The organism is Kitasatospora sp. NPDC059088, assembly GCF_042738155.1.
GTDB lineage: Bacteria > Actinomycetota > Actinomycetes > Streptomycetales > Streptomycetaceae > Kitasatospora.
Window position 1 is genome coordinate 1 of the sequence record NZ_JBHYGR010000076.1, and the last position, 43004, is coordinate 43004.

At 73.1% G+C, this 43004-nt stretch carries 37 protein-coding genes and 1 pseudogene; 26 read left to right on the forward strand and 12 right to left on the reverse strand.

Translation table 11 applies throughout. From position 1 onward, the window contains the following. Positions 1-223: 223 nt before the first annotated feature. The 5 genes from ACFWXO_RS28620 (at position 224) to ACFWXO_RS28640 (ending at position 5092) form a co-directional block, all read left to right on the forward strand. Positions 224-709, forward strand: coding sequence for a DUF1453 domain-containing protein (locus ACFWXO_RS28620; RefSeq protein WP_380527104.1), 486 nt, complete (start codon positions 224-226; stop codon positions 707-709). 30 nt (positions 710-739) lie between these two features. Beyond that, on the forward strand, positions 740-1915 hold the full coding sequence (locus ACFWXO_RS28625) for a sensor histidine kinase (protein WP_380527106.1): 1176 nt from the start codon (positions 740-742) through the stop codon (positions 1913-1915). Continuing rightward, on the forward strand, positions 1912-2649 hold the full coding sequence (locus tag ACFWXO_RS28630; RefSeq protein ID WP_380527107.1) for a response regulator: 738 nt from the start codon (positions 1912-1914) through the stop codon (positions 2647-2649). Before ACFWXO_RS28625 ends, ACFWXO_RS28630 begins: the two co-directional genes overlap by 4 nt. A 128-nt stretch (positions 2650-2777) precedes the next feature. Next, positions 2778-3419 carry a DUF485 domain-containing protein gene (locus tag ACFWXO_RS28635; protein ID WP_380527109.1) on the forward strand — a complete coding sequence of 214 codons (642 nt, stop codon included), beginning with the start codon at positions 2778-2780 and terminating at the stop codon, positions 3417-3419. Beyond that, the gene (locus tag ACFWXO_RS28640) at positions 3416-5092 is read left to right on the forward strand and encodes a cation acetate symporter (RefSeq protein ID WP_375889279.1); all 1677 of its coding nucleotides are present in this window, start codon (positions 3416-3418) and stop codon (positions 5090-5092) included. The genes ACFWXO_RS28635 and ACFWXO_RS28640 overlap by 4 nt, the downstream gene beginning before the upstream one ends. Positions 5093-5162: 70 nt before the next feature. Here ACFWXO_RS28640 and ACFWXO_RS28645 read toward each other — a convergent pair whose 3' ends face one another. Together ACFWXO_RS28645 and ACFWXO_RS28650 are read right to left on the reverse strand one after the other, a co-directional pair. Continuing rightward, positions 5163-5849, reverse strand: coding sequence for a response regulator (locus tag ACFWXO_RS28645; protein WP_380527112.1), 687 nt, complete (start codon positions 5847-5849; stop codon positions 5163-5165). Then, a complete protein-coding gene (locus ACFWXO_RS28650) occupies positions 5849-7459 on the reverse strand; it encodes an ATP-binding protein (RefSeq protein ID WP_375889276.1) in 1611 nt (536 codons plus the stop codon). Before ACFWXO_RS28650 ends, ACFWXO_RS28645 begins: the two co-directional genes overlap by 1 nt. Before the next feature lie 302 nt (positions 7460-7761). On the opposite strand from ACFWXO_RS28650, the gene ACFWXO_RS28655 reads away from it, so the two are divergent. From ACFWXO_RS28655 to ACFWXO_RS28665, 3 genes are read left to right on the forward strand one after another with little or no spacing between them, the layout of a single operon-like run. After that, a complete protein-coding gene (locus ACFWXO_RS28655) occupies positions 7762-8571 on the forward strand; it encodes an ABC transporter ATP-binding protein (protein ID WP_375889273.1) in 810 nt (269 codons plus the stop codon). After that, a complete protein-coding gene (locus tag ACFWXO_RS28660; RefSeq protein WP_375889270.1) occupies positions 8561-9442 on the forward strand; it encodes an ABC transporter permease in 882 nt (293 codons plus the stop codon). Before ACFWXO_RS28655 ends, ACFWXO_RS28660 begins: the two co-directional genes overlap by 11 nt. Before the next feature lie 38 nt (positions 9443-9480). Then, positions 9481-10536 (forward strand): ABC transporter substrate-binding protein, encoded by a 1056-nt coding sequence (locus ACFWXO_RS28665; RefSeq protein WP_380527114.1) that lies wholly within the window; start codon positions 9481-9483, stop codon positions 10534-10536. A 137-nt stretch (positions 10537-10673) separates the two neighbouring features. Here the strand turns inward: ACFWXO_RS28665 and ACFWXO_RS28670 are convergent, their stop codons facing one another. Both ACFWXO_RS28670 and ACFWXO_RS28675 read right to left on the reverse strand, forming a co-directional pair. Further along, positions 10674-11576, reverse strand: coding sequence for a sucrase ferredoxin (locus ACFWXO_RS28670; protein WP_380527116.1), 903 nt, complete (start codon positions 11574-11576; stop codon positions 10674-10676). Between the two features lie 154 nt (positions 11577-11730). Further along, positions 11731-14181, reverse strand: a complete 2451-nt coding sequence (locus tag ACFWXO_RS28675; protein ID WP_380527118.1) for a DNA topoisomerase (ATP-hydrolyzing) subunit A — start codon at positions 14179-14181, stop codon at positions 11731-11733. Positions 14182-14497: 316 nt separating this feature from the next. Between ACFWXO_RS28675 and ACFWXO_RS28680 the strand changes: the two genes are divergently transcribed. The 3 genes from ACFWXO_RS28680 (at position 14498) to ACFWXO_RS28690 (ending at position 18758) form a co-directional block, all read left to right on the forward strand. After that, positions 14498-15844 (forward strand): M16 family metallopeptidase, encoded by a 1347-nt coding sequence (locus ACFWXO_RS28680; RefSeq protein WP_375889261.1) that lies wholly within the window; start codon positions 14498-14500, stop codon positions 15842-15844. After that, on the forward strand, positions 15841-17229 hold the full coding sequence (locus ACFWXO_RS28685) for a M16 family metallopeptidase (RefSeq protein WP_380527120.1): 1389 nt from the start codon (positions 15841-15843) through the stop codon (positions 17227-17229). The genes ACFWXO_RS28680 and ACFWXO_RS28685 overlap by 4 nt, the downstream gene beginning before the upstream one ends. A gap of 335 nt (positions 17230-17564) precedes the next feature. Then, a complete protein-coding gene (locus tag ACFWXO_RS28690; protein WP_380527122.1) occupies positions 17565-18758 on the forward strand; it encodes an RtcB family protein in 1194 nt (397 codons plus the stop codon). A gap of 41 nt (positions 18759-18799) precedes the next feature. On the opposite strand, the gene ACFWXO_RS28695 is transcribed toward ACFWXO_RS28690, so the two are convergent. Both ACFWXO_RS28695 and ACFWXO_RS28700 read right to left on the reverse strand, forming a co-directional pair. Next, positions 18800-19603, reverse strand: coding sequence for an LAGLIDADG family homing endonuclease (locus ACFWXO_RS28695; RefSeq protein ID WP_380527124.1), 804 nt, complete (start codon positions 19601-19603; stop codon positions 18800-18802). Positions 19604-19751: 148 nt separating this feature from the next. After that, positions 19752-20033, reverse strand: a complete 282-nt coding sequence (locus ACFWXO_RS28700) for an HPr family phosphocarrier protein (RefSeq protein ID WP_375889253.1) — start codon at positions 20031-20033, stop codon at positions 19752-19754. 227 nt (positions 20034-20260) lie between these two features. Here ACFWXO_RS28700 and ACFWXO_RS28705 point away from each other — a divergent pair, with 227 nt between their 5' ends. The 4 genes from ACFWXO_RS28705 (at position 20261) to ACFWXO_RS28720 (ending at position 25799) form a co-directional block, all read left to right on the forward strand. Further along, a complete protein-coding gene (locus tag ACFWXO_RS28705; protein ID WP_375889251.1) occupies positions 20261-23107 on the forward strand; it encodes a GNAT family N-acetyltransferase in 2847 nt (948 codons plus the stop codon). A gap of 92 nt (positions 23108-23199) precedes the next feature. Further along, on the forward strand, positions 23200-23799 hold the full coding sequence (locus tag ACFWXO_RS28710; RefSeq protein WP_360237602.1) for a DUF5998 family protein: 600 nt from the start codon (positions 23200-23202) through the stop codon (positions 23797-23799). Positions 23800-23893: 94 nt separating this feature from the next. Beyond that, the gene (locus tag ACFWXO_RS28715; RefSeq protein ID WP_380527126.1) at positions 23894-25081 is read left to right on the forward strand and encodes an alkaline phosphatase family protein; all 1188 of its coding nucleotides are present in this window, start codon (positions 23894-23896) and stop codon (positions 25079-25081) included. A gap of 61 nt (positions 25082-25142) precedes the next feature. Next, complete coding sequence (locus ACFWXO_RS28720) at positions 25143-25799, forward strand: thymidine kinase (protein ID WP_375889245.1); 657 nt, start codon at positions 25143-25145, stop codon at positions 25797-25799. Positions 25800-25917: 118 nt separating this feature from the next. Here the strand turns inward: ACFWXO_RS28720 and ACFWXO_RS28725 are convergent, their stop codons facing one another. Further along, complete coding sequence (locus tag ACFWXO_RS28725) at positions 25918-26658, reverse strand: VOC family protein (protein WP_380527139.1); 741 nt, start codon at positions 26656-26658, stop codon at positions 25918-25920. Between the two features lie 166 nt (positions 26659-26824). Between ACFWXO_RS28725 and ACFWXO_RS28730 the strand changes: the two are divergent. Further along, positions 26825-27700: pseudogene (locus ACFWXO_RS28730) on the forward strand (sulfurtransferase). 72 nt (positions 27701-27772) lie between these two features. Here ACFWXO_RS28730 and sepH read toward each other — a convergent pair. Then, the gene (gene sepH / locus ACFWXO_RS28735) at positions 27773-28852 is read right to left on the reverse strand and encodes a septation protein SepH (protein WP_375889239.1); all 1080 of its coding nucleotides are present in this window, start codon (positions 28850-28852) and stop codon (positions 27773-27775) included. Between the two features lie 517 nt (positions 28853-29369). Between sepH and ACFWXO_RS28740 the strand changes: the two genes are divergently transcribed. Next, on the forward strand, positions 29370-30233 hold the full coding sequence (locus ACFWXO_RS28740) for a hypothetical protein (protein ID WP_380527128.1): 864 nt from the start codon (positions 29370-29372) through the stop codon (positions 30231-30233). A 15-nt stretch (positions 30234-30248) separates the two neighbouring features. Here ACFWXO_RS28740 and ACFWXO_RS28745 read toward each other — a convergent pair whose 3' ends face one another. Both ACFWXO_RS28745 and ACFWXO_RS28750 read right to left on the reverse strand, forming a co-directional pair. Then, positions 30249-31571: a D-arabinono-1,4-lactone oxidase gene (locus tag ACFWXO_RS28745; protein ID WP_380527130.1), complete on the reverse strand. Its 1323-nt coding sequence runs from the start codon at positions 31569-31571 to the stop codon at positions 30249-30251. Between the two features lie 123 nt (positions 31572-31694). Next, a complete protein-coding gene (locus tag ACFWXO_RS28750) occupies positions 31695-32963 on the reverse strand; it encodes an MFS transporter (RefSeq protein ID WP_380527132.1) in 1269 nt (422 codons plus the stop codon). A gap of 131 nt (positions 32964-33094) precedes the next feature. On the opposite strand from ACFWXO_RS28750, the gene ACFWXO_RS28755 reads away from it, so the two are divergent. Then, positions 33095-34237 (forward strand): ferrochelatase, encoded by a 1143-nt coding sequence (locus ACFWXO_RS28755; RefSeq protein WP_380527134.1) that lies wholly within the window; start codon positions 33095-33097, stop codon positions 34235-34237. A 21-nt stretch (positions 34238-34258) separates the two neighbouring features. After that, positions 34259-35077 carry an inositol monophosphatase family protein gene (locus ACFWXO_RS28760; protein ID WP_375889225.1) on the forward strand — a complete coding sequence of 273 codons (819 nt, stop codon included), beginning with the start codon at positions 34259-34261 and terminating at the stop codon, positions 35075-35077. A gap of 137 nt (positions 35078-35214) precedes the next feature. On the opposite strand, the gene ACFWXO_RS28765 is transcribed toward ACFWXO_RS28760, so the two are convergent. Then, positions 35215-35400, reverse strand: a complete 186-nt coding sequence (locus ACFWXO_RS28765; protein ID WP_030285471.1) for a hypothetical protein — start codon at positions 35398-35400, stop codon at positions 35215-35217. Positions 35401-35845: 445 nt separating this feature from the next. On the opposite strand from ACFWXO_RS28765, the gene ACFWXO_RS28770 reads away from it, so the two are divergent. The 4 genes from ACFWXO_RS28770 to ACFWXO_RS28785 all read left to right on the forward strand — a co-directional run bounded on the left by ACFWXO_RS28770 (position 35846) and on the right by ACFWXO_RS28785 (position 39993). After that, positions 35846-36499 (forward strand): response regulator transcription factor, encoded by a 654-nt coding sequence (locus ACFWXO_RS28770; protein ID WP_063349384.1) that lies wholly within the window; start codon positions 35846-35848, stop codon positions 36497-36499. Between the two features lie 127 nt (positions 36500-36626). Further along, positions 36627-37937 carry a sensor histidine kinase gene (locus ACFWXO_RS28775; protein ID WP_375889220.1) on the forward strand — a complete coding sequence of 437 codons (1311 nt, stop codon included), beginning with the start codon at positions 36627-36629 and terminating at the stop codon, positions 37935-37937. 266 nt (positions 37938-38203) lie between these two features. Then, a complete protein-coding gene (locus ACFWXO_RS28780; RefSeq protein WP_375889218.1) occupies positions 38204-39187 on the forward strand; it encodes an acyl-ACP desaturase in 984 nt (327 codons plus the stop codon). Positions 39188-39693: 506 nt separating this feature from the next. Beyond that, positions 39694-39993, forward strand: a complete 300-nt coding sequence (locus tag ACFWXO_RS28785) for a DUF4193 domain-containing protein (protein ID WP_030057692.1) — start codon at positions 39694-39696, stop codon at positions 39991-39993. Positions 39994-40234: 241 nt separating this feature from the next. On the opposite strand, the gene ACFWXO_RS28790 is transcribed toward ACFWXO_RS28785, so the two are convergent. Further along, entirely contained in the window at positions 40235-40684 is a 450-nt protein-coding gene (locus ACFWXO_RS28790) for a DUF3093 domain-containing protein (RefSeq protein WP_375889216.1), read from the reverse strand. A gap of 136 nt (positions 40685-40820) precedes the next feature. On the opposite strand from ACFWXO_RS28790, the gene ACFWXO_RS28795 reads away from it, so the two are divergent. From ACFWXO_RS28795 to ACFWXO_RS28805, 3 genes are all read left to right on the forward strand, one after another. Continuing rightward, positions 40821-41399 (forward strand): PaaI family thioesterase, encoded by a 579-nt coding sequence (locus ACFWXO_RS28795; protein ID WP_375889447.1) that lies wholly within the window; start codon positions 40821-40823, stop codon positions 41397-41399. Beyond that, the gene (gene dut, locus ACFWXO_RS28800) at positions 41396-41863 is read left to right on the forward strand and encodes a dUTP diphosphatase (RefSeq protein WP_375889214.1); all 468 of its coding nucleotides are present in this window, start codon (positions 41396-41398) and stop codon (positions 41861-41863) included. The genes ACFWXO_RS28795 and dut overlap by 4 nt, the downstream gene beginning before the upstream one ends. 69 nt (positions 41864-41932) lie before the next feature. Continuing rightward, positions 41933-42727 (forward strand): DUF3710 domain-containing protein, encoded by a 795-nt coding sequence (locus ACFWXO_RS28805; RefSeq protein WP_375889212.1) that lies wholly within the window; start codon positions 41933-41935, stop codon positions 42725-42727. The last annotated feature ends 277 nt before the right edge of the window (positions 42728-43004 follow it).

A 43004-nucleotide genomic window follows, 5' to 3' on the forward strand; every position in this document is an offset into this window, starting at 1 on the left:
GGCTGTGTCTAGATCGTCACCCCCCCCCCCCCCCCGCCCCGGCCCGCGCGCCCGCGGGGGGGGGGGCCCGCGCCCCCCCCCCCCCGCCCCCCCCCCCGCGCCCCCCCCCCCCCCCGCGCCGTCGGTTCCACCCGGGGTCCACCCCGGCTCCGATCAGCGGGGAGCGCCGGATCCGTAGCGTCGGAGAGGTCAGCAACACGCCTCTCCCGGGACGGAGAATCCGATGGGATCCCTCGCCAACCTCCTCGTGATCGCCGCGGTGGTGGTTCTGGTCGTCGGACGCCAGATGCGCGTCCAGCGACTGGACACCGAACGCCGCTTCTGGCTGCTCCCGCTGATCCTGGGCGTGCTCGCGCTGCGCGACCCCCAGATCATCGACCACCAGCACACCGCGCTGTCGGGCGCCCTGCTCGCCGCCGGGCTGGTCACCACCCTCGCGATGGGGACGGTGTGGGGCTGGACCGTCCGGGTCTGGCGGGCCGCCGACGGCAACGTCATGGTCAAGGGCACCAAGGCCACCCTGGCCGCCTGGGGCGGCATGGTCGTCGTCCGGATCGGCCTGTACGTGGCCGGCTCGGCCCTGGGCGTCCACCAGGCGGGCAGCTCGCTGATGCTCGGCATGGCGGTCCTGCTGCTGGTCCGCTCGCTCGTGGTCAACTGGAGGGCCCGGACGCTGGAGCCCGCACGGGCGACCGCCCTCCTGCACTGAACCGTCGCCGTGAGCACCGAGGAGGCCCCCTTGCCCGGGTGGTACTGGACCCGCTGGCAGTCCCGGGAGGGACTGGAGCGCGAGGCCGAGGGCCGACCGCGGCGGGTCCTCACCGTGTTCGGCCGGACCGTCCTGCTGGTCGTCGTCGGCTGGGCGACCTTCTCCGGCGGCAGGTACGCCGGCTGGGCGGCGGCGGCCGCGGCGGCCGGGCTGGTCGCGGCCGTCGCCCTCAGCGTGCTGTACCTGAGGGTCAGCCGGGAACAGCGCCCCGTCCCCTCGTACCTGCTGGCCGCGGTGCTGATCGGCGCCGGCTGGCTCGCCAACCAGGGACAGGCCTACACGCTGGCCGACTTCCTCTGGATCGGGCTGGCCGTCACGGCCCTGATCCGGCTGCCGCCCGCGCCGGCCCTGCTCACCGCGGCGGCCGCGCTGGCCTCGTACACGGCGGCCTCCCCGGCGAGTTGGCTCAGCGTGGCCGCCACCGTCGGAGGGTCGCTGCTGGTCGGCTTCCTGCTGAGGCTGGACATCGAGGCCCGCGGCACCGCCCGTCGGCTGCTGGTCCAGGAGCGCGCCGTCCGGGCCGCCGAGGCGGAGAGCGCGGCGCTCGCCGAACGGGCCCGGATCGCCCGGGAGATCCACGACGTGCTGGCCCACAGCCTCTCCGCGCAGCTGGTCCACCTGGAGGCGGCCCGGCTGATGCTGGACGCCAGGACGGACCGCGCGCAGGTCCGCGAACGGGTCGTGGCCGCACGGCGGATGGCCCAGGACGGGCTGGTCGAGACGCGGCAGGCGCTGTCCGCGCTGCGCGGGGAGTTCACCCCGGTCGGGGAGTTCCTGGTGGAGCTGACCGAGCGCGAGCGGGCTCCGCTCACCGTGACCGGTACGCCCCGGCCGCTGGCCGCCGAGGCCGGGCTGGCGGTGCGGCGCACGGCGCAGGAGGCGGTGACCAACGTCCGCAAGCACGCGCCGGGCGCCCGCTGCTCGGTCGAACTGCGCTACCTGGACGACGCGGTGGAGCTGGAGGTGCGCAACACCCGGGCGCCGCGCGGCCAGTCGACGGGCGAGCCGTCCTCCGGCGACCTGGCCGGGAGCGGCAGCGGGTACGGTCTGCTGGGGATGCGCGAACGCGCGGAACTGCTCGGCGGCACCCTGCTGGCGGGCCCGGAGGACGGAGGGTGGCGGGTGTTGCTGCGGGTGCCGGCATGAACGGCGGGGTCATCAGGGTGCTGGTGGCGGACGACCAGACGGTGGTGCGCGAGGGCATCGTGATGCTGCTGGGCCTGCTGCCCGGCATCGAGGTGGTCGGCGCGGCGGCGGACGGGGAGGAGGCCGTCACCCTGGTGGAGCGGCACCACCCGGACGTGGTGCTGATGGACCTGCGGATGCCGCGGGTGGACGGCGTCGAGGCGACCCGGCGGATCCGGGCCGCCCACCCGGGGACCGAGGTCGTGGTGCTCACCACCTACGCCGACGACGAGTCGCTGTTCCCGGCGTTGCAGGCCGGGGCGCGCGGCTACCTCACCAAGGACGCCGGCGGTGAGGAGATCGCCAAGGCCATCGCGGACGTCCGCTCGGGTGCGGCCGGACTCTCCCCGCAGGTCCAACTCCGCTTGCTGGAGCGGCTTTCGGAGGGGCCGGCGAAGAGCGGGCCGACCCTACCGACCGCGCCGACCGCACCGGCCGCGCCGGGCGTGCCGCCAGGCGTGCCGCCGGGCGGGAGGGGCGGTCAGCTGCCGGACGGGTTGACGCTGCGCGAGGCCGAGGTGCTCGCGCTGATCGCCGAGGGGCTCTCCAACGCGGAGATCGCCCAGCGGCTGTTCGTCAGCCAGGCGACGGTCAAGACGCACATCAACAACCTGTTCGCCAAGACGGCGGTGCGGGACCGGGCGCAGGCGGTCGCGTACGCCTTCCGGCACGGAATCACCGGTACGCAGCAGTAGTCGGATGAGCGTCCGTCAGATGATCGATCACCTCATTGAGTGAACGTATCTGCGATGGTCAGGGACGGTGTCCGGGGGCCTCCATGATGGTTGGGGTCAGAACGCCCGGCCCGCGCCCAGGAGCAGCAGTGCCACAGCAGCAGACCAGCAGTCCCGGACAGGGGCAGCGATTCGACTGGTGGGCCGCTCCGGCGGCCGCCGCCACTGCGTCCGAGCCGACTGCCACCCCCCGCCGAACGGCCGTACCGGGCCAGCCGGTTGCCACCCGTCCGGCCGCCGCCCGGTCGGCCGCCGCTCCCGAGCCGGTGGCCGCGCCGCCCGCCCCGGCCGTCGCCGCGCGGCCGGTCGCGCCACCCGCCGTACCGCCGCGGGTACCGGCCGCCGCCCCGCCGCTCGCCTCGCCCGCCGTACCGCCCGTGGTGCCGCAGGCACCGGCAGCGGCGGTGAGCACCACCGACAGCACCGAGGTCTACCGGAACGTCCAGGCCAGCGCGGCCTTCCAGGACATCCGCCGCAGCTACCGCTCGTTCGTCTTCCCGACCAGCGGCGCCTTCCTCGGCTGGTACCTGATGTACGTCGCCGCCGAGGCCGCCGCGCCCGGCGTGATGCGCAGCCCGGTGGTCGGCCCGCTCAACGTGGCCTGGGTGCTGGGCCTGCTCCAGTTCGCCTCCACCTTCCTGCTCACCTGGCTCTACGCCCGCAACGCCCGGACCAAGCGCGACCGCGCCGCCCTGGGCCTGCGCTGGGACACCCAGGACCAGCTGCGGTGACCGCCGCCACCGGCGTGCTGACCACCGCCACCCCGCCCCCCGTCGCCCCGGCCGGCCAGCACCACGGCCTGGCGATCGTGCTGTTCGCCGTGATCGTCCTGGTCACCCTGGGGATCACCCTCTGGGTCGGCCGCCAGGGCAGCGCCGCCGAGGACTTCTACACCGGCGGGCGCGACTTCACCCCGCTGCAGAACGGCTTCGCGCTCTCCGGCGACTACCTGTCCGCCGCCTCCTTCCTGGGCGTCGCCGGGCTGATCGCCCTGTACGGCTACGACGGCGTGCTGTACAGCATCGGCTTCCTGGTCGCCTGGCTGGTCGTGCTGATGCTGGTCGCCGAACTCGTCCGCAACGCGGGCCGGTACACCCTCGCCGACGTGCTCGCGCTGCGGCTGCGCCGCCGCAAGGTGCGGGCGGCGGCCGGCGGCGCCAGCGTCGTGGTCACCCTGCTCTACCTGGTCGCCCAGATGGTCGGCGCCGGCTCGCTGGTCGCCCTGCTGCTCGGCACCAACAGCGCCCAGGCCCGGACCTGGACGATCATCGCGGTCGGCGCGCTGATGATCGTCTACGTCACCATCGGCGGGATGCGGGCCACCACCTGGATCCAGATCGTCAAGGCGTTCCTGCTGATCGCCGGTTCGGTGCTGCTCACCGTGCTGCTGGTGGCCCGCTTCCACGGCGACCTGTTCGAGCTGATGCGCCAGGCCGCCCGGCACAGCGGCGCCGGTCAGCGCTACCTCGAACCCGGGCTCAAGTACGGCGCCACCTTCACCAGCCGGCTGGACTTCTTCAGCCTCGGCCTGGCCCTGGTGCTCGGCACCGCCGGCCTGCCGCACATCCTGTCCCGCTTCTACACGGTGCCCACCGCGCGGGCCGCCCGCCGCTCCACGATGTGGGCGATCGGCCTGGTCGGCGGCTTCTACCTGATGGCCATCGCGCTCGGCCTGGGCGCCACCGCACTGGTCGGCTCCGCCGAGGTGCGGCACGCCAACGCGGCCGGGAACACCGCCGTCCCGCTGCTCGCCCTGGTGCTCGGCGGCGGCAACGGCAGCACCGGCGGGGTGGTGCTGTTCGCGCTGATCTCGGCGATCGCCTTCGCCACCATCCTCGCCGTGGTCGCCGGGCTGACCCTGGCCTCCTCCGCCGCCTTCGCCCACGACATCTGGGCCGGCGCCTGGCGGAGCCGGCCGGGCCGGCGCGGCGCGGAGCGCACCGAGGAGAAGCCGAGCGAGCAGCAGGAGGTGGTGGTGGCCCGGTTCGCGGCCGGCGGGATCGGCGCGGTGGCGATCGTGATCAGCCTCTACGCCCAGCAGCTGAACGTCGCCTTCCTGGTCGGCCTGGCCTTCGCGGTAGCCGCCTCCTCGAACCTGCCGGTGCTGCTGTACAGCCTGTTCTGGTCGCGGTTCACCGCCCGGGGCGCGGTCTGGTCGGTGTACGGCGGGCTCGTCCCGGCGATCGTGCTGGTGTTCTTCTCGCCGGTGGTCTCCGGCTCGAAGGTGGCGCTGTTCCCCGGCGTCGACTTCCACTGGTTCCCGCTGGAGAACCCCGGGATCGTCTCCATCCCGCTCGGCTTCCTGGCGGGCTGGATCGGGACGCTCACCTCTCCCGAACCGGCCGACGCGGACCGCTTCGCCGAGCTGGAGGTGCGGGCCCTCACCGGAGCGGGTGCGGCGTAGCCGCCGTGACCCGGGCCGGTCGGGCGTCCGGGGGCGGTTGTGCCCTGGCGGGTCGGGCGTCCGGGGCCGGTCACGCCCGGGCGGACAGCCCGTAGCGGTGCTCGGGGCGGCCGGTGTCGCCGTAGCGCAGGGTCAGCCGCAGCCGGCTGTCCCGTTCCAGCTGCTTGAGGTAGCGCTGGGCGGTCGAGCGGCTCAGCCCGGTGGCGTCGGCGACCTCCTGGGCGGACAGCGGCCGGCCCGCCCGGCGCAGCACGCCCAGCACCAGGTCGGTGGTGGGCGCCGAGTGGCCCTTGGGCAGTGTCCCGGCGGGCGCGGCGGCGCTGCGCAGGGTGGCGAACAGCCGGTCCACCTCGTCCTGGCCGGCCTCCCGGGCCGGGGCGGCCAAGGCGTGCCGCAGCTGGGCGTAGGAGACCAGCTTGTCCCGCAGCCCGGCGAAGGTGAACGGCTTGACCAGGTACTGCAGGGCGCCGTGCTGCATCGCGGCGTGCACGGTGGAGACGTCCCGGGCGGCGGTCACCATCATCACGTCGCAGGTCACCTGGCGTTCCCGCAGCCGGCGGACCAGCGCCAGGCCGGTCTCGTCCGGCAGGTGGTGGTCGAGCAGCAGGAGGTCCACCGGGCGGCGCTCCAGCGCGGCCAGCGCCTCTCCGGCCGAGTGGGCGGTGCCGGTGACCCGGAAGCCCGGCACCTTGGCCACGTAGGCGGCGTGCACGTCCGCGACCCGGAAGTCGTCGTCCACCACGAGTACGTCGATCATCACGCCTCCACGAGCTGAGTGGTGAGCAGGGCCTCGGGCAGCTCGACGGTGAACCGGGCGCCGCCGAGCGGGCCGGTGTCGAGCACGATCCGGCCGCCGGTCCGTTCGACCAGCCGCCGCACCATCGCCAGGCCCAGCCCGCGCGGACGGTGCGCGGGCGCGTCCTTGCTGGTCCACCCCTCCTCGAAGACCTGCTCGCGCAGCTCCTCCGGCACGCCCGGGCCGCTGTCCGCGACCTGCAGCAGCAGGGTGGAGCCGGCCGCCGCCAGGGTCACCTCCAGCCGCCCGCCCGGGCCCGTCCGCCCGCTGCCGCCGGGCACCAGGGCGTCCACCGCGTTGTCGATCAGGTTGCCGAGCACCGTCACCAGTGCCCGGGCGTCCACCACCGCGTCCGGCAGGTGCGCCGCCGGGGCGAGAACCAACCGCACCCCGCGCTCGTCGGCCACCGCCGTCTTGCCCGCCAGCAGCGCCGCCACGTGCGGGTCCTGCACCTGTTCGGCGATCCGCGCGGCGACCACGGCGTGCGAGCCGGACTGCTCCGAGATGAAGGCCACCGCCTGCTCGTGGCGGCCGAGTTCGAGCAGGCCGAGCAGGGTGTGCATCCGGTTGGCGTGCTCGTGGTCCTGGGCGCGCAGCGCCTCGGTGAGGCTGCGGGTGGTGTCCAGCTCGCGGACCAGCGACTCCAGCTCGGTGCGGTCGCGCAGCGTCACCACGGCGCCCTCGGCAGTGGCCGTCCGGTTCACCACCAGCACCCGGTCGTCCCGGACGGCCGGCAGGTCGGTGCCGGTGATCCGCCCGGTCAGCACGTCGGCCAGCCGGCCCGGCGGCAGCACCGCGGCGATCGGGCGGCCGGTGCACTCCCCGGGCAGGTCGAGCAGCCGCAGGGCCTCGTCGTTGGCCAGCCGGATCCGGCCCCGTTCGTCCAGCGCGACCAGGCCCTCGCGGATGCCGTGCAGCATGGCCTCGCGCTCGACCAGCAGGGCCGAGATGTCGGCCAGCGCGATGTTGTGGGTGCGGCGCTTGAGCCGGCGGGCCAGCACCAGGGTGGCGACGGTGCCGGCGGTCAGGCCGGCGGCGGCGCACAGCAGGATGCCGGTGAGCATCTTCAGCAGCCGGCGGCGGATCGAGTCGTCGCTGATGCCGACCGACACCTCGCCGACGATCCGGCCGTCCGTCGTCCGCAGCGGCACCTTGCCGCGGGCGGTGCGGCCCAGGGTGCCCTGCTGGATCGCGGTGACGCTGCGGCCGGCCAGTGCCGGCTCGGGGTCGGTGCTGACCCGCTGGCCGATCCGGCCCGGGTCGGTGTGCGAGAGGCGGATGCCGTCCAGGTCGGTGACCACGACGAAGCTGGCGCCGGTGGCGAGCCGGATCTGCTCGGCGTTGCGCTGCGCGGTGACGACGTCGCGGGCGTCGGCGGCCCGGGCGAGGGTCTCGTCGGTGGCGGTGGCCTGGGCGATGGACAGCGCCCGCTGCATGGCGTCGTGGTCCAGTTCGCTGCTGACCGGGGCCAGGAACAGCCCGGCGGTCAGGGCGGTGACGCCGACGGTGACGACGGTCTGGCTCAGCAGGAGCTGGGCGAAGACCCGGCGGGGCCAGTGGGGGAGCTTCATCCGGGCCTCCTCTCGGCGGCTGGGTGCGGCGGGGACCCACCAGGTGGGGGCCTGCTGGGCGGGGTCCCGAGGGGCGGGGTCCCGAGGGGCGGGGTCCTGAGGGACGGGGCCGCCAGGGGTGGGGTCGGGACACCCTATGTTTCCGACGTGTTTCTGTCAGCCCGCGTCCCCGCAGTTGTAGCGGAAGCAAAAGGAGCAGAACACCCCTCAATGCGGAGAAGTCGCACTACGCGCAGATGGCTCCCGTCGGGGCCGGGCCCGCTCCTACCTTTCCGGGGCAAGCACTGATCCGGGAGGAATGAATGACCGATACCCCGGCGATCGAGCTGACCGGCGCGACGAAACGCTTCCGCACCCCCTCCGGTGCGCTGCACACCGCCGTCCGCGATCTCGATCTGACCGTCGCCCAGGGCGAGTTCGTCGCCGTCGTCGGCCCCACCGGCTGCGGCAAGTCCACCACGCTGACCCTGGTCAGCGGCCTGGAGGAGCCCACCGAGGGCGAGGTCCGGGTGTACGGCGAGCCCGTGCGCGGGATCGACCCCAAGGTCGGGTTCGTCTTCCAGCAGGACGCCGTCTTCCCCTGGCGCACCGTGCTGTCCAACGTGATGGCCGGGCCGCGCTTCCGCGGCGTGCCCGCCGCCGAGGCGAAGGAGCGGGCCCGGGACTGGCTGGGCCGGGTGGGCCTGGCCGCCTTCGAGGACCGCTACCCGCACCAGCTGTCCGGCGGCATGCGCAAGCGCGTCGCACTCGCCCAGACCTTCGTCAACGACCCGACCATCCTGCTGATGGACGAGCCGTTCTCGGCGCTGGACGTGCAGACCCGCGCCCTGATGTCCGACCAGCTGCTGGAGCTGTGGGCCGGCACCGGCTCGTCGGTCGTCTTCGTCACCCACGACCTGGACGAGGCCATCGCGCTCGCCGACCGGGTCGTCGTGATGACGGCCGGACCGGCCACCGTCAAGGAGGTCTTCACCGTCGACCTGCCACGACCGCGCACCGTGGAGGCCGTCCGGCTGGAACCGAGGTTCGTCGAGCTGTACCGCGAGATCTGGGCCTCGCTCGGCGAAGAGGTGCGCATCACCCGGGAGAGAGGAGCGGGTCGTGCCGCTTGAGACCGCGTCCGAGACCGCGTCGACCGCCGCCGGGAAGCCCCCGGCCGCCACGACCAGAACCGAGGCCCGCGAACGGGCCGCCCGCAACCGGAAGTTGACCGTCTACGCGGCCCGGCTCGGGGTGCTGGTCGCCTTCCTCGGCCTGTGGGAGGTGTGCGCCCGCACCGAGGTCATCGACCCGTTCAACTTCTCCCAGCCGTCCAGGATCTGGGACCAGATCTGGCAGTGGACCACCCACGGCACCGCCCAGGGCTCGCTCGGCGAGCAGATCGGCTACACCCTGTACGAGGCCCTCACCGGCTGGGTGATCGGCGTGGTCGGCGGTGTGCTGCTGGGCATCGCGCTCGGCCGGGTCCGCTTCCTGGCCGACGTGTTCGGGCCGTACATCAAGGTCCTCAACGCCATCCCGCGGATCGTGCTCGCCCCGATCTTCCTGATCTGGTTCGGCCTCGGCCCGGCCTCCAAGGTCGCCTCCGCGGTGGTCCTGGTGTTCTTCCCGGTGTTCTTCAACGCCTTCCAGGGCGCCCGCGAGGTCGACCGCAACCTGGTCGCCAACGCCCGCATCCTGGGCGCCGACAACCGCAAGGTCACCCTCCAGGTGGTCATCCCCGCCGCCACCACCTGGATTTTCACCAGCCTCCACGTCAGCTTCGGCTTCGCGCTGATCGGCGCGATCGTCGGCGAGTACATCGGCGCCACCAAGGGCCTCGGCCTGCTGGTCGCCGCCGCCCAGGGCACCTTCAACGCGGCCGGGGTGTACGCCGCCATGACCATCCTCGCCGTCGTCGCGCTGCTCACCGAGGGGCTGCTGACCTTCGCCGAGAAGAGACTCTTCCGCTGGAAGCCCGCCGACGCGGGCGACGGCCGCTGAACTCCCCCCACCCGTACGCACCGAGAGGTTCCCCCACGATGCGCAGAGCTCTCACTGCCGTCCTCGCCGCCGCCCTGCTCGTCCCGCTCTCCGCCTGCGCCAACGACGCCGCCACCTCGTCCCACGGCGCGGCCCCGGCCGGGCAGCAGGTCGACGGACCCAAGGTCAAGATCATGGTCGGTGGCCTGGACAAGGTCATCTACCTGCCCGCGATGCTCACCCAGCGGCTCGGCTACTTCGCCGAGGCCGGCGTCAACGTCGAACTGCTCACCGAACCGGCCGGCGTCAACGCCACCACCGCGCTGCTGGCCGGCGACGTCCAAGGCGCCGTCGGCTTCTACGACCACACCATCGACCTCCAGGCCAAGGGCAAGCACGTCGAGTCCGTGGTCCAGTTCGCCCAGGCCCCCGGTGAGGTCGAACTGGTCTCCGCCAAGCAGGCCGACGCCATCAGGTCCGGCGCCGACTTCAAGGGCAAGAAGCTCGGCGTCACCAGCATCGGCTCCTCCACCGACTTCCTCACCAAGTACCTCGCGGTCAAGAACGGCGCCTCCGTCAGCGACTTCAGCCCGATCGCGGTCGGCGCCGGGCAGACCTTCATCGCCGCCCTCCAGCAGGGCAGCATCGACGCCGGGATGACCACCGACCCGACCGTCGCCACCGTCCTCGACAAGGGCCTCGGCAAGATCCTCTACGACATGCGCACCCCCGAGGGCTCGCGCCAGGCGCTCGGCGGGCTCTACCCGTCCTCCTCGCTGTACATGAACACCGAGTGGGTCGAGAAGAACAAGGACACCACCCAGAAGCTCACCAACGCCTTCGTCAAGACCCTCAAGTGGATGTCCACCCACAGCCCCGAGGAGATCGCCGCGAAGATGCCCGCCGACTACGCGCAGGGCGGCGCCGAGCAGTACGCGGCTGCCATCAAGTCCACCCTGCCGATGTTCACCACCGACGGGGTGATGCCCGCCGACGGGCCCAGGACCGTGCTCGCGGTGCTCGCCGCCTTCCACCCGGACGTCAAGGGCAAGGAAGGGACGATCGACCTGGCCAGGACGTACACCACGGAGTTCGTCGGCAAGGCCGCCGGCTGACGCCCGGCCCTCGCGGTCCCGCGCCCACCCCCACGGGCGCGGGGCCGCCGTGGTGCTCGGACCCCCCGCTCTGTTCCCCGGCTCAGGTCCCCCGCTCGCTCACTTCCCCCGCTCGGTTCCCGGCTCAGATCCCCGGCTCAGATCCCCCGCACGGAGAGCACGTCCATCCGCGACGGCGTCCCCGCCGCCTTGCCGCAGCTCTCCGGACGCGCCGGCTCGCTCACCGACTCGATCACGTCCACCTCCCAGGCCCGCCCGTCCCGGTGGATCACCGCCACCAGCCAGCGGCCCGGGCCGTCCACCCGCTGCGCCAGGGTCAGCGCGTCCACCCCGGTCTCGCCGATCGCCAGCCGCACCGCGTGCTCGGCCGCCTGGCCCGGCCGCTCCCAGCCCGAGCAGCCCCGCGACCACTCCGGCACCATGTGCCCGGCCGCCGTCGCCGCCAGCACCTCCTTGGCGCTCTCCGGCGTCAGCCGCCCGTACGCGTAGCCGTACGGCAGCACCAGCATCGTGGGGGAGAAGCGGTGCCCGCCCAGGTGGGTGACCTCCCACACCTCGCTGTGCCCGGCCGCCGCCAGCTCCGCGGCCAGCGGACGGCCCAGCAGCGCGCAGCAGCGGTCCCGGCGGCCGTTGGTGCACACCAGCGCCAGCGGGCCGCCGACGTGCTCCGCCCCGAAGCCCGTGTGGTCACCGGCGCCCAGCGCCGCGAAGTCCAGCCCCAGCAGCTCCGCCGGATCCGCCACCTGCGCCCGGCGGACCCAGCCGCGGCCCGGCACCGCGTGCGCCACGACCACCTCGTGCCGCGCCGTCGGCAGGCAGTCCGCGTGCCGCCCGGGGCGCCGGATCAGGGCGACCCGTACGCCGGTACCCGCCGCGGCGGCCTCCAGCGCGCGCCCGACCGCCCCGTCCAGGTGGCTCTCGCCCAGAGCCTTCGCGCCCCAGGGGCCGTTCTGCTCCAGCAGCAGCCAGGTGGTCGCCACCGCCGCCGTCGCGGTCAACGGCTCCGAAAGTTCACGCGAGAGGGTCGCACAGGTGCTCACCCGGGCAAGGCTACCCCCGGCGGTCCGGCCCGGCCCGGGGGCCGCGCAACGCCCGCGACCAGGCCAGGAGCGGCCGCGACCGGCCCCGGACGCGCCGGAGGGCGGGGCACCCGCAGGCACCCCGCCCTCCGACCCCGTCAGCACGGGCGAGCCGTCACGCCGGGCCGGCCACCACCGCGATCGGCGCCGTCACCGGCGTACCCGAACCGTCCCGGCGCGGGTCGCGCTCCGGCAGGTCGACCGGCACGCCCTTGGCACCGGCGGCCCGGGCCGGGGCGGCACCCGCCCAGGCGAACGCCAGGCCGTCCTCGCCGCGCAGGAAGCGCTGGCAGCGCACACCGCCGGTCGCCCGGCCCTTGCGCGGGTACTGCTCGAACGGGGTGACCTTCCAGGACGACTGCTCGTCACCCGACAGCGTGCCCGAGGCGCCCGCCACCGAGACCACCACCGCGTCCACGGCCGGGTCCACCGCCGTGAACGACAGCACCCGGGCGCCGTCCGACAGCTTGACGCCCGCCATGCCACCCGCCGGACGGCCCTGCGGACGGACCTGACCCGCCGGGTAGCGCAGCAGCTGGGCGTCCGAGGTGATGAAGACCAAGTCCTCCTCGCCGGTGCGCAGTTCGACCGCGCCCACCAGCTCGTCGCCGTCCTTGAGGCCGATCACCTCGAACTCGTCCTTGTTCGCCGGCCACTCCGGCACCACCCGCTTCACCACACCCTGCACCGTGCCCAGCGCCAGCCCCGGCGAGGACTCGTCCAGCGTGGTCAGCGCCAGCACCCGCTCCCCGGCCTCCAGCCGCAGGAACTCCTCCACCGCGGCCCCGCCCGCCAGCGTCGGCGAGGGCATCGGCGGCAGCGCCGGCAGGTCGATCACCGGCAGCCGCAGCACCCGGCCCGCGGACGTCACCACACCCACGTCCGCCCGCGCCGTGGCCGGCACCGCCGACACGATCACGTCGTGCTTCGCCCGCTTCTCCGACAGCTCGAACGGCTCACCGTCCGCCGTCCGCGCCAGCAGCCCCGTCGAGGACAGCAGCACCCGGCACGGATCGTCCGCCACCTCCAGCGGCACCGTCAGCGCCGCGGCCGGAGCCGCCCCCGCCTCCAGCAGCACCGTGCGCCGCTCCGTCCCGAACTGCTTGGACACCGCGCCCAGTTCGGACGACACCACGCTGCGCAGCCTGGTGTCCGACTCCAGGATCTCGGTCAGCTCCGCGATCTCCGCGTTCAGCTTCTCCTTCTCCTGCTCCAGCTCCACCCGGTCGAACCGGGTCAACCGGCGCAGCGGCGTGTCCAGGATGTAGCCGGTCTGCGTCTCCGACAGCGAGAAGCGCTCCATCAGGCGCTCCTTCGCCTGCTGGGCGTTGTCACTCGACCGGATGATCGAGATGACCTCGTCGATGTCCACCAGGGCCACCAGCAGGCCCTCGACCAGGTGCAGCCGCTCCTGCCGCTTGCGGCGGCGGAAGTCGCTGCGCCGGCGCACCACCGTGAAGCGGTGGTCGACGTAGACCTCCAGCAGCTCCTTGAGGCCCAGCGTCAGCGGCTGCCCGTCCACCAGCGCCACGTTGTTGATGCCGAAGGTCTCCTCCAACGGCGTCAGCTTGTAGAGCTGCTCCAGCAGCGCCTCCGGCACGAAGCCGTTCTTCACCTCGATCACCAGCCGCAGCCCGTGCTCGCGGTCGGTCAGGTCCTTGACGTCCGCGATGCCCTGCAGCTTCTTCGCGTTGACCAGGTCCTTGATCTTCGCGATGACCTTCTCCGGGCCGACGTTGTACGGCAGCTCGGTCACCACGATGCCCTTGCGGCGCGCCGTGACGTTCTCGATCGTCGTGGTGGCCCGGATCTTGAAGGTGCCGCGGCCCGACTCGTACGCGTCCCGGATGCCCGACAGGCCCACGACCCGCCCGCCCGTCGGCAGGTCCGGACCGGGCACGAACCGCATCAGCGTGTCCAGGTCCGCGCTCGGGTGCTTGATCAGGTGCCGGGCCGCGGCCACCACCTCGGACAGGTTGTGCGGCGGCATGTTCGTCGCCATGCCCACCGCGATGCCCGTCGCGCCGTTCACCAGCAGGTTCGGGAACGCGGCCGGCAACGCCAGCGGCTCCTGCTCGCTGCCGTCGTAGTTCGGCCCGAAGTCGACGGTGTCCTCGTGGATCGACTCCACCATCGCCATCGAGGCCGCCGTCAGCCGCGACTCGGTGTACCGCATCGCCGCCGGCGGGTCGTCGTTGCCCAGCGAACCGAAGTTGCCGTGCCCGTCGATCAGCGGCAGCCGCATCGAGAACGGCTGCGCCATGCGCACCACCGAGTCGTAGATCGACTGGTCGCCGTGCGGGTGCAGCCGGCCCATCACCTCGCCCACCACGCGCGCGCACTTCACGTGCGCCCGGTCCGGACGCAGGCCCATCTCGTTGGCCTGGTACAGGATCCGGCGGTGCACCGGCTTGAGACCGTCCCGCGCGTCGGGCAGCGCACGCGAGTAGATCACCGAGTAGGCGTACTCCAGGAAGGAGCCCTGCATCTCGTCCACGACGTCGACGTCGAGGATCCGCTCCTCGAAGTCTCCGGGCGGCGGGGTCTGCGAACTGCGGCGGGCCATCGCGGCGGGGCTCCCTTACGTGTCGCTGGCTGTGTCGTCGGCCGGACGCCGGGCGTCCGGTCCGGGCACCGGACGGGCTTCGCCGCCCCGGCTCCCTGATTCACCGTCCTACCGCCGCGACCCGTCAACCGGGCGCGACCGACAGGGCACGGCGCCCCCATTGTGGACCCTCGCGCCGACACTCCCGGTCAGCGGCCCTCTTCCGCCCCTGGCGAACGCCGCATCCGCGCGGACACAAACACGCCTCCCGCGCGTTGCACCACAATGGGGGACGCCACACGAACCCCGACATCGACGACGGGAAGGACCCGAGCGCATGGCCAACCCGGCCCCCGCCTCCAGCCGAGGCATCGCCATCACCGAGCACCGCCTGGCCAACGGCCTGCGCGTCGTCCTCTCCGAGGACCGACTCACCCCGGTCGCCGCGGTCTGCCTCTGGTACGACGTCGGCTCCCGCCACGAGGTCAAGGGCCGCACCGGCCTCGCCCACCTCTTCGAGCACCTGATGTTCCAGGGCTCCGCCAACGTCACCAACAACGGGCACTTCGAGCTCGTCCAGGGCGCCGGCGGCTCGCTCAACGGCACCACCAGCTTCGAACGCACCAACTACTACGAGACCATGCCCGCCCACCAGCTGGAGCTCGCCCTCTGGCTGGAGGCCGACCGCATGGGCTCGCTGCTCGCCGCCCTCGACGAGACGTCCATGGAGAACCAGCGCGCCGTCGTCAAGAACGAACGCCGCCAGCGCTACGACAACGTCCCGTACGGCACCGCCTTCGAGAAGCTCACCGCGCTCTCGTACCCCGACGGCCACCCGTACCACCACACCCCGATCGGCTCCATGGCCGACCTCGACGCCGCCACCCTGGAGGACGCCCGCGCGTTCTTCCGCACCTACTACGCGCCCAACAACGCGGTGCTCTCCGTGGTCGGCGACATCGACCCCGAGCAGACCATCGCCTGGGTCGAGAAGTACTTCGGCTCCATCCCCGCGCACGACGGCAAGCAGCCCCCGCGCTCCGGCGAACTCCCCGACACCATCGGCCGCGAACTGCGCCAGGAACTCGCCGAGGACGTCCCCTCCCGCGCCCTGATGGCCGCCTACCGCCTGCCCCACGACGGCACCCGCGAGGCCGACGCCGCCGACCTCGCGCTCACCATCCTCGGCAGCGGCGAGTCCAGCCGCCTCTACAACCGGCTCGTCCGCCGCGACCGCACCGCCGTCGCCGCCGGCTTCGGCCTGCTGCGCCTCGCCGGCGCCCCCAGCCTCGGCTGGCTCGACGTCAAGACCTCCGGCGACGCCACCATCGCCCAGATCGACGCCGCCGTCGACGAGGAGCTCGCCCGCTTCGCCGCCGAGGGCCCCACCCCCGAGGAACTCGAGCGCGCCCAGGCCCAGATCGAGCGCGAGTGGCTCGACCGGCTCACCACCGTCGCCGGCCGCGCCGACGAACTCTGCCGCTACGCCGTCCTGTTCGGCGACCCCAAGCTGCTGAACGACGCCCTCCCCAAGGTCCTCGACGTCACCGCCGAGGAGGTCCAGGCCGTCGCCAAGGCCCGGCTCCACCCCGACAACCGGGCCGTCCTCGTCTACGAGCCGACCGCGACCGCCGCCGACGACGCTTCCGACGCCGCTTCCGAAGAGGAGGGTGCCGCCGTATGAGCACCGACTACGTCCCCGCGATGACCTCCCACCCCCAGCCCCAGCCCGGCACCCCCGGCCCCTGGGCCTTCCCCGCCCCCGAGCGGGCCGCCCTCGGCAACGGCATCACCGTGCTGCACTGCCACCGGCCCGGCCAGCAGCTGGTCGCCGTCGAGGTCCTCCTCGACGCCCCGCTCGCCGCCGAGCCCGAGGGCCTCGACGGCGTCGCCGCCATCCTCGCCCGCGCCCTCAACGAGGGCACCGACACCCTCACCGCCGAGGAGTTCGCCGGCGAACTCGAGCGCGCCGGGGCCACCCTCGACGCCCACGCCGACCACCCCTGCATCCGGGTCGCCCTCGAAGTCCCCGCCTCCCGGCTCCAGCGCGGCCTCACCCTGCTCGCCGACGCCCTGCGCGCCCCCGCCCTCCCGGCCGAGGAGATCGAGCGCCTCGTCGCCAACCGCCTCGACGAGATCGTGCACGAGCAGGCCAACCCCGCCCGGCGCGCCGCCAAGGCCCTCTACGCCGAGCTCTTCGAGGCCGCGGACCGCCTCTCCCGGCCCCGCAGCGGCACCGCCGACACCGTCAAGTCGATCGACCGCGCCGCCGTCAAGGCCTTCTACGACGCCCACGTGCGCCCCGCCACCACCACCGTCGTGGTGGTCGGCGACCTCACCGGCGTCGACCTCCCCGCCCTGCTGGAGAGCACCCTCGGCACCTGGACCGGCACCACCGCGGAACCCTCCGCCCACGCCCCGGTCACCGGCGACGACCACGGCCGCGTCCTCATCGTCGACCGCCCCGGCTCCGTCCAGACCCAGCTGCTGATCGGCCGGATCGGCCCCGACCGCCACGACCCGGTCTGGGCCGCCCAGATCCTCGGCACCTACTGCCTCGGCGGCACCCTCACCTCCCGCCTCGACCGCGTCCTGCGCGAGGAGAAGGGCTACACCTACGGCGTCCGGGCCTTCGCCCAGCCGCTGCGCTCCGCCGCCGACGGCAGCGGGCGCTCGCTGCTCGCCATCAGCGGCTCGGTGGACACCGCCTCCACCGCCCCCGCGCTCGCCGACACCTGGACCATCCTGCGCACCCTCGCCGCCGAGGGCCTCACCGACGCCGAGCGCGACGAGGCCGTGCAGTTCCTGGTCGGCGTCGCGCCGCTCAAGTACGAGACCGCGGGCTCGGTCGCCGGCACCCTGGCCGACCAGGTCGAGCAGTACCTCGCCGACGACTACCAGGCCGAGGTCTACCGGCAGCTGGCCGAACTGCCCACCGCGGCGGCCACCGAGGCCGTGGTCGCGGCCTTCCCGCCGGACCGCCTGATCACCGTCCTGGTCGGCGACGCCGCCGCCATCGAGGCGGACGTGCGGGCGCTCGGGATCGGCGAGGTCACCGTCGTCGGCTGACGCCCTCCGACGTCCCCTCCGGCCCGGTGGAGCGCTTTCGCTCCGCCGGGCCGGACGCGTTCCGGACGCGTCCGTAAATCCGTTGCGGGTCCGGCCCGTTCCGTGGATAGATGTTCCCCGACGCACACCACGTGCGAACTGCGAGCAGCGAAGGGAGGCGGTCACCATGCGGGTCGAGCAAGCCATACGACGACGCTCCCCGAGGCCGTATCTCCCATGCCTCGCCACGGCTGCCTGAGCGCACCCGTCCCCGAACTTCCCCGAGCCGCACCGGGATTCTCTTTCGCGCGGCAATTCCTTCCCCGAACTACCCGACCTCTGGAGGTCGTTCACCCATGTCGTACACCGAAGTTCCCGGCATCCGCGTCCCGATCCGGATGTGGACCGACCCGGCGACGGTCGAGGGCGCGGCCCTCCAGCAGCTGCGCAACATCAGCTCCCTGCCCTGGCTGCACGGCCTGGCCGTGATGCCGGACGTCCACCTGGGCAAGGGCGCGACGGTCGGCTCCGTCATCGCCATGAAGGACGCGGTCTGCCCGGCGGCGGTCGGCGTCGACATCGGCTGCGGGATGAGCGCGGTGAAGACCTCCCTCACCGCCAAGGACCTCCCGGACGACCTCTCCGCCCTGCGCTCCAAGATCGAGCAGGCCATCCCGGTCGGCCGCGGCCTCCACACCGACCCGGTCGACCCGACCACGCTGCACGGTTTCCGCACGGAGGGCTGGGACGACTTCTGGCACCGCTTCGACGACATCGCGGAGGACGTCAAGTGGCGCCGCGAGCGGGCGATGCAGCAGATGGGAACGCTCGGCTCGGGGAATCATTTTGCGGAGGTTTGTGTAGATATGTCCGATTCGGTGTGGCTGATGCTGCACTCCGGGTCGCGCAACATCGGCAAGGAGCTGGCGGAGCACCACATGACCGTCGCCCGCTCTCTGTCGCACAACCAGGGGCTGGTCGACCGCGATCTGGCGGTCTTCCTCGCGAAGACCCCAGAGATGGCCGACTACCGCCAGGACCTCTTCTGGGCGCAGGAGTACGCGAAGCACAACCGTGCCCTGATGATGGCGCTCTTCCAGGACGTTGTCCGGGGCGAGTTCGCCAAGGCGCAGGTCACCTTCGAGGAGGTGATCAGCTGCCACCACAACTACGTCTCGGAGGAGCGCTACGACGGCGTCGACCTGCTGGTGACCCGCAAGGGTGCGATCAGGGCCGGCTCCGGCGACCTCGGGATCATCCCGGGCTCGATGGGGACGGGCTCCTACATCGTCCGCGGCCTGGGCAACGCTGCGTCGTTCAACTCCGCCTCGCACGGCGCCGGCCGCAAGATGAGCCGCACCGCCGCGAAGAAGCGGTTCACCACGCGCGACCTGGCTGAGCAGACCAAGGGTGTGGAGTGCCGCAAGGATAGCGGCGTGGTGGACGAGATCCCGGGCGCCTACAAGTCCATCGAGAAGGTCATCGAGCAGCAGAAGGACCTGGTCGAGGTGGTCGCCCACCTCAAGCAGGTGGTCTGCGTGAAGGGCTGACCAAATGTTGAGGCGCCCGGAACCGTTCCCGGGCGCCTCATCTACGAAGCTATCCTTCGTGACTGGCAGCCATTGAGGCGCCATCGGCGGATATTGCAGCTCTTCTCGGTGCGGCCGAGCTGTTCTGCTGCTGCCTTGATGCTGGGTGCTGCCATGAGGACGTCATCTTCGGCTTTGGTCCAGCTGCGCTTGATCATGCGCCTCACGCCCGAGGGTCTGACCCACATCGCTGCTTCTGCGGCTGCGGCCTTCTTGCGGTGTAGTGCCATGCAGTCGGGGTAGTAGATGTGGCTGAGGATAGCCACCGCCTCTTCCCTGGAGTAGAAGAGGTTGAAGATCCCGTCCCGCTTGTTCCGTCGGAATGTGCGTCGAGTGCCGGTGAGGCCGTCCAGGTAGCCATGGACGAACGTGGCGATGGCGTCGCTCTGGGTCGTGAGGCTGACGAAGGGGAGATTCTGTGAGGTCCGTCCCGTCGAGCCGTCGGCGTCAATCAGCCCCCGAAGGTAGTCGCGCTCGGAGAGCGGCATGTGCGGCGGCGCAATGATGTCGGACTTCCGCCCCGCTGGCAGGCCGAGCGCCTGCAATTCCTCGCGGAACTCTCGAGCGTAGACGGTCCACATCACTGAGGCGTGCTCCGCCTTGAAGTTCGTTGCGCGCGTCCGGTAGCTGATGGTGCTGTTGTACGGGCAGAGCCGCTGGAACTCCTCCAGGATCGGGGCGTCCCGTGTGGCGAGTTCCACGGAGAGTCGACCGCGGTTGCGGGACTGTTCGGTGAGGTGTCCGTCCGCCTGGAGGAAGGCGAACATGTAGGCGTGCTCGGGTCGTTCGAGGTCGAAGAACGTCATGCCGAGAGCATCAGTGCGATCCGTCGTTCGAGAGGATCGAATGACCACCAGTTCGCTCAATGGTGTGGATGCGATCGAATCCGTGAACAGAAGCGCCCGGCGGTGCTAGACAGCACTGCCGGGCGCTTCGTGCGTGACGCGCGAGGGCTCAGGCCGCGGCCGGGAGCTCGTCGAGGCCTTCGGCGACGAGCTTGGCGAGGCGGTCGAGGGCCTCGTCGGCGTTGGGGGCGTCGGAGGCCAGGATGACCTCGTCGCCGCCCTGGGCGCCCAGGGCGAGCAGGCCGAGCATGGAGGCGGCGTTCACGGGGTTGCCGCCGGGCTTGGCGATGGTGATCGGCACGCCGGTGGCCGTGACGGCCCGGACGAAGACGGAGGCGGGACGGGCGTGCAGGCCCTCGGCCCAACCGATGGTGACGCGGCGCTCAGCCATGAGACGTGCCTTTCCGGTGAAGCTGGTCACGGCCGTGCTCGGGCGAGCGGGGGGAACGACCGTGTTGTCTAGACCAGTGTTGCACGCAGGCAACCCCTGCGAGGCGCCGCGTTCGGGACTTGTGATTGTTTCTTTTCGGGGCATAAGGCCCGGCCAGCGGCCCTGTCCACCCTGCCGTGGGCACGCGCCCGGCGCCATTCGGCTCGCCGCCGGATAACCTGACGAATGTGGAAGACCCCGCGGTGGCGAACCCCGCGCAACCCGACTATCCGCAGCACTGGGAAGCCGACGTCCTGCTGCGCGACGGCGGCACGGCCCGGATCCGGCCGATCACCCCCGGCGACGCCGGGCGGTTGGTGGAGTTCTACGAACAGGTCTCCGACCAGTCCAAGTACTTCCGCTTCTTCGCCCCCTACCCGCGGCTCTCCGACAAGGACGTGCGCCGCTTCACCCACCACGACTTCGTGAACCGGGTCGGCCTCGCCGTGGTGGTCCGGGACCACTTCATCGCGACCGTCCGCTACGACCGGATCGACGCCGACGGCCGCCCCTCCGAGCACGGCACCGACGCCGAGGTCGCCTTCCTCGTCCAGGACGCCCACCAGGGCCGCGGCGTGGCCTCCGCGCTGCTGGAGCACATCGCGGCGGTGGCCCAGGAGCGGGGTATCCGCCGCTTCCAGGCCGAGGTGTTGCCGGAGAACCGCAAGATGGTGAAGGTCTTCACCGACGCCGGCTACACCCAGCGCCGCAGCTTCGCCGACGGCGTGGTGCACCTGGAGTTCGCCCTCGAACAGACCGACCGCTCACTCGCCGTGATGCGCGCCCGCGAGCACCGCGCCGAGGCCCGCTCGGTGCAGCGGCTGCTGACCCCGCGCTCGGTGGCGGTGATCGGCGTCTCCCGCAATCCGCAGACCGTCGGCCGGGCCCTGCTGCGCGACCTGCTCGGCAGCTTCGACACCGAGTTCGAGAGCCGGTACGAGGCCAAGGGCGCCCCGCGCACCGTCTACGCGGTGAACCGCAGCGCCCCGCCCGGCACCGAGCTGGACGGCGTCCCGGTGCACCGCTCGATTCTGGACATTCCCGGGCCGGTGGACCTCGCGGTGATCGCCGTCCCCGAGAGCGTCGTCCCGGCGGCCGTCGCCGAGTGCGGCGCGCACGGCGTGCAGGGTCTGGTGGTGGTCACCGCCGGCTACGCCGAGACCGGCCCGGAGGGCCGCGACCGCCAGCGCGCCCTGGTGCGCCAGGCCCGCGCGGCGGGCATGCGGGTGATCGGCCCGAACGCCTTCGGCCTGATCAACACCGACCCCGACCACCCGCTGAACGCCTCGCTCGCCCCGCACCTGCCGGACCGCGGCGGCTTCGGGATCTTCTGCCAGTCCGGGGCGATCGGCGTGGCCCTGCTGGAGTCCGCCCACCGGCGCGGCCTCGGGGTCTCCTCCTTCGCCTCGGTCGGCAACCGCTCGGACGTCTCCGGCAACGACTTCCTGCAGTACTGGGCCGAGGACGAGGCCACCGAGGTGGTGCTGCTGTACCTGGAGTCCTTCGGCAACCCCCGCAAGTTCACCCGGATCGCGCGCCGACTGGCCACCGCCAAGCCGGTGGTGGTGGTCAAGGGCGCCCGCCACACCGGCAGCCTGCCGCCCGGCCACGCCGTCCCGGCCACCGCCACCGGCCTGCACGATGCCACCGTGGACGCGCTGTTCGAACAGGCCGGGGTCACCAGGGTGGCGACCATCACCGAGCTGTTCGACACCGGTGAGCTGCTCGCCCAGCAGCCGCTGCCGCCCGGTGACCGGGTCGCCGTGGTCGGCAACTCCGACTCGCTGGGCCTGCTCACCTACGACGCCTGCCTGAGCGCCGGGCTGCGCCCGTGCACACCGGTCGACCTCACCACCGCGGCGACCGGCGAGAACTTCCGGATCGCCCTGGACGTCGCGCTCGGCGACCCGGCCGTGGACGCGGTGATCGCCGTCGCCATCCCGCCGATCGGCACTTCCGCGCACGCCTTCATGGGCGGCCGGCTGACCGGCCCGGACGACCCCGAGATGGGCTCGGACGATCCGGAGATCGCCACCGGTCTGCTCGAAGCGGGCGAGCGGGCACGGGAGTTGGGCAAGCCCCTGGTGCTGGCCCACCTGGCCCTGACCGACCTGCCGACCCGGCTGCGCCCGGGCGGGATCCCGGCCTACGCGGCGCCCGAGCGGGCCGTGCGCGCCCTCGCGCACGCCGTGCACTACGCGCAGTGGCGCCGCCGCACCGCCGCGGCGGAGGAGACGGCGCGCGTCCCCGACCTGGACCGGATCGACGAGCCCGGCGCCCGCGCCCTGGTGGACGCGGCGCTCAGCACCCGCACCGCGGTCGCCGCCCGTACCCAGCCCGGCGGCGCCCGGATCACCCTGTCCGACTCCGAGGCCCGGCTGCTGCTGGCCCGCTACGGTGTCGACGTCTCGCCCACGCTGGCCGCCCCCGACGAGCGGGAGGCCGTCCGGGCCGCCGAGCAGCTCGGCTACCCGGTGGCCCTGAAGGCGACCGCCCCGCACCTGCGCCACCGCCCCGACCTGGGCAGCGTCCGGCTGGACCTGACCGGCGAGGAGGGCCTGCGCCGCGCCCACCGCGAGCTGGACGCCCTGCTCGGCGGCGCGGCCGGTGCCCAGCTGGTGGTGCAGCGGATGGCCCCGCGCGGCGTGGACACCGTGATCGGTGCCACGGTCGATCCGGCCGTCGGCGCGATCCTGTCCTTCGGCCTGGCCGGTGCCCCGGCCGAGCTGCTCGGTGACGTGGCCCACCGCCTCGTCCCGGCCACCGACCAGGACGTCGCCGGTCTGATCCGCGAGGTGCGGGCGGCGCCGCTGCTGTTCGGCTGGCGGGGCGCCGAGGCGGTGGACACCGCCGCGCTGGAGGAGTTGCTGCTGCGGGTGTCGCAGTTGGTGGACGACGTACCGGAGATCGCCTCGGTGGATCTCGAACCGGTGGTCGTCGCCCCGCACGGGCTGGCGATCCTGGGGGCGCGGGTGCGGGTCGCCCCGCTGCCCGTCCGCAGCGATCTGGGCCCGCGCGCGATGAGCACCCTGTAATCTTCCTTGGTTGCGCCTGCCCGTGGGCGCTGATGTCCGAAGCTCGGCGCCGTGCCGCCCGCTTCGTCGGCGGACCATGCCAGGATGGAGTTATGGCGAAGACCGGTACCACCACCACTCAGGACCTGCGCTCGGCGATCGAGCGCAGCGGCTACTACCCGGCCCTGGTGTCCGAGGCGGTCGAGTCCGCGGTGGGCCCGGAGCCGATCAGCTCCTACCTGGTGCACCAGGAGACGACCTTCGACTCCAACGAGGTGCGCCGGCACGTGACGGTGCTGGTGCTGACCCCGACCCGGTTCGTGGTGAGCCACACCGACGAGCAGTCGGGTGACGCGGGCAGCCCCGCCGTGCCGTTCGCCACCACCTCGACGGAGAGTGTCCGGCTGGACCGGATCGGCTCGGTCGTGCTGAGCCGGATGGTGGCGAACCCGGAGACGTACACGCCCGGGACGCTGCCGCGCGAGGTGGTGCTGACCATCGGCTGGGGCGCGGTGCAGCGCCTGGACCTGGAGCCGGCCGGTTGCTCGGACCCGAACTGCGAGGCCGACCACGGCTACACCGGTTCGGCGACGGCCGACGACCTCTCGCTGCGGGTGAGCGAGGCCGGGGACGGTCCGGAGACGGTGGCCCAGGCGCTGCTGTTCGCCCGGGCGCTGTCCGACGCGACGATCGACAACGGCCCGCGGGTCTGAGGTCCCGGCCGGGCCCCGTCGCGCCCGGCCACCGAGCCCCGCCGTTCCCGATCGCGCGCCCGCCCGCGGTCCCGCCCGCTACGAATCCGGTTCCATGTCCTTCGCACCCTCCGACGGCTACGACGCCTTCGAGATCCTCGACCCGGCCGACGCCCCCGCGCCGCCGTACGGCAGCGGCTCGCTCTGCGACCTGCTGCCCTCGGTGGCGGCGGGCCTGGGCGTCCCGGGGTTCACCGCGACGCTGCCGATCGCCCCGGCCGACCGGGCGGTGGTCTTCCTGGTGGACGGCCTGGGCTGGGAGCTGCTGCTGCGCCACCCCGAGTACGCGCCGTTCCTGTCCTCGCTGGCCGGGAGCTCGCTGGGCGGCTCCGGCCGGCCGCTGACCGCGGGCTTCCCGTCGACCACCGCGACCTCGCTGGCCTCGGTCGGCACGGGCACGCCGCCCGGCCTGCATGGCCTGGCCGGGTACACGGTGGCGGTGCCGGGCACCGACTACCTGATGAACCAGCTGCGCTGGCAGCCGCACACCGACCCGAAGGTCTGGCAGCCGTACCCGACGGTGTTCGAGCAGACCCACCGGGCCGGGGTGGCGACCGCCCAGGTGTCCTCCCCGCTGTTCGCCCAGACCCCGCTGACCAGGGTGGCGCTGTCCGGCGGGACTTTCCTGGGCCGTACCACCGGCGAGGAGCGGATGGACCTGGCCGCCTCCTGGCTGGCCGAGCACGACCGGGCGCTGGTGTACACCTACGTCAGCGAGCTGGACGGCGCCGGCCACCGTTTCGGGGTGGACTCCGACGAGTGGCGGATGACGCTGGACGCGGTGGACCGGCTGGCCCGCCGGCTGGCCGAGCAGTTGCCGCCGCGGTCGGCGATGTACGTGACGGCCGACCACGGCATGATCGACGTCGCCCCCGAGGACCGGATCGACTTCGACGAGGACTGGGAGCTCGGTGCCGGTGTCGCCCTGCTGGGCGGCGAGGGCCGGGCCCGGCACGTGTACGCGGTGCCGGGCGCCGCGGCCGACGTGCACACGGTCTGGAGTGAGGTGCTGGGCGACCGGATGTGGGTGGCCACCCGGGACGAGGCGATCGCGGCGGGCTGGTTCGGCCCGACCGTCGACGAGCGGGTGTACCGGCGGATCGGCGACGTGGTCGCCGCGGCGCGCGACGACATCGCGATCGTCGCCTCCCGCAACGAGCCCGGCGAGTCCGCGATGATCGGCCTGCACGGCTCGATGACTCCGGTCGAACAGTTCGTGCCGCTGCTCGAAGTCCGGGGCTGAGGCGGCCCCTTGACCCCTTCGCGCCCGAACCCCCTTGATGTGAAAGGCCCTTGCTCCACCCATGGCTGAACTGGTGTTCTTCTCGGGCACGATGGACTGCGGCAAGTCGACGCTGGCGCTGCAGATGGACCACAACCACGCCGCGCGCGGCCGGCAGGGCGTCATCCTGACCCGCAACGACCGGGCCGGCGCCGCCACCATCTCCAGCCGGCTGGGCCTGCGCGCCGACGCGGTCGAGGTGACGGACGACTTCGACTTCCACGGCCACGTGGTGCAGCGGCTCTCGGCGGGCGGCCGGGTGGACTACCTGATCTGCGACGAGGCCCAGTTCTTCGCCGCCGAGCAGGTGGACCAACTGGCCCGGGTGGTGGACGAGCTGGACATCGACGTCTACACCTTCGGCATCACCACCGACTTCCGGACCCGGCTGTTCCCCGGTTCGCAGCGGCTGATCGAGCTGGCCGACCGGGTGGAGGTGCTCCAGGTCGAGGCGCTCTGCTGGTGCGGCGCGCGGGCGACCCACAACGCCCGTACGGTCGGCGGCGTGATGGTGGTCGAGGGCGCCCAGGTGGTGATCGGCGACATCTCGGTGAGCGAGGACGAGATCGGCTACGAGGTGCTGTGCCGCCGCCACCACCGCCGCCGGATGACCGCCGCGACCGCCCGCGCCTCGGTGCTCTCCCCGGACGTGCTGCCCTTCGAGGAGCAGCAGGTCTAACCGCCCCGAGCCGAAGGGGTGCGCCGGTGCCGAAAGCGAGGAGCGACAAGCGGGGGACGAGCGCCGGAGCGACGACCGTCGGCGCCGGGTCCGAGCGCCCCGGAGGCGAGTGGGCGAGTCACAGGGCTTCGAGCACCGAGAAGTGCCCGCCCTGCGGGTCGGCCAGTCGGGCGGCCCGGCCGCGGGCGGTGTCGTGCGGTTCGACCAGGACCCGGCCGCCGAGTTCGACGGTGTGACGGGTGGTCAGCTCGGCGTCCCGGACGGCGAAGTGGGTGCGCCAGCGCGGCGGGTGGCCGCGCAGGTCGGCGCGGTGGCGGATGCCCGCGACCGGGCGCCCGTGCACCAGCAGCGCGCTCTCGTCGGCGGTGGGCCGGACCGGCCGGTCGAGCACCGTGCCGTAGAAGGCGGCGGCGCCGTCGGCGTCCGGGGTGAGCAGTTCGGCCCAGGCGGGCCCGCCCGGGTCCATCCCGGCCTCCCGGCCGAGGTGCTGCTCGGCCTGCCAGAGGCCGAAGACGGCTCCGGAGAGGTCGGCGGCGACGGCCATCCGCCCGGCGTCGTCGGCCTGCAGCGGCCCGACCGCGACGGTGCCCCCGCACTCGCGCACCAGTTGGGCGGTGCGGTCGGCGTCGTCCACGGCGAAGTAGGTGGTCCACTGCACCGGGAAGCCGGTGGTGCTGGAGACGCCGAGGCCGGCGACGGGGGTGCCGTCGAGCTCGGCCCGGACGTAGGCGCCGAGTTGGCCGGGCCCGGGGGAGTACGTCCAGCCGAGCAGCTCGCCGTAGAAGGCGCGCGCGCCGGGCAGGTCGTCGGTCAGCAGGCTGACCCAGCAGGGTGTGCCCTGGGCCAGTCGGAGTTCCACCGCGGGCAATGCGGGCCTCCTCACGGGTGTTCGGCGCACGGAGATCCGGGCGCGCGAGGGTGATGCTTCCACCCTGGCGCGCGCCCAACCCTCGACCCGCGCGGAAAGTCCGGCAAAGAGCGCACAAAGAGCCGCGGTTCGGGCGCGCTGCGCGACAATGGCCGGCATGACCACCTTCAACGACGGTTCCCCGCTGATCTCCGCGGCCGAGCTGCGGGAGGCGCTCGCCTCCGCGCGGCCGCCGGTGCTGCTGGACGTGCGCTACCAGTTGGTCGGTGCCGCGCCGGGCGGCCCGACCGCGGCCGAGGAGTACCGGGCCGGGCACCTGCCCGGTGCCCACTTCGTCGAGCTGGACCGGGATCTCGCGGCCCCGCCCGGCGCTCCGGGCCGGGGCGGGCGCCACCCACTGCCGGATCCGGAGGAGTTCGGCGCGGCGATGCGCGGGTTCGGGGTGAGCTCCGGGCGTCCGGTCGTGGTGTACGACGGTGCGGCGTCGATGGCGGCGGCGCGGGCCTAGTGGCTGCTGCGCTGGGCCGGGCACCCGGACGTCCGGGTGCTGGACGGCGGCTTCGCGGCCTGGCGGGCGGCCGGGCTGCCGGTGACGGCGGAGCTGCCGGAGCCGGCGGAGGGCGACTTCAAGCCCGTGCCGGGGCAGTTGCCGACGCTGGACGCGGACGCTGCCGCGGCCCGGGCGCGCAGCGGTCTGCTGCTGGACGCCCGGTCGGGGGAGCGCTATCGGGGCGAGAGCGAGCCGGTGGACCCGCGGGCCGGACACATCCCGGGCGCGGTGTCGGCGCCGACCGCCGAGAACGTGGGCCCGGACGGGAGGTTCCGCCCGGCGGCCGAACTGCTGGCCCGGTTCCGGGCGTTGGGCGCGGGGGAGCGCGAGGTCGCGGTGTACTGCGGTTCGGGCGTGACGGCGGCGCACCAGATCCTGGCGATGGAGGCGGCGGGCCTGGACGCGGTGCTGTACCCGGGTTCGTGGAGCGAGTGGTCGAGCGACCCGGGCCGCCCGGTGGCGGTGACCGACCAGCCGGGCTGACCGACCGGCCGGGCTGAGCGGGCACCCGTTCTGCGGCAAGGTCTTCTGACGGCCACACAGTGCTGCGGGGCGCTACTCCTGCTTCTTGCGCCGGCTGCCGAAGACGATCTCGTCCCAGCTGGGCACGGTGGCCCGGCGGCCGGGCCGGACGCCGTCCGCCTCGGCCTGCCGGTCGGTGGTGCCGACCAGGCGTTCGCGGTGCGGGGCGACGGCGCGCGGCATCAGGATGTCGGCGTAGGCGGAGCCCGCGCCGACCGCCGGGGCGGCGGCCGCGGCCGGCTCCTCGGTCTCCTCGGCGACCTCGGCGGGCACCGGTTCGATCGGGGCGGGGCCGCCGACGGCGAGGTCGCCGCGGAAGGCCGGGACGACGTCGAGCAGGCTGGTCAGCGAGTCCCGGGAGTCGGCGGTGGCCTCGCGCGACTCGCGGACCTCGCGGGCCGACATGATGCGGTCGGCGGAGGGCCGGTCGATCATCGGGCGGGGCGGCCGGTCCTGGGGGAGCCGGGCGATCCGCGGGATGAACGGGAAGACCGAGTCCTCCTCGCGCTCGACCGTCTCGCCGATCAGCGCGCGGGCCTCGTCGTCGTTGGGCTGGACCAGGCGCCGGGGCGGGTCGTACGTCCAGGACGCGCTGCGGCCCTCGCCGTCGGCGCGGTAGGAGAGGATGACCTCCCAGGTGCCGTCGTCGCGCCGCCAGGAGTCCCAGCGTTCGGTGTCCTTCTCGGCGCCGCGCAGGGCGAGCCGCTCGGCGACGGCCTCGCCGAGCTGCGGCCCGGGGGACTCGCCGTTGCGGCGGATCGCGGTCTTGCGGGCGCGCTCGGCCATGAAGGCGCGTTCGGCGAGGACCGGCCCCTCGAAGCGGCGGACCCGGTCGACGGAGATGCCGGCGGCCTGGGCGACCTCCTCGGCGGAGGCTCCGGCTCGTATCCGGGCCTGGATGTCCCGGGGGCGGAGGTGGCTCTCGACCTCGATCTCGATCTGGCCGAGGCGCGGCCGGTCGCCGCGGATGGCCGCGCGCAGCCGCTCGTCGATGGGGAGGGTGTACTCCGTGCTGTCGGCAGCCTTGAGCACCAGCCGTGTGCCGTCGTTGCTGACGGCCACAACCCGCAGTTCGGGCACGGTCACCTCCCGGGTTGTGCCTGCCGACGTCACCTGCGTCGCTGCTCCCGTACTGAGTGTGGCCTGCCCACTCGCGACTGGCCACAACCTTGCTGAGTTCCCCGGCGTGTCGGGCTTACGCCCGGCCACACCGCTGTGGCACGGTTGCCTTTTTGCCACGTCATCCGTCGACGTCGCGTCTGGGTGCCCCGGCCGTCCTCGCACGCGGAGTGTTCGCGACGATCCGGGACCGGCGTCGCCGTGCGTGCCCGCTCAGTGGCTCTTCGTCAAGCTGCCGGTGAAGGCACAGTCGACAAGTCGACCCAAGGCTCGGGCTTTACGAACAGTACTCCATTCGTGGCATCCGGAGGGGCGGCTCGCCGCTCAAGTCTCCCGCGATTCACGGGAATCTCAAGAGCGCGCGCCCCCAACGGCGGACCACCGGCGGATGAACGGTGATCATCTTCACACAATCCGGGAGCGGAGAACCGCATTTTCGTCCCTTGTGTCCTTCTTTGGGCAAGATGGAGAGGCTTGTTCGAGTTGCAGTCGTACGGACCGAGGGATGTTGATGCCGGAGCGGAGCCCCGCCGAGGAGGGCGGCAAGGAGGAGCGCAAGCGGATCGATCTGAGTGTGGCTCAGGTCGTGGCGAGCGCGCTGGCCGCGGTGGTGGGCGCGCTGCTCGCCTCCGAACTCGGCGTGTACGGAACGATCATGGGCGCCGCGGTGGTCAGCATCGGGGCCACCACCGGCGGTGCGGTGTTCCAGCACGTGTTCCGGCGGACCGGCGAGCAGCTGCGCGACGCGGTGGACCGCGGGCCGAACCAGACGGTGAACGGCCTGCGCCAGGCGCCCGCGGAGCAGGAGCACCCGGCTCAGTACGCGGCGCACGAGCCGGCCGGGCCGCCGGTGCTCACCTCGGAGTGGAACGCGCCGCAGGTGGTGCGGGCGCGCCGGCGGCTGGGCTGGCGGGGCTACGCGGCGGTCTCCGGTCTGGTCTTCGTCCTGGCGATGACGCCGATCGTGGCGTTCGAGCTGGCCACCGGCCAGCCGGTGTCGGCGACGGTGAAGGGCCGGTCGGGCGACGGGACGTCCTTCGGCGGCACGGTGACGCGCAAGGACCCGCCGCCGCAGGACGTCCCGTCGCAGCGCCCGTCCACCGGGCGCGGCTCGCAGGACGCGCCGTCCGGCGGAGCCTCGGCCCCGGCGACGACGCGGCCGGGTCGGGAGCCGACCGCCACCCCGGGCACCGGCGCGAGCGGGAGCGCCTCTCCCTCGGCGGGCCCCGGTGCGAGCCCGTCGGCCGGTGCCTCGCCGTCGGCGGGCGGCTCGGGCAGGCCCACCGGTGAGGCCACGCCGCAGCCGCCCGTGCCGAGCAACGCCCCGGCGAACGCGACGGTGCCCCCGCCCCCGCCCGCCACCGCGACTCCTTAGAGCCGGTCGTCGAACTTAGGCCCCCAGTACCCGCCGCAGGTAGTCGTTGCCGAAGACGCGCCGGGGGTCGACCTCGTCGCGCAGGGCGGTGAAGTCCTCGAAGTGCGGGTAGACGCCCGCCAGGTACTCGGCGTCGCGGGTGTGCAGCTTGCCCCAGTGGGGGCGGCCCTGATGGGCGGTCATCAGCTGTTCCACGCCGGTGAAGTAGCCCTGGTCGCGGGTGCCCCGGTAGAGGTGGACGGCGATGTAGGCGCTGTCCCGGCCGGAGGCGGTGGAGAGCCAGAGGTCGTCGGCGGGGGCGAAGCGCACCTCGACCGGGAAGCTGACCTTCCAGTCGGAGCGTTCGACCAGGGCCTTCAGTTCGCGCAGCACCCCGGCGACGGCCGCGCGCGGGACGGCGTACTCCATCTCCAGGAAGCGGACCTTGCGCGGGCTGGTGAACACCTTGTACGCGGTGTCGGTGTAGCTGCGGTCGGACCAGGCGCGGCTGGCGAGCGAGGCGATCGAGGGCACGGCGCCGGGGAAGCGGCGGCCGACCCGGCAGGCGCCCTCCCAGACGGTGTTGGAGAGGAAGTCGTCCTCCAGCCACTCCTTGAACCGGGGCAGCGGGGCGGCCGGTCCCTGGCTGCGGTTGTTGCGCTTGGTGGCGCAGCGGTCGGTGTGCGGGAACCAGTAGAACTCGAAGTGCTCGTTGACGGCGGTGAGGTCGTCGAGGCGTTCCAGCACCTCGTCGAAGGTCATCGGCTGCTCGTGGGCGGTGAGCAGGAAGGCCGGTTCGACGCCGAAGGTGAGGGCGGTGATCACGCCGAGGGCGCCGAGGCCGAGCCGGGCGCCCTGGAAGAGCCGGGGGTTCTCGGTGGGGGAGCAGTGCCGGACGCTGCCGTCGGCGAGCACGATCTCCACGGCGCGGATCTGGGCGGCGAGCGAGCCGGAGTCGCGGCCGGTGCCGTGGGTGCCGGTGCTGGTGGCGCCGGCGACGGTCTGGACCTCGATGTCGCCCATGTTGGTGAGGGAGAGGCCCTCGGCGGCGAGCAGCCGGTTGAGGCGGCTGAGCGGGAGGCCGGACTCGACGGTGACGGTGCCGGCCTCGCGGTCGAGCCCGCGGACGGCGGTGAGGGCGTGCGGCCGGATCAGCAGGCCGTCGCCGGGCGAGGCGATGGCGGTGAAGGAGTGGCCGGAGCCGACGGCCTTGACGCTGCGGCCCTGGTCGGCGGCGCGGGCGATCTCCCTGGCCAGTTCCGCCGCGGTGCCGGGGGTGGCGGTCCGGGCCGGCCGGGCGTTCTGGTTGCCGGCCCAGTTGGTCCACCGGGTGGGGGTCGCGGTGCTGGCCTGGGGCATTGCGCTGCCTCCTGCTCCGTGGCCGATCGGGTCGGCGCGGTCCGGTGCGGCCTGGTCCGTCGGATCCCGGGAGACAGGCCCTACCCGCGGGTAAGGGCCGCGGGTAGGGCGAGATTAGTCAGTTCACCGTTCGACGTCTACGGGTCGGCCGGGCGTTCCGCCGGCCTGGTCGGTGGGCTGCTGGGCGTCGAGTCCGGCGCGCAGCCGGCCGAGTCCGGCCAGGGCGGCGAGGGCGCCGAGCACGCCGGCGGTGAGCGGGACCCAGTAGCCGGCGGCGGCGCCGGAGGCGTCGATCACCCAGCCCGCGGCGGAGGAGCCGACCGCGACGCCGAGGGCCAGGCCGGTGGTGGTCCAGGTCATGCCCTCGGTGAGCTGGGCGGCCGGGACGAGCCGTTCGACCAGGGCCATCGCGGTGATCAGGGTGGGGGAGATGGCGATGCCGGCGACGAGCAGGGCGGCGCCGACCGCGACGAGTCCGCCGATGCCGTGCACGGCGTGGGCGACCAGCAGGATCGGCACCATGCTGAGCGCCATGAACAGCACGCCGAGGAAGAAGCGCTTCGCCATCGAGCCGGTGAGCTTGACCGCGCCGAACACCACCCCGGCCGCGCAGGAGCCGAGCGCCCACAGGGCGAGGATCACGCTGGAGACCGACTTGTGCCCCTGGGCCTCGGAGTAGGCGACGGTGACCACTTCGACCGAGCCGAAGATCGCGCCGGTGGCGACGAAGGTGAGGATCAGCACCTGGAGGCCGCGGTTGCGGATCACCGAGCTGCCCTGGTGCCGGGCGGCCTCGTGGACCGGGGGCTCGGTGGAGCGCTGGCCGGCGAACAGCAGCACACCGACGGTCAGGAAGACCCCGGCGAGCAGCACGCCGGCCTCCGGGAAGACGGAGGTGGCCAGGCCGATGGAGAGGATCGGGCCGACGATGAAGCAGACCTCGTCGACCACGGCCTCGAAGGAGTAGGCGGTGTGCAGCCGGTCGGGGTCCTCGCGGTAGAGGTGCGCCCAGCGGGCGCGGACCATGGCGCCGGTGCTCGGCATCACGCCCATGCCGGCGGCGAACACGAACAGCGTCCAGTCCGGGGCGCCCAGCCGGGCGCAGAGCAGCAGGCCGACGACGGAGCCGATGGTCAGGGCCATGGCCGGGACGATGATCCTCGCCTGGCCGTGCCGGTCCACCAGGCGGGAGACCTGGGGGCCCAGGACCGCCGCGGAGACGGCCAGGGCCGCCGAGACCAGTCCGGCCACGCCGTACGAGCCGCGCAGTTGGGACAGCATGGTCACGATGCCGATGCCGGTCATCGAGATCGGCAGCCGGGAGACGAAACCGGTGGAGGAGAAGGCCACGGTGCCGGGCGCGGCGAATATTCGGCGGTAGCTGGACAGCACGGGAGCTCCGGGCAGGGGGGTAAGGAACAAGTCTGGTCTAGACAGCTTACGTACGTTGGCAAACGGTATTTTCCGGACGCCCGCGCGGCCCCGGCGCCGGTGCCCGGCCCCTCAGTGGCAGGATCGGTGCCATGTCCGACGCGCGCAAACCCTCCGCCTCCGGCGCCGCCCCGTACGACGCCCTGCTGCTGCTGTCCTTCGGCGGGCCCGAGGCCCCCGAGGACGTCGTCCCGTTCCTGGAGAACGTCACCCGGGGCCGCGGCATCCCCAAGGAACGGCTCAAGGAGGTGGGCAAGCACTACTTCCTGTTCGGGGGCGTCAGCCCGATCAACGAGCAGAACCGGGAGCTGCTCACCGCCCTGCGCAAGGACTTCGCCGAGCACGGGCTGGACCTGCCGGTGTACTGGGGCAACCGCAACTGGGCCCCGTACCTGGTGGACGCCCTGCGGGAGATGGCCGGGGCCGGCCACCGCCGGATCGCGGTGCTCGCCACCAGCGCCTACGCCGGCTACTCGGGCTGCCGCCAGTACCGGGAGAACCTGGCCGACGCGCTGGCCGTCCTCGCCGAGGAGGGCGTCCCGGTACCGACCGTCGACAAGCTGCGGCACTTCTACCACCTCCCCGGCTTCGTCGAGCCGATGATCGACGCCGCCCTGGCCGCCCTGGCCGAGCTGCCCGAGGCCGTCCGGCCCGGTGCCCGGCTGGCCTTCACCACCCACTCCATCCCGGACGCGATGGCCGAGACCTCCGGCGCCCCGGACGACCCGGCCCGGGGCACCCCCGGCGGCGCCTACGTCGCCCAGCACCTGGACGTGGCCCGGCTGATCGCCGCGGCCGTCGCCGAGCGCACCGGCGTGGCCGACCGGCCGTGGCAGCTGGTGTTCCAGAGCCGCAGCGGCGCCCCGCACACCCCGTGGCTGGAACCGGACATCTGCGACCACCTGGAGGCCCAGCACGCCGACGGCGCGCCGGCCGTGGTGATGGTCCCGATCGGTTTCGTCTCCGACCACATGGAGGTCAAGTACGACCTCGACACCGAGGCCGTCGCCAAGGCCGCCGAACTGGGCCTGCCGGTCTCCCGCGCGGCCACCGTCGGCGCCGACCCGCGGTTCACGGCCGCGGTGCGCGAGCTCGTCCTGGAGCGGGCCGCCGTCGAACGCGGTGAGGGCGTGACCCGCTGCGCCCTCGGCACCCTCGGCCCCAGCCACGACGTGTGCGCGGTGGCCTGCTGCCCCAACCCGCGCGCCCCGCGCCCGGCCGCCGCCGAGCGCTGACCCCTTCCGGAGGAGAATCCCGTGCCCACCCCCGCCCAGCCCGACGACCGGCTCCTCGACGACCTGCTGGAGGTGGCCCTGGACGCGGCCCGGCGGGCCGGCGCCCTGCTGCGCGACGGCCGCCCCGCCGACCTCGGCGTGGCCGGCACCAAGAGCAGCCCGGTCGACGTGGTCACCGAGATGGACCTCGCCTCCGAGAAGCTCGTCGTGGAGCTGATCGCCGAGCGTCGCCCCCAGGACGGCTACCTGGGCGAGGAGGGCGCCGAGCGGCCCGGCACCAGCGGGGTGCGCTGGGTCGTCGACCCGCTCGACGGCACGGTCAACTACCTGTACGGGCTGCCCTCCTGGGCGGTCAGCGTGGCCGCCGAGGTGGACGGCCGGGCCGTCGTCGGGGTGGTGTACGCCCCGGCCCGCGGTGAGCTGTTCCACGCCGTGCTGGGCCGCGGCGCCCACCTCGACGGCCGGCCGGTCTCGACCCGCCCGGCCCCGCCCTGGGGACAGGCGCTGATCGCCACCGGTTTCAACTACGTCCAGCCGGTGCGGGTGCGCCAGGCCGAGGTGCTGCTGGCCCTGATGCCCGAGGTGCGGGACGTCCGCCGGGCCGGGGCGGCCGCCGTCGACCTGTGCGACGTGGCCGCCGGGCGGCTGGACGGCTACTACGAGCGGGGCCTCGCCCCCTGGGACCGCGCGGCCGGCTGCCTGATCGCCACCGAGGCCGGTGCGCTGGTCGGCGGCCGCCCCGGGCACGGCCCGGATGGCGAGCTGACCGTGGCCGCCGCTCCGGGCGTGTACCAGCCCTTGCAGGAGCGGCTGGCCGCGCTGCGCGCCTGGGCGGACTGACCAGGGCCCGCGAATCCGGAGGGCCCCGGTGAGAACCCTCCGGACATGCGAAGAGCCCTGGCACACGGGGGATGCCAGGGCCTTGGGGTTTCGCACGGCCCCCGCAGGGCCGCTGGTGCCGGAGTGCCGGCGTCGGGTCAGGCGGCGGTGCGGTGGCGGTCCAGCACGGTGTCCACACCGTGCTCGGCGGCCAGACGACGGAGGTCGTCCAGCTCGGACTGCTCCACCTCGGCGAGGAACTCGTCCCCGGCCTCGATCGCGCGGTGCAGGTCCTGCTCGGCGTTGGCTATGCGCTGCAGGATTCCGGCCTTGAAGGCGTCCATACGGGCCCCCTTACTGTGTCGGACGTGCACGGTCGTGCGCTCTCCGCCCCGAGGAGGGTCCAGCCGGTGAATGCGCCCGGTCCGACGAGTGGTGGATCTCCGGTCGGGCGCGGAGACGGCCCTTCGGCCGCTCCCGGTGAATTCCCAGCCCCAGGGCCGGCGCGGATGAACGCACGGCGGGTGGGTGCGATCGGCCAACAGCCAGATCGCGGGTGTGCAGCTGTCCTCCCCGCCCGGGGAGCCGGGAAACCTCCCGGCGGAAGAAAGTTGCCCGTGTCACAGTCCAAGCGGAGTTCTCCCGACACGAACGGTCACCGCCGAGGGCCCCGGGCCTCCTGCCCGAGGGGCAGCTTATCGCTGCTTTACCGCAGGACCAGGCAGGATGGAGCCACCGTCGGAGCCGTGCGTCCGCTTCCGGGGCCGGCCTGGAGAAGGGACAACGACCGTGCGGGTTCTCGTCGTCGAGGACGAGCAGCTGCTCGCCGAGGCTGTCGCGACCGGCCTGCGCCGCGAGGCGATGGCCGTCGACGTGGTGTACGACGGGGAGGCCGCGCTCCAGCGCATCGCGGTCAACGACTACGACGTGGTGGTCCTGGACCGCGACCTCCCGCTGGTCCACGGCGACGACGTCTGCCGCAAGGTGGTCGAGCAGGGCCTGGCCACCCGGGTGATCATGCTGACCGCCTCCGGCGACATCAGCGACCGGGTCGAGGGCCTGGAGATCGGCGCCGACGACTACCTTCCGAAGCCGTTCGCCTTCAGCGAACTCGTCGCCCGGGTAAGGGCGCTGGGCCGTCGCGCGACCGTCCCGCTGCCCCCGGTGCTGGAACGGGCCGGGATCTCGCTCGACCCCGGCCGGCGCGAGGTGATCCGGGAGGGGCGCACCGTCCAGCTCGCCCCCAAGGAGTTCGCCGTCCTGGAGGTGCTGATGCGGGCCGGCGGCGCCGTCGTCTCGGCCGAGCAGCTCCTGGAGAAGGCCTGGGACGAGCACACCGACCCGTTCACCAACGTCGTGCGGGTCACCGTGATGACGCTGCGCCGCAAGCTCGGCGACCCGCCGGTGATCGTCACCGTGCCCGGTTCCGGCTACCGGATCTGACCGGGACCCGCCTCCCGGAGTCCGTCCCCCCGTAGTCCGGCCCGCCGGACTCCGCCCCGGGATCCGCCCCCGAGGATCCCCCGCCGTACCCAGCGCCCGCCCCCGGCGGACGCCCGAGAGGACCATCATGACCACCCCGCCGCCCCCGGCCGGCGGGCCCTCCGGCGCGCCCGCCGGCGGCCCGCGAGCCGTTCCGCCCAAGCCCGTGCACCCGCCCCGCCAGTCCCGTCCGCACCAGCCCGAGACCTACGTCCCCGGTGACGGCCTGCTCGCCTGGCTGCCGTTCCGCCCGACCATCCGGATGCGGCTCACCCTGCTCTACGGCGGCATGTTCCTGATGGCCGGCGTGGTCCTGCTGCTGGTCATGTACTTCTTCGTCCAGCAGTCGCTCCAGGAGGTCGGCCAGCCGCACCTGAGGCTCACCGGACCGGGCATCTCCGTGCTCACCCCGGACGGCCAGGTCCTGACCAACCAGAACGCGCTTGACCAGTGGCTGAACGACAACAAGTCCATCCAGGCCGCCGCGGCGCTCAACACCCTGCTGCGCAAGCTGCTCACCGTGCTGGTCTGCCTCGCCGTGATCGCCTTCGCGGCCGGCTACGCGATGGCCGGCCGGGTGCTGCGCCCGCTCGGCCGGATCACCCGCACCGCCCGTGACGTCGCCTCCTCCGACCTGCACCGCCGGATCGAGCTGGACGGCCCGGACGACGAGCTCAAGGAGCTCGCCGACACCTTCGACGACATGCTGGACCGGCTGGACCGCTCCTTCGACTCCCAGCGCCGTTTCGTCGCCAATGCCTCGCACGAGCTGCGCACCCCGCTGGCGATCAACCGGACCCTGCTGGAGGTCCAGCTCTCCGACCCGGCCGCCTCGCCCGACCTCCAGCAGCTCGGCAAGACCCTGCTGGCCACCAACGAGCGCAGCGAGCAGCTGGTCGAGGGCCTGCTGCTGCTCGCCCGCAGCGAGAACGAACTCACCGACCGGCGCGCCGTGGAGCTGTCCGAGGTGGCCACCCGGGCGCTGGAGCAGACCCGGGGCGAGGCCGACAAGCGGGAGGTGGAGCTGCGCTCCAGGCTCGACCCGGCGGTGGTCGCGGGCAACGGCGTGCTGCTGGAGCGGCTGGCGCTCAACCTGCTGCAGAACGCGGTCCGCTACAACACCGCGGGCGGCTGGGTCGAGCTGGCCACCGCCACCGTGCCGGGCGGCGGCGAGCTGGTGGTCTCCAACACCGGCCCGGTGGTGCCCGGGTACGAGCTGGAGCACATCTTCGAGCCGTTCCGCCGGATCAAGGGCGCCGACCGCACCCGCAGCGACAAGGGGGTCGGTCTGGGCCTGTCCATCGTCCGCTCGGTGGTGCGCGCCCACGGCGGCACCATCGAGGCCACCCCGCGCTCCGGGGGCGGCCTCACCATGCGGGTGCGGATTCCGTCCCCGTAGCCGCCCCTGGCGCCGTTCTGCGCCCTCTCGGCCCCGGACGCTGCCGCGTTCCGTGGGCGACCGTTCCCGGCCGCCCCCGCCAGACCGTCAAGACGACATAAGGCCTGGCGGGGGCGGCTTGTCTTTTCCGGCCCCAGCAACTTACGGTGTCGTAACCTACGCAACCGTAAGTGCGTCCGCCGGTTCGTCCGCCGACGGCTCCGACACGACGCGTGCCCGCCCAACGCGCCCGTCCAGCGCGTGTATCCGTCCCCAGGAGCAAGCCCGTGACCATCGCCCCTGTGCAGAGCAGCCCCTCGCTCGGATCGAGCGGCTGGACCGACGCGCGGCTGATCCTGGCCCTCGAAGAGGTCGTCGAGAAGGAGCTCAACCGCCACCTGACCGTGGCCAAGGAGTGGATGCCGCACGAGTTCGTCCCGTGGAGCCAGGGCCGCGACTTCGACGGCGTGCTGGGCGGCGAGGCCTGGGCGCTGGACCAGTCCCAGGTGACCCCGCTCGGCCGGGTCTCGCTGGTGGTGAACCTGCTCACCGAGGACAACCTGCCCAGCTACCACCACGAGATCGCGACCATGTTCGGCCGCGAGGGCGCCTGGGGCACCTGGGTGCACCGCTGGACCGCGGAGGAGGGCCGGCACGGAATAGCCATCCGCGACTTCCTGCTCGCCACCCGGGCCGTCGACCCGGTGGAGCTGGAGCGGGCCCGGATGTCCCACATGTCGGAGGGCTTCGAGTCCGACAACGCGCACAGCATGCTGCACTCGGTCGCCTACGTGGCCTTCCAGGAGCTCGCGACCCGCATCTCGCACCGCAACACCGGCAAGTACGCGGGCGACCCGCTGTGCGACCAGCTGCTGGCGAAGATCGCCAACGACGAGAACCTGCACATGGTCTTCTACCGGAACCTGCTGAAGGCCGCCCTGGAGCTCGCCCCGGACCAGGCCATGCGCGCCATCGCCGACGTGGTGATCGACTTCCGGATGCCCGGCCACGGGATCCCCGGTTTCGAGCGCGCCGCCGCCCAGATCGCCATCGGCGGGGTGTACAACCTGCGCATCCACCACGACGACGTGCTCCAGCCGGTGCTGCGCCACCTGCGGGTGATGGAGATCGACGGCCTCGGCCCCGAGGGCCTGCTGGCGCAGAACGAGCTGGGCGTCTTCCTGGACGGGCTGGACGGTCAGGCGCGCAAGTTCGAGGAGCGCCAGGCCGCGCTGCTGGCCCGCCGGGAGGCGCGCCGCAACGCCGGCTAGGACGTCTCCGGGGGCGCTTCCGCCGAGCCGTCGCGCCCCCTGAGGGAGGGGGCGGAGTGGGTGGATTTTCCGTGGTTTGCCCCGGAAGATTCTGAACGTGACCAAGCTCACACCGTGTCGCTCCACGATTCCGGGCGACCCCGGAGAGTGATCACCCCATCGGGGGTGCCGATCGCCGTCCGTGATCGGATTCCGGCCCGCCGCCGGTCCGTCGGATTGGTCGGCATCCCTGGTGGGCAAGGGATTCAACGGACACCTGTACGGGGTTCGCTCACTGTGAGTCGCCGGTTCGGAGGGCGCGCGAGGGGTCGACGATGGCCCTGCGTGAGGCCTTTCGCGCCCCGGAGGATCACCCCAACGGAGCCCTGGCTGAGTGTCGATTGAGTAACGGGGCTTGAAGTAAGGCAAAATCTCCGCCTCGGGTCGGGCACAAGACCGACCCCCCATGCGTTACGTGCGCTGGAGATACCGCACACACCGCACAAACCCGGAGGGGGAGAGCGACAATGGCAACCGACTACGACACCCCACGCAAGACCGACGACGAGCTCAACGAAGACAGCATCGAGGAGCTCAAGGCTCGGCGGAACGACAAGGGCGGCGGCTCCGTCGACGTCGACGAGTTCGACGCCGCCGAGGGCATGGAGCTTCCCGGCGCCGACCTCTCGAACGAGGAGCTCGCCGTCCGTGTCCTGCCCAAGCAGGCGGACGAGTTCACCTGCATGAGCTGCTTCCTGGTCCACCACCGCAGCCAGCTCTACAGCGAGAAGAACGGCAACCCGATCTGCCGGGACTGCGGCGCCTGAGCACCGCAGCGGACAGCGCCAGGTGCCCGTGGCTCCCGCGGCACCGGCACACCGCCCCTTCCGGCCCCGGGCAGCGGGGCCGGACGGCAGGTCCGCGGCCCGTCCTGGCGGACGGACCCGGGAGGACGGAGTCGGTCGGCCACGTGCCGACCAGGACAAAGTCGTAGGGACGGTCCCGCAGCAGCGGAACCGTCCCTCTCGGTCTTTCGGGGCCCGTTCAAGGGGCCGGCGGGCGCGTCGGTCAGGTACGGGCGCCGCGCCGGGCCTCCTCCAGGGCCTCGGCCAGCTTCATCGGCGAGCGCGTCGACAGGTAGAGGTACGGCGTCGGGTCGGCCGGATCGCTCACCTCGACCCGCAGCGCCGTCGGGACGTAGCTGCGCAGCAGCATGAAGGCGCGGGGATCGGCCTTCGGACCGCGCCAGGCCGCCGCCTCGGTGGGGCTCAGCGCGTGGGCGGCACCCAGCGCGTCCACCGGGATCCGGGCCGGCCCGGCCACCAGCGAGCCCTGCACCACGCGGATCCGCGCCGAGCCGTAACTGCTGATCGCCACCGCGCCGATGGCGATGCCGGCCACCAGGCCGACCAGGGCGGCCGGCCCACTGACCCGGATCAGGATCAGTGCCAGGGTCAGACCGACTGCGACCGGGAGCAGCCACCAGGAGCGAGGCACCGTGAGGCGTTCGTCGTACATGCCCTCCATTGTGGGCGCCCTGACGCCCGGCTCGGGACGCCACCCCCACCGGAGGTCTTGCTACCCCTGGGTAGGCTGGCGAGCCGTGACCGGTACGACCACCCCCACCACCCCCGCCGACCGGTCGGCGCCCGCGTTGCCGCCGACCCCGACCACCCCGCCGCCGGACGCCGTGATCCCGGAGCGCCACCCCCAGGCGCCCGCCCCCGGCACCCGCCTCGGCTCCCACTACGAGCACTGCTTCGGCTGCGGCCCCCGGCACCCCGGCGGACTGCGGATCGACGCGGTCGCCGGCGAGGGACTCGACGTCACCGCCGAGTTCAGCGTCCGGGACGTGCACCAGGGCGGCCCCGGGCTGGCCCACGGCGGGGTTCTCACCACGGCGATGGACGAGACCCTCGGAACGCTGAACTGGCTGCTCCACGCGCCCGCGGTGACCGGCCGGCTGGAGACCGACTTCCTCAGCCCGGTGCCCGTCGACTCGGTGCTGCACCTGCGCGCCTGGATCACCGGGGTGCACGGCCGCAAGATCTACAGCGCCGCCGAGGGGCGGATCGGCGGCCCCGACGGACCGGTCGCCGTGCGTGCGCAGGCGCTCTTCATCCAGGTGAAGCTGGAACACTTCACCTCGCACGGTCGACCCGAGGACATCGAGAAGGTCCTCGACGACCCGGATCTGATGAAGCGCGCACGAGCCTTTGAGGTGAACCCTTGAGCGAGACCCCCCGTCCGCAGCTGGACGTCCTGATCAGGCGCATCGACGCCGAGCTGCCGCTGCCCGAGTACGCGCAGCCCGGGGACGCCGGTGCCGACCTGCGGACCACCGTCGACGCCGAGCTGGCCCCCGGTGAGCGGGCGGTGCTCCCCACCGGCATCGCCATCGCCCTGCCGGACGGCTACGCGGCCTTCGTCCACCCGCGCTCCGGGCTGGCAGCTCGTTGCGGAGTTGCCCTCGTGAACGCCCCGGGGACGGTCGATGCCGGGTACCGTGGAGAGATCAAGGTGATCGTCGTCAATCTGGACCCGCGCGAGGGGGTCAGCTTCCGCCGAGGGGACCGGATCGCCCAGCTGGTCATCCAGCAGGTCGAGAAGGCCCGCTTCCACGAGGTGGCCGAGCTGCCGGGGTCGGCACGCGCCGAGGGTGGGTTCGGGTCGACCGGTGGCCACGCCGCGGTCTAGCATTCCCGCGGCCTCGCAGGAAGCCGAGCAGGTATTCGCATCGGTCTTGGACCGGGAAGGACAGTGACCGTGTTCCGTCGTCGCCAGAAGAGCGAGGACGCTGTCGAGCAGCTCGCCGACGACGCCATCAGCGCCGACGAGACGGCCGATGACGTCGAAGGTTCCGCCGAGAGCGAGAACGTGACCGAGCTGGACCCGGCCGACAAGGTCGGCCTCCCGCCGGCCCCGCGGCCGGACGGCCCGTGGGACCACACCGAGCTGGAGACGCCGGAGGAGGGACGGGTCGACCTCGGGGGTCTGCTGGTCCCCGGCGTCGAGGGCATGGAGCTCCGCGTCGAGGTCGCCGGTGACGCGATCGTCGCGGCCACCCTGGTGCTCGGCAACAGCGCCATCCAGCTCCAGGCCTTCGCGGCCCCGAAGTCGGAGGGCATCTGGGGGGAGGTCCGCGAGGAGATCGCCAACGGCATCACCTCGCAGGGCGGTCTGATCGACGAGGAGGAGGGCCCGCTCGGCTGGCACCTCCGTGCCCAGGTCCCGGTGCAGCTGCCGGACGGCACCCAGGGCGTGCAGCTGGTGCGCTTCGTCGGCTGTGACGGGCCGCGCTGGTTCCTCCGCGGTGTGATCTCGGGCCAGGCCGCCGTGCAGCCCGAGATGGCCGGCATCCTGGAGCAGGTCTTCCGGCAGACCGTCGTCGTCCGCGGCGAGACCCCGATGGCTCCGCGCGACCCGATCGTGCTCAAGCTCCCCGAGGACGCCCAGATGGTCGCCGACGGTGGCGGGGCCGCCGCTGCGCCCGAGGGCGAGGGCCGCTACGGCTCGCTCGACCCGTTCGCGCGCGGCCCGGAGATCACCGAGGTCCGCTGACCGCCTCCTCGGTCGTCACTGCTGATCGCCTCCGCCCGGACCCCGGGCGGAGGCGATTTGCATGTGGCGGGTCGGTCCCCGTACAGTTCCGGAGTCGCCGCGGGAGACCGGGGCGACAAAGCGGAAAGTGAATCCGATGAATGAAACTCCGGAAAACGGAGCGGAAAACATCTGATAAGCTTGAAACACGAAAGAACGAAGCGCCCGGAGGGCCCGCTGGAAGGCGGTCCGAAGGAAGCGTCCGTTCCTTGAGAACTCAACAGCGTGCCAAAAGTCA

What these genes read in the sequence shown, in the direction of transcription:
- ACFWXO_RS28620 (WP_380527104.1), top strand. Translation starts at nt 224, where the DNA reads ATGGGATCCCTCGCCAACCTCCTCGTGATCGCCGCGGTGGTGGTTCTG.
- ACFWXO_RS28630 (WP_380527107.1), top strand. Translation starts at nt 1,912, where the DNA reads ATGAACGGCGGGGTCATCAGGGTGCTGGTGGCGGACGACCAGACGGTG.
- ACFWXO_RS28645 (WP_380527112.1), bottom strand. Translation starts at nt 5,849, where the DNA reads ATGATCGACGTACTCGTGGTGGACGACGACTTCCGGGTCGCGGACGTG.
- ACFWXO_RS28650 (WP_375889276.1), bottom strand. Translation starts at nt 7,459, where the DNA reads ATGAAGCTCCCCCACTGGCCCCGCCGGGTCTTCGCCCAGCTCCTGCTG.
- ACFWXO_RS28655 (WP_375889273.1), top strand. Translation starts at nt 7,762, where the DNA reads ATGACCGATACCCCGGCGATCGAGCTGACCGGCGCGACGAAACGCTTC.
- ACFWXO_RS28665 (WP_380527114.1), top strand. Translation starts at nt 9,481, where the DNA reads ATGCGCAGAGCTCTCACTGCCGTCCTCGCCGCCGCCCTGCTCGTCCCG.
- ACFWXO_RS28675 (WP_380527118.1), bottom strand. Translation starts at nt 14,181, where the DNA reads ATGGCCCGCCGCAGTTCGCAGACCCCGCCGCCCGGAGACTTCGAGGAG.
- ACFWXO_RS28680 (WP_375889261.1), top strand. Translation starts at nt 14,498, where the DNA reads ATGGCCAACCCGGCCCCCGCCTCCAGCCGAGGCATCGCCATCACCGAG.
- ACFWXO_RS28685 (WP_380527120.1), top strand. Translation starts at nt 15,841, where the DNA reads ATGAGCACCGACTACGTCCCCGCGATGACCTCCCACCCCCAGCCCCAG.
- ACFWXO_RS28690 (WP_380527122.1), top strand. Translation starts at nt 17,565, where the DNA reads ATGTCGTACACCGAAGTTCCCGGCATCCGCGTCCCGATCCGGATGTGG.
- ACFWXO_RS28695 (WP_380527124.1), bottom strand. Translation starts at nt 19,603, where the DNA reads ATGACGTTCTTCGACCTCGAACGACCCGAGCACGCCTACATGTTCGCC.
- ACFWXO_RS28700 (WP_375889253.1), bottom strand. Translation starts at nt 20,033, where the DNA reads ATGGCTGAGCGCCGCGTCACCATCGGTTGGGCCGAGGGCCTGCACGCC.
- ACFWXO_RS28710 (WP_360237602.1), top strand. Translation starts at nt 23,200, where the DNA reads ATGGCGAAGACCGGTACCACCACCACTCAGGACCTGCGCTCGGCGATC.
- ACFWXO_RS28715 (WP_380527126.1), top strand. Translation starts at nt 23,894, where the DNA reads ATGTCCTTCGCACCCTCCGACGGCTACGACGCCTTCGAGATCCTCGAC.
- ACFWXO_RS28720 (WP_375889245.1), top strand. Translation starts at nt 25,143, where the DNA reads ATGGCTGAACTGGTGTTCTTCTCGGGCACGATGGACTGCGGCAAGTCG.
- ACFWXO_RS28740 (WP_380527128.1), top strand. Translation starts at nt 29,370, where the DNA reads ATGCCGGAGCGGAGCCCCGCCGAGGAGGGCGGCAAGGAGGAGCGCAAG.
- ACFWXO_RS28745 (WP_380527130.1), bottom strand. Translation starts at nt 31,571, where the DNA reads ATGCCCCAGGCCAGCACCGCGACCCCCACCCGGTGGACCAACTGGGCC.
- ACFWXO_RS28755 (WP_380527134.1), top strand. Translation starts at nt 33,095, where the DNA reads ATGTCCGACGCGCGCAAACCCTCCGCCTCCGGCGCCGCCCCGTACGAC.
- ACFWXO_RS28765 (WP_030285471.1), bottom strand. Translation starts at nt 35,400, where the DNA reads ATGGACGCCTTCAAGGCCGGAATCCTGCAGCGCATAGCCAACGCCGAG.
- ACFWXO_RS28775 (WP_375889220.1), top strand. Translation starts at nt 36,627, where the DNA reads ATGACCACCCCGCCGCCCCCGGCCGGCGGGCCCTCCGGCGCGCCCGCC.
- ACFWXO_RS28785 (WP_030057692.1), top strand. Translation starts at nt 39,694, where the DNA reads ATGGCAACCGACTACGACACCCCACGCAAGACCGACGACGAGCTCAAC.
- ACFWXO_RS28790 (WP_375889216.1), bottom strand. Translation starts at nt 40,684, where the DNA reads ATGTACGACGAACGCCTCACGGTGCCTCGCTCCTGGTGGCTGCTCCCG.